Here is a 47,612-nt window from a genome sequence, read left to right as displayed (position 1 = left end):
CTCCATTTTATGGCAAAATCAGAATCCCTTAAACATATTCAAGCACTCACTGCACAGGTGGCGGAGGATTGTAGCCTAGAATATGATGAGGCACAAAAATATGTCCTTGCTTTTAAAAAACAATATGTGCGCACTATGATTTTACAAACACATAAAAGGGCTGATGGTAGGGGGCTTAGGGAAGTGCGCCCTATTAGTATAGAAACAAATATTTTGCCCTTTGTGCACGGGAGTGTGCTTTTTACGCGTGGGCAAACCCAAGCTCTTGTGAGCGCGACTATTGGTGCAGAGAATGATGCGCAAAGTTATGAAATGCTTGGGAGTAAAGTTGCGCTAAAGAAACATTTTTTGTTTCATTATAATTTTCCACCTTTTAGTGTGGGTGAAGCTGGAATCATCGGCTCTGTAGGACGCAGGGAGTTAGGACACGGCAATTTAGCAAGAAATGCCTTGCATTCAAGCATCAAAGAGAGTGAGAAAAGTATTCGTTTGGTATCAGAGATTCTAGAATCAAATGGTTCAAGCTCAATGGCAAGTGTATGCGGGGGGAGTTTGGCTCTGTGCGCTTGTGGGATTAGAGTGGATTCTTTGATTGCTGGGGTGGCTATGGGGCTTGTAACAGAGGGTGAGAAATATGCCATACTTACAGATATTAGTGGGCTAGAAGATCACGATGGCGATATGGATTTTAAGGTTGCTGGTGGGTATCAGGGCATAAGTGCTATGCAAATGGATATTAAGCTTGGGGGTATCACGCAAGAGATTCTAAAAGAAGCCTTATTTCAGGCTAAAGATGCTCGTGCGCATATTTTAGAAATTATGGAATCTGCAAGGGCGCAAATTGTGCTAAATGAGGCACTCTTGCCAAAGAGTGAGAGTTTTATGATTCCCCCAAATAAGATTGTCGAGGTGATTGGTACAGGGGGGAGAGTAATAAAGGATATTATCGAACGATTTGAAGTGAGTATTGATTTAGCAAGAGAGAGCGGAATGGTAAGCATTAATGCAGATAATATAGAGAATCTGCGCAAGGCAAAAGCTTTTATTATGGATATTGTAGGCGGGAGCGAGAAGATAGATTGGGAGAGTTATGCAGTGGGTGAGCGATTTGTGGGAAAAATTAAAAAAATCGCTGATTTTGGAGTGTTTGTGCAGTTACCTCGCGGCGGTGATGGGCTTTTGCACATAAGTAAGATAATGCCAAAAGAAAGGCAGCAACAACTAAGTGATGTCTTGCAGGGTATCAGTGAATTAGAGTGTGAGATTCTCTCGCAAAATAAAAATAAGGTGGAGTTGGGGCTTACTAAAAGTATTATTTAATTTTTGTTTTATCAAAGCTTAGGCATAATGCAACTTCCAAAGCATTAAGTAGGGGAATGAATCCGAACGGGCTTTGAGATTATAAACGAGGTGCAAGATGAAATTCTTATTTCTTTTGTGTGTAGGAATGCTAGGACTTGCTTTTGGTGCAGAAGTAAGTGGTGTAGATATGATTCAGTCATATTCAGTCGCAGGTGCTGTTATTGGTTTGGGTATTGCTGCACTTGGTGGGGCTATCGGTATGGGACACGCTGCTGCTGCGACAATTTCAGGAACAGCGCGTAATCCCGGTATTAGCGGTAAGCTACTTGGAACAATGTTTATTGCTCTTGCTTTGATTGAAGCACAAGTAATTTATACATTGGTTTTGGCACTTATCGCATTGTATGCAAATCCTTTCCTTTCCTAATTAAATAATTCTCCCTTATCAAGGGAGAATGCGCTGGTGGTGGAATTGGTAGACACACCATCTTGAGGGGGTGGCGGGGCGACCCGTGCGAGTTCAAGTCTCGCTCAGCGCACCATACTTTCTTATATAGAATCTAAGCAAAATCGCGAATATTCTTAAAAACGCCGGAGTGGTGAAACTGGTAGACGCGCTAGACTCAAAATCTAGTAGGGGCAACCCTGTGTCGGTTCAAGTCCGACCTTCGGCACCATCTACCTACATTTGATAAAATCGCATATTTTTTTAAAGATAAAAATTAAGGATATATTTGTGGAAACCTATGGATTTGCCAATTCGGCATTAAGCCTTGTTACACCTCTTTTTGTTGTATTTATGGTAGTCCTCACAAGACGTGTGGTACTCTCGCTCTTTTTGGGCATTTGTCTTAGTGGGGTGATGCTCTATGGGCTAGATACACAAGCCCTAAGCTTTGTTTTTCAATCCATAGTAAGCGTATTTTATGATGATGGCGTGAATAGGGATAGTATTTATATTTTTGCATTTTTGATTATACTTGGTGTGATTACCCAACTCATTTTGTATAGCGGTGCAATTGGAGCATTTGTCAAATGGGCAAGAGTGCGCATTCATTCTGCCAAAGGCTCGGAGCTCGTGGCATTTATAGCAGGATTGGTAATTTTTATTGATGATTATTTTAATGCCTTGACAGTTGGGCAAATTGCACGTCCGCTCAATGATAGCTATCGCTCAAGTCGTGAGCGTTTAGCATATATCATTGATTCTACCTCTGCACCTATTTGTATTCTCGTGCCGCTTTCAAGTTGGGGTGCGTATAATATTGGACTTTTGTCAAAGCAAAACATTGATGAGCCTCTTATGGTGCTTTTGCAGAGTGTGCCAAATAATTTTTATGCCTTTTTTGCGCTTATTGCTGTTGTTTTGACGATTTTTTGGCGTATAAATCTGCCTGTTATGCGTCATAATGTAAATGTTGGTTTAAAGTCCCCACAAGCGCAAATAACTTCTAACTCCGCACCAAAACACGCTATACTCTTTTTGCTTGTGCCTATTATTGCTTTAGTGATAGGTATTTGTTTTATGATTTTTTATAGTGGATATGAGGCGAGTGGGGAGAGTGATTTTATCGCGATGCTCACTCATACTGATACGCCTTTTGCGCTCTTTTGCGGAGGACTATTTGCGCTTATCATTACTTTGTTCCTTACCTTTAGGGTTATAGAATCTAAAACCTATCCTACTATTTTTTGGTATGGCGCAAAGAGTATGTTTGGGGCGATTTTGATTTTGAGTCTTGCGTGGGCGATTGGACCTGTGATTAAGGAGCATATTCAAACAGGTGTGTATCTTGCAAATGTGGCAAAAGATACCATAAGTGCAGAATACTTGGTTTTTATGCCTGTTTTTTTGTTTTTAATCTCGGCATTTATTGCTTTTTGCACTGGCACAAGCTGGGGAACATTTGCGATTATGTTGCCTATTGGTATGGAGATTACATTGCAAAGCGGAGGGGGAGAATCTAGCGTATTTTTGGCGTTATCGGCGATTCTCTCTGGCGCAGTGTATGGGGATCATACTTCGCCTATCTCGGATACAACTATTCTTTCTGCTATTGGGGCTGGTTGTTCGGTGCAAAGCCACTTTATTACACAATTCCCCTACACAGCACTCACAGCAATATGCGCAGCAGTAAGTTTTGTGATGGTTTCTTATACTCAAAGCACCCTTTTGGCTTTTATCATAGGTTTATTGTTGCTTGTGGGTATTTTTTATGTATTAAAGTCTCGCTATGGAGGGGATTTAGAGGTAGATTCTTTTCATTAGAATCTTTCCTCATTTATCTTTAACCCTCTTTTTATTTGTCTCATTTTGCATCTGCTTTTATTAAAGGCGCAGATTTTGCTTATCGCGCAAATTCAACTGCTCTTATCTCGCGTATGACGCTCACTTTGATTTCGCCCGGATATTGCAAAGTAGATTCTATTTCTTTGGCAATATCTCGTGCAAGGACAATGCTTTGTTTATCATTTACAAGCTCCGCACGCGCAATCACTCGCACCTCTCGTCCTGCATTCACTGCATAGGCTTGTTTTACGCCGATTTTATCCATAGCAATGCGTTCAACATCTTGCATTCTTTTTAAGAAATTCTCTAACGCCTCTCTTCTTGCACCCGGACGCGCAGCAGAGAGCGCATCAGCAGCGCATACTGCGGCACATTCTATACTTTGAATCTCCTCATAGCCGTGATGTGCCTTAATAGCATTAATGACAACAGGATTTTCTTGGTAACGCGTGCAGACTTCTGCACCTAAATCCACGTGGCTACCACCTAATTCTTGCGTGAGAGCTTTGCCAATATCGTGTAAGATTCCTGCTCGTCTTGCAAGTTTTTCATCACCGCCTAGCTCACTTGTAATCAGTGCGGCAAGTTTTGCTACCTCAATAGAATGCCCAAGTGCATTTTGCCCAAATGATGCACGATAACGCATTTTTCCAAGCAAAAACTTAAGCTCGGGGTGCATATACCCAAGCTGCATATCAAGCACAATATCTTCGCCATCTTGCTGTATTTGTTCGTCCATTTCATTTTTTACGCGCTCATACATTTCCTCAATGCGTGCAGGCTGAATCCGTCCATCTTCCATAAGTCTTTCGATTGTTTTTGTGGCAATAGCGCGGCGGTAGAGATTAAAACTACTCAAAACAATGCTACCGGGCGTATCATCAATAATCACATCTACGCCACTAATAGATTCTAGTGTTTTGATATTGCGCCCTTCTTTGCCTATAATCCTCCCTTTCATTTCATCACTAGGCAGATGTATAACATTTACTAATCGTTCATTAGCAAATTCTCCTGCATAACGCGTTGTGGCTTGAGCAAGAATATAATTTGCCTTTTTCTTTGCTTCTTGTTGCGCTTCCCTCTCATATTGGCGGATAAGCTGTGCTTTTTCCTCATAAAGCTCTTCTTCAAGATGAGAAAGCAAGATGCTTGTTGCTTCTTCTTTGCTCATTTGAGTATAATCTGAAAGAATCTCAATCATTTCTTTTTTGCTTTGTATATTTTCATCTTTAAGCTTATTGAGTTCAGATTGTGAGCGCAAAACTTTAACTTTCAGCTCACCTACTTCTTGCATTTCTTTATCAAGCTGTGCTTTTTGCGCATCAAGTTGCTCGATTTTTGATTGCTCTTCTTTTTTAAGTGTGGCAATTTTGCCCTCATATTCTTTAGCGAGATTAGCGCATTCTTGCTCATAATGTTGCTTTAAATGTATTTCCTCTTCTTTCATTAAAAGCTTATGATCTTGAAGAAGCTTTTTTGCCTCAAATTCAATCGCTTTTGCTTTTGCCTTTGCTTGTTCAAGAATGATTTGAGAGTGAGAATGAAATACCCTTTTAGTGATGAGATATACGCTCACCCCGACCAATAAAGTAAAGATTATACTTCCTATTACATACCATATTTCCATTGTGCTTCCTTATGCACAAAGCTGATGGCGTATAAAAATAATCTCCCTGCACATCATAATCTTGTGTAATCACATCTGGCGCGTAGTTTGGACTTCGTGCCACAAAAAGAATCTGAACATTATCTTTGAGAGTGGACATAAAGCGATCATACATACCTCTCCCAAAACCTATTCGTCTAAAATGTTTATCAATACCCAAAACAGGGATAATCACGGCATCAACTTTGATTAAATTAAAACTAGATTTATTTGACTCATAAATACCAAATACATTTTTATGTAATGGCAAACGTAATGGTATCATTTTAAAACTAAATTCTTGTATAAAAGGTATAAAAATACGATGTTTTTTTTTGCGTAAAGCAGAGATAAGGGGCATAATATCCACTTCATTGCCAAAAGGCATATATACAAGCACATTTTTGCATTTTTTTTGCTCTAAAAAAGTGAGTAAAGCCTTATTTAACTTTTTATGTGCAAATGGGTTATGGGTTTTGCAATACTCTAGTTTTGTCTTTGCATAAAATCTAAAATCTTGTTTGGTAATTGTCAATCCTTTTTTAGGTATAATCATACCCAAACATAGCATAAATGGAGAAATTTAATGAAAGCGATGCGCTCTTTTGGTATATATTTGGGTTTTGCAAAGTTTTTCATAGCCACTATGGCTTTGTGCGTTCTTTTTCAAGCTTGTAGTGATGATGGAGAGAAGGATAAAGATGTTTTTGGTTTTGAGGGTGGTAGTAAGGATAAAATTTTAACAATTGAAGTTATAAATACCCAAAATGAATCATTGCGCTTTAAAACAAACCAAGACCAAAGCATTTTTAAAAGCTCGGCGCAAAAACCAACCTTGCTCTTTTTTCTCTCCAAAAGCTGCCAAGAATGTCAAGATGAACTCTTGCATATCCTTGATTTGCATAATCGATACCAAGAGTTCATCTCCATTATTGCTATTAGTCCAAAAGATGAACTTACTTCTTTGCAACAAGAAATTGACAAGGTTAATCCACGTTTCAAGCTCTATGCTCCCACAGACAATAAAAATCTGCTCCATTTCCTTGATAAAGATGACAAGCATAGCTATATTTCTCTCTATGATAAGCAGGGTGAAAAGGTGATAGACTATGTAGGGCTTGTACCAGAAGAAATGGTGGAGCTTGATATACGTTATCAGATTCAAGATCAGCTTGATGCGAAAGCACAATATGAGATGCAAGAGCTTCCCCAAGAAACATTGCAATCAGGTGAGCAGGGCTTAGTCCAATCCACAGAAGCGCAAGAAACACAAGTAGAACCACAAGAATCGCAATGATTGCCACTTTAGCTAAAACTTTACAAAAAACTACGCAAAATATCACTGCTCTCCTTGGCTCAAAAAAAGATAAATATACTAAAGAGCAGATTGAGGAGATTCTCATAGAATGTGATGTGGATTATGATCTTGTAGAATCTATCCTTGCCCATCTCCCTGCCTATGTCTCCTATGAGGCATTGCAAAAAGAGCTTTTATCACGCCTTGAGATAAATCCCACAAGCTCCGCAGATGCGGCAGATTCTACTCCATCTCTAAGCACAAAATTTGCAGGAGTAAAGCCACTTGTAACGCTTATTGTAGGCGTAAATGGTGCGGGAAAAACAACAAGCATTGCTAAACTTGCTAAACGCGCACAAGAAAAAGGCAAAAAAGTGATGTTAGCCGCAGGAGATACTTTTCGAGCTGCAGCGATTGATCAAATTAAGCTTTGGGGAGAGCGACTTTCTATTCCTGTGATTAGCACACAGCATATGCACGATCCAAGCGCCGTAGCTTTTGATAGCATTAATGCTGCTAAAGCGCGAGGCATTGATGAGCTTTATATTGATACTGCGGGGAGATTGCACAATCATACAAACTTAAATAATGAACTTGCAAAAATTGTGCGCGTGAGCCAAAAGGCATTAGGCGATGCGCCTTTGCGTAGTTATCTTGTGCTTGATGGCACACAAGGGAGTTCCTCAATTAACCAAGCTCGTGCATTCTCGCAGATTCTGCATTTTGATGGCATTATTGTTACAAAACTTGATGGCACAAGCAAGGGCGGGGCAATTTTTAGCATAGTAAGTGAGCTAAAGATTCCTATTTGTTATATTGGTGTGGGCGAGAAGGCAGAAGATTTAAGTGAATTTGATGCCAAAGATTATGTAAAAGTGATGCTTGAGGGCATTTTTGAGGGATAACTTTGGCAAAAAAACATACAATTTTTGAATGTCAATTCTGCGGGTGGCAGAGTGCAAAATGGCTTGGAAAATGTAGCAGTTGTGGGAGTTGGGACGCTTTAGTTGAGCTTAAAGAACATCAAATTGAGGCAAAAAAACATCATACAGCCTCTCCAAGTAAGGCTACTCCTATTACGCAGGTGCATTTTGAGGATATTGTGCATTTTAGCTCCTATGAAGAAGAGTTTGATATTGTTTTAGGCGGAGGCATCGTGCCGGGTGGGCTATATCTTATCGGGGGTAGCCCGGGCGTGGGTAAATCCACACTTTTGCTTAAAATTGTCGGTAATCTTGCTGCAAAAGCGCATAAAAAGATTCTGTATGTAAGTGGTGAGGAGAGTGCAGGGCAAATTAAGATGCGTGCCTCTCGACTTAATGCGATGAGTGATGAGCTTTTTTTGCTCAATGAAATTGATTTAAACCTCATTATTAATGCCCTCAATGAGCAGCCTTATAGCCTATGTGTGATAGATTCTATACAAACCATTTATTCCCCCGAGCTTAGCTCTGCTCCGGGTTCAATCTCACAGGTGCGGGAGGTAACATTTGCACTAATGCGTTTAGCCAAAGAGCGCAATATCAGCATTTTTATCATTGGGCATATTACAAAAGATGGTGCGATAGCAGGACCTCGAATCTTAGAGCATATGGTGGATTGCGTGTTGTATTTTGAAGGTGATCCAAGTAGGGAGCTTAGAATGTTAAGAGGATTCAAGAATCGCTTTGGAAGCACAAGTGAGATAGGGATTTTTGAGATGAAAGAAAATGGCTTAAGAAGTGCTAAAAATGCTTCAAAGCTTTTTTTTACGCAAAAGAGTGCGCAAGCAGGGAGTGCGATTGCTGTTATCCTTGAGGGAAGTCGCGCCCTTGTGATTGAAATACAAGCTTTAGTGAGTGAATCTACCTATCCTAAACGCTCTTGCAATGGCTTTGATAGTAATCGTCTCAATATGCTTTTAGCCCTCTTAGAGCGTAAGCTTGAATTACCTTTGGGGCGATATGATGTGTTTGTGAATGTTGCAGGTGGTATTAGAATCAGTGAGCCAAGTGCGGATTTGGCAGTTATAGCAAGTATTATCTCAAGCTTTCGTAATCGCCCACTTAATGCCAAAACTGCCTTTGTGGGGGAGGTTTCACTTGTGGGTGATATACGCGAAGTAAGCAATATTGATGCGCGTTTAAAAGAGCTTGAGAGCTATGGATTTGAAAAGGTAATACTTGCTAAAAAGCCAAGTAGTGCTTCTGCTCATATCAAATGTTTTGAAGCAAATGAGGTGAGTAAAATTTTGGATTGGATGTAGGTAAATTGTAGGTAAATTGCACTCTTTTACTGATAATGCCGATTTATGAATGTATCCTTAAATCTTATACAAAGGATTTTGATGTTTCATATATCGCTTCAATCTATGCTTGTTCCTTTTACACGAAAGCCTTGCTCTCGTGTATCTCCTTTGGCTACTTTGTTTATGTGGCGGTATAATATGCCACATATCTTATTTTTTGGTGTTCTTGTGTTGTGTATGGCTTCTTGTGCAAAAACTCCTCAAGTCTCGCAACAAGAAGTAAGTGTAGAGGTGCAAATTACAAGTGAGATAGAAGAAGGTGCAAGGAGTGTGAAAGATGATTTTGCCTCTCTTAATGCTACTGCAAGGGAGGGGTATTACTATCAAGTAGCCGCATATAGGGGCGAAATGTCTCAAAATATTCTTGCACAAATTGAAAAATATCCTTATATTGTTTATGTGAGTGAGCAAGATTCTAAACCGCTTTATCGTTATCTCATCGGCGTGTATGATAAAAGAGCATCTATGAATGTAGATAGAGTGGCGATAGAGGCTCTCACAAAAAGGACGCATATACAAAAGCACATCAAGCCTCTTGTGCGCTATGTGAATAAAAATAACGAACTTGTAGAAGTGCGAAAAAATGGTTCATTGGGAGCAGTTGTGGCACAAGCGAGTGAGGTGAGATTAGGAGAGCTTGCGCAGGCATTTCAAAAAGAATCAATAAAAGAAAGCGAAGTATCAGGCGAATTAGCAAATGGCACACAGGAGCAAACCCAAGGAGATGAGGGTTTGGCAGATACACAAGCAACAGATACGCAAACAATGGCAAATGCAGAGAATGAGGATTTATCTCCTCAAGCACAAAATGCTCAAGAGCAAGATACACAAAATGTGGTGATTGTTTTTGTGCAAGAAGAAAGCTTTGATAGGGAGAAATGCGCACAATTTTGTGCAGCGCAAAATAGTCAATATTATTGGATAAAGGAAAAAAGGAGAACTCAAGGCAGGAGGGATAATTTTATCTCCCTCCCACCGAGTAAGTAATGGCGTAATACGAGTATAAGAAAAATAGAGATAAATATCAAAATAGCAAATGTAAAATAGGGTTTGAGGCGAATAGAATAAGAATCTCTTTAAGATATGGTAAAAATAAAAGAGTTCTTAATGTATTTTAAAAGATTTTGAGCATATAGTGTTTTTGCATAGGTTTATGAGGTAATTTTGGGATTAAGCAAAAATGCAAAGACCTAAATCTACCAACTTTTTTATACTTTACCAAGATAGCCTTTTTGGAATTTGAGCAAGACTTTTTGAAATATAAAAAGTTTAAGAGAGAATCTTAACCCCAATGGGGGGCTTTAAGTTTAATGCTTTGGGGTTAAGTATAGTTTTAGTCTTTTACACCACAATCAAAAACATCAGCGTGCATTCTGTGTGAAAGCAATTTTGAGCTTATGGCATCTTGTGGTGCGCCATTTGTGCAATCAACAATACGAACGCCATCTTTAAATTTGGCGCGACATTTGATTTCTTCTTTTGTAATTTTTAGCATAATGCGTTTGCCTGCTGCAACTGTTTCACCTGCAGTGTTTCTTAAATCATTGCTCGCACCCTCTCTTAATGTCTCCCTTATGGCTCCTTGTGTGCCTTCTGTGCTGTCTTTGCCCTCAACCTCGCCTAGAATCTTACAATTATAAGGCGTAGATTTTGCAATCGTAATGCCTTTACCTTGAGATTCTAGGGCTTTTGGCTTGTATGCTGGTAATTCTGGCACAGGCTCTCCGCAACCAAAAATAAAGAGCGATACGCCTAATGCTAAGCCAAATGGTTAAGCTTTTTCATTTTTTGTCTTTTTGATTAGGGTTGAGTTGTTTTCCTCTATTACCTTGACTCTTTGCATATTGCGGATTGACGCCCTTGTTTCCCTTATTGGCATTTTGCATATTTGCCCGATTGTCCTTTGGACGGATTTTATCTTGAGCCATTTTGCCTCCTTAAAAATAAAAAAATACTCTATCATAATAGAGTGAAAAAGAATCATAAAACAAGTATCCTTAAAAATCTATAATAATAGAGTTTTAAGGTAGAATCGTGTCTTATCATTTTAGTCAAGAAGAAATAGATTGCTTTCGTAAGCAAATTGCTCAAAATGTGGCAAGAGTAAGAAAACAAAAAGGTTACTCGCAACTAGAGCTTAGCCTAGAGATAGGCTATAAATCTGTCTCTTTAGTCGCTGGAGCAGAATCAGGATATAAAAATATCCATTTCAACTTAGAACATCTCTATAAAATCGCTAAAGTTTTAGGAGTGGATATACGAGAGTTTTTTCAATTTTAAAACCTTCCTCACTTTTTTGTAAGCAATAAAAACCACAAACTTCTTTATCTAAAGTTTTTACTTTTTTTAAGTTTAGATTCTTTTTTAAGAGGGAGGGCTTAAAAATGAAGTTGGTTTGATGATATACACGCTGGGCAATGTATGCCTTGCCCCTTATATATTCCTCACAAGATTTTTACTCGCCCCCAACGATATTTCTAGGGTAAAAACTATATTTTATTGCAATAAGAATATATCTTATTGATAAAAGATTCTAGAATCTCCTATAAAAACAGCCCCATTAGATTCTGCAGATTCTAAGTCTTTTGATAAGGCTTAGGTGGGCGCATAGCATTGAGTAGCGAGAGGAGAGCTACACCTACATCGCCAAATACGGCAAGCCACATATTGGCAATCCCCATAACACCTAAAATGATGAGCACAAGCTTACTTCCTAATGCAAAAATGATGTTTTGCCAAGTGAGTGCGCGCGTGTGAAAAGCAATACGAAAAGCCGATACAAGCCCGTGCAATGTGTGATGTTGTAAAATAATATCTGCACTTTCCTTGCTAATATCATTGCCATTTTCTCCTGTATTGATGCTTATACCTACATCAGCGCGTCTTAGCACGATAGAATCATTAATGCCATCGCCCACAAATACACTCTTCCCTGCCCATTGTGCCATAAGTTCAGTGAGTTTATGCTCTTTGTCCGCAGGGAGGAGCTGCCCATACGCATATTTTATGCCGAGCTCTTGCGCCACATTATCTACACTTTTTTGATTATCGCCACTAAGGATTGCAAAATGCTCTATACCATAGGCTTTAAGCATTTGTAAATCATCTTTTATGCCATTTTTAAGCCTATCGCCAATGAGGATATGCCCTGCATACACATTATTATGGGCGATGTAGATAAGAGTATGCACACTCTCTATTGGCTCAAAAGCAATATGTTTTTCTTGCAAAAGCGCGGCATTGCCGACAAGAATCTCCCCTCTATCGCATACAAGAGATATGCCCTTGCCACTTTTTTCTTCATAAGATTCTATATGGGTTGTAATATTTGTATGATTTTTAATGCAAGTGGCTATGGGGTGATTTGAGTTTTGTTCAGCAATACTTGCAAGTTCAAGGAGTTCTTGCTCTGTGTAGTTTTGTTGTGGGTAAATATGCAGGATTTCAAAGCTTCCGTGTGTAAGTGTGCCGGTTTTATCAAAAATAATATTTTTAACCTTACAGAGTGTTTCAAGGTAAATAGAGCCTTTGCATAGCACTCCTTCTTTACTTGCGCGTCCAATACCCACAAAATACCCTAAAGGCACGGCAAGCACAAGGGCACAAGGGCAGCTTACCATCATCACTACAAGGGCGCGATAAATCCATTCGTGCCATTCTCCATTAAAGAGCGGAGGGATAATCGCCACACTTAAAGAAATGATAAAAATAATGGGGGTATAAACACGAGCAAAAGAGGTAATGAGCTTTTGTGTTTTTGCTTTGTTTTCGCTTGCTTCTTGTGTGAGTTTAGCGATTTGAGCGATATGAGAATCCTCAAAAGGCTTCTCTACGCGCACTTCAAGGAGATTGCTTGTGTTGATTCCTCCAGCTATAATCAAATCCCCCTCTTTAACGCCCATAGGCACATTTTCGCCATTGATTGAGCGCATATCGATGTAACTTTTACCTTTGAGTATGAGGCTATCGGTAGGAATCTTCTCACCTGCTTTAATAATGAGTATATCGCCTACCTGCAAAGATTTGGGGTGCAAGTCAATAAGCGTATCATTTGCCTTTTTATGCGCAATTTCAGGAAGCACTTGCAACAATGCGCTTATAGAATTTTGCGATTTCTGCACAGCAAGAGATTCTAAGAATCCGCCTACGCGAAAAAAGAGTATTACTGCTACGGCTTCACTTACCTCACCAATGCACCACGCAGCGATTGTCGCACAAAGCATTAATGTGTTTTCATCAAAAAAAGTTTTATTTTTGCAATTATCCCAAAAGGCGCAAAATATGGGCTTTCCTGCCAAAAGATATATGAGAGCAAGCAAGACAAAAACCCCTTCTTTGACAAAAGGAAGTTCAGTCATAGAGGGGTAATAAAGCAAGAGCATACATAGCCCAAAAAGAGCAATAAGAATGCCTATAAAAAATATTTCGCCATAGGGGGATTGTTGCGTGTTTTGTTCATTATGTGAATCTTGATGAACAAGTGCATTTTCGTTTTGGCAGCAGCAATTTGGTTTATCGTGCGTGGGATTCATTATCTAAAACCTTTGAAGTAAAATGTAATTATTATGATGAGGATTGTAGTAAAAAAGAGTAAATAATACATATAGGGGGTATATGTATTATTGATATATATTTAAATCTATGTTTTTCAAATTTGATTCAAGTATAAGCTGTATGCGCGTTAATACATCAATACAAATATCAATTTCTTGCTGTGTGCATTGTGTAAGGATGAGCTTTTGGGTTTGCTTAATTCTTTCTTTGATATATGAAACAGCTTTTTTGCCATTTGTAGTAAGAGAAAGGGAGAGGGTGCGCTGATTATGCAATGAATCTTTAAGGCAAAATCCTTTTTTGACAAGGGAATTGACTTCACGCGAAATGGTGGTTTTGTTTTTATCTAATCTCTTGGCAATATCACTAATGCAAGTATGTGGATATTCTGATACGATAAAAAGAATGATGCCCTGCTCAAAACTTAAATCATAGGTTTTGAGATCATTAATAAAAAAAGATTGCAAATATCGCGTGGTTTTTCCAATATGATGTCCAATAAAATGTTGCATTTCCATAATAAAATAAACCTTTGGGGTGTTAATTCTAATAGCTATTTATTATAACAAAATTTGATATAATTTGCACTTAGGCATAGTAGGTGGCTGCTTTTGTGCAACAAAAGAGGAAAGTCCGAGCTACAAAGACAGGATTCCATTTAACCAATGGCTAGGGTAACCTAAGGGAAAGTGCAACAGAAAATAACCGCTTTTGTGGATTCACAAAAGTAAGGGTGAAAAGGTGGGGTAAGAGCCTACCGATTTTGCAGCAATGCACAATGTCTATGCAAACCCAATCCGTAGCAAGAAGAGTATGGTTAAAGTCTTATATTTGAACTCTTCGCTTGAGGTATGTTGTGAAACATATCCTAGATAAATAGCCACCCACGACAGAACTCGGCTTATCGCTATGCCTTTACTCGCACCATCTTACTTTTTAGATTGAAAAATTAAGGGAATAAACAAAAATCACAGAAATATTGCTTTTTGAAATGATATACTTCATAAGTTGAGTGGAATAAAAGGTGCTTGAAAGTAATAAATGCCAATATGATGAGGTTTAAGTATGCAAGATATGTTATCTACATTTCAAAAACACATAGGTGTGCACTTTGAAACACCTAGAGAATCTTATACCGCAGTTGCTATTCATAAGTTTGGAGAGGATATTAAGGGTGCAAATGAATTTATTGGTGCATTGCAAAGTGCTTCCTCTGCTCTCAAAAAGATTCTTAAAATTGCTCAAAATACTTCTGTGCAAGATATACAAAATATTAAAGCAAGTATGCAAGAAATCATAGAAAATGCCTCATTTATGGGGGTTGGGCTTTTTGATACGCGTTTAGATACAAGCTTAAATGGTATCACTTATACTTTGAGTGTTGAAAGTCCCCTATCGCTTTGTGTTTTAAAAAGTGCAGAATCTCTTGATGCAGAATCTTCTTTTGTAGAAGTGGATATGAGCGCAGTTGTAGCCTATGTAGAGGAAAAAATGCAAGAAATTAGCCAAATGCTTATGACATTAAGTGATGCCCTCACAGAACCAAATCCAGTAGAATTTGATCCTGCACAATTTGCACAAATGCTCAAGGGCAGATAATGCTGCGCTTTGCCCCATCTCCCACAGGTGATATGCACATCGGTAATTTAAGAGCAGCTATTTTTAATTATATTATTGCCAAGCAAGGTGGGCAAAAGTTTCTTGTGCGCATTGAAGATACAGATACAGCGCGGAATATAGAAGGCAAAGACAAGGAGATTTTAAATCTCCTCAATCTTTTTGGGCTTTTGTGGGATAATCTTGTATATCAAAGTGATAATTTTGACAAACACCGCCAACTTGCGCAATATTTGATTGAAAAAGACTTAGCCTTTTATTGCTACTGCTCTAAAGATTTTTTAGATGCAAAGCGCGCCGAAGCAAAAGAGCAAAAAAAGCCTTTTCGATACGACCCGCAATGGGCAGAGCTTGAAAAACAAAGCAATCCGCGTCCAGTAGTGCGCATTAGGGGTGCGCAGAGTGCGATTAGTTTTGATGATGCAATCAAGGGCAGAGTAAGCTTTGAGCCATATGAAATTGATAGCTTTGTAATTTTAAAAGAAGATGGAATCCCAACCTATAACTTTGCGTGTGCAGTTGATGATATGCTTTATGATGTGAGCTTTATCGTGCGGGGAGAAGATCATGTGAGCAATACCCCCAAGCAGATTCTTATTCATCGTGCATTGGGTTATGATAAGGTGCTAGGATATGCGCATTTGCCTATTATACTTGGCGAGAGTGGGAGTAAGATGAGTAAGCGCGATAGTGCTTCATCAGTGGCGTGGTTACTTGAGGAGGGGTTTTTGCCTCAAGCGATTATAAATTATCTTGTTTCAATGGGGAATCACACGCCAAAGGAAGTTTTCAAGCTCAATGAGTGCTATGAGTGGTTTGATATTAAGCATATTGCTAAATCGCCTGTAAAATTTGATATGAAGCGATTAAGATTCTTAAACAGGGAGCATTTTAAAATGCTTAATGAACAAGAGTTTGCACTTTTGCTTGATAGCAAAGATGCTTCCATTGGGGCTTTAGCAAAGCTACATTTGCAAGAAGCAAGCACTTTAAATGAGATACGAGAGAAGATTAATCGTATTTTTGCACCAAAATGTATCACGCAAAAAGATAATGAGCAGAGCTATGAGAGTGAGTGCAAGATTCTTTACACACATTTGCGTGAAATGATAGAATCTCATAGCGAGGATTTAAAGGATTATGAGAGTTTAAAAAAGGCGCTTTTACAAAAAAGTGCCTTAAAGGGAAAAAATTTTTTTAAACCTCTAAGAATCTTGCTTACAGGGGCAACTCACGGCTTAGAGCTAAGCGAACTTTATCCCTATTTGCGTTTTTTCTTACGCGATATTGTTACTTTAGATTCACAAGATTATTCTAAGCTTTCAATAACAGAATAAAATAAAGGGGAAAAGGGATATGGTTATAAGCACCTTTTTATATGCTGTGGCAAGCATATTGAGTATGCTTATTAATGTGTATATATGGGTAATTGTTATTGCTGCGCTTATAAGCTGGGTGCGTCCTGACCCCTATAATCCTATTGTGCAGGTTTTAAATCGCCTAACTTTACCTCTGTATGCAAAGCTTCGTCAATTTATGCCAACAACAATAAGCGGCATTGATTTTTCGCCTTTGATTATTGCGGTGATATTGAAATTTATTGATTTATTTCTCGTGCAGATTCTTATGCAATACGCACAAAGTTTAAGTGTTTAGGGGCAATATATGAGGCGAATATGTATCTTATGGCTATTTATTTTAAGTGCAAATTATGCGCATAGCACCATCACACTTGATTTTTTAGAATCTAAACCCAAAGGTTTAGCAAGAGATTTTTATATTTGGCAATTTTTGAGCGATGAAAAGACTTCCTTGCAAGATGCGCTCAAAGCCTATAATCTTATTTATCGAAAGACTGCCAAACTCAATGCCCTCATAAGCGCAAAAGGTAAAGTGAGTGAATTGCCACGTAATTTGTATTGCCAACGTTTAAGTTTTGAAAAGCTAAAAACACAAGATATTGCGTGTATTAAGGCTGGGTTAAATCTTGCAAATGTCCCTTCTATGCCTCAAAAAAATAAAGATTTTTTGCTGAAAAAATTTCAAAATGATCCTGAATTTAGAAAACGCATTGAGATTCTAAGCCACCCACAGATACTCACCGCGATGCTCAAAAGTGATGCAAATACTTTTTCAAGCATTTATCGCGCATTGAGAGCGAGTCAGCGCATACAGATTCTTAATCAAACTATTAAGCCCCAAAACCTCAAAAAACTTGCCGATGAAAATAACCAAAATTTCAATACGATGCTTCAAGCAATCATCGTAACCCACGATGGGAGTTATGATAAGTTTAAGCAATCTCTTGTAGGCGCGGATATTGTAGGCGCGGATTCTTATACGCTTTTTATGCTTGGTTTGAATGAGATTTTGCATAATCAGCCAAAGGCGGCATTGAAATATTTTGAAAATGCCTATACAAAGGCAAATACATCTATGCAGAAAAATCGCACTTTACTATGGAGGTATTTTCTAAGTCAAGATCAAAAAGTGCTTGAAGAACTCTCCCAAAGTAAAAATGTGGATATATATACAATCTATGCTAATCAAAAGCTTAATGTAAAGCCAAGCTATGAAGTCGTAACAGATTTAGGCAAACTCTCAAATCAAAAGCCAAATTTTGATATTAAAGACCCTTTTCAATGGCAGATTCTTAAAGAGAGTTTAGCACAAGTCAAAAGTGAAAAAGATTTAAAAGCATTAAGCAAACATTTTGAATATGAGGAGACAAGTGCGCATTTAGCCTATGTGCTTACACAAATGAATAAATTTAAAATTAATTATTTTATCACGCCTTTTAGCGATAAAATAAAATGGAAAAATGATAGCGAGAAAGCCTTTACTTACGCTATTGCCAAGCAGGAAAGCACCCTTTTGCCCGCACTTGTTTCGACTTCGTATGCGCTCGGTATGATGCAGATAATGCCCTTTAATGTAGCTCCTTTTGCTAAAAGCCTAAAGCGAGATAATATTACCCTAGAAGATATGTTTGATCCTATCACTGCGCTTGAATTTGGGACATTTTATCTCAATGATTTGGGCAGAGAGTTTAAGCATACACTTTTTGTTTCTTATGCTTATAATGGTGGACCGGGATTCTTGCGCCGCACACTTAAGACAAAAAAGTTTTTTGTAAAAAAGCGTGATTATGAGCCGTGGCTTTCTATGGAGCTTATTCCTTATAGAGAATCTCGTGATTATGGTTTGAGAGTTTTAGCAAATTATATTGTTTATCAAGAAAGTTTTGGGAATCATATCAATTTAGAAGAGTATTTGAAAAAAACGCTTGTAAATTGAAGGAGATTCTATGATACATAAATGTCTGTTCCCAGCGGCAGGATATGGCACACGATTTTTACCAGCGACAAAGGCTATGCCTAAAGAAATGCTCCCCATACTCACAAAGCCCCTTATACAATATGGCGTGGAAGAGGCTTTAGAGGCGGGGTGTTGTGATATTGGCATTATCACAGGGCGAGGGAAACGAAGCATTGAAGATCATTTTGATATAAATTATGAATTAGAGCATCAAATTTCAGGGACAGATAAAGAGGAGCTTTTAAGCAGTATCCGCAAACTCACAAAATCTTGCATTTTCTCTTACACAAGACAAAATGAGATGAGGGGCTTAGGGCACGCGATTCTCACAGGCAAAACACTTGTTGGCAATAATGAAGCTTTTGCAGTAATTTTGGCTGATGACTTATGTACAAATAGTAAGGGCAAAGGGGTGCTTAGTCAAATGGTCACACTCTATGAGAAGTATCACTGCTCAATTGTTGCTATTGAGGAAGTGGAGCGAAGTGAGGTTGATAAATATGGTATCATACAGGGCGAAGAGATAGAATCTGATGTATATCGAGTGAGTGATATGATAGAAAAACCAAGTATTGATAGCGCCCCAAGCAATCTTGCTATCATCGGGCGCTATATTCTTACTCCTGATATTTTTGATATTTTGCGTATCACAAAGCCGGGTAAGAAAGGCGAGATACAAATTACAGATGCGCTTTTAGAACAAGCAAAAAAGAAAGGTGTTTTAGCCTATAAATTTCAAGGCAAACGTTATGATTGTGGGAGCCTTGATGGCTATGTGAAAGCAACTATTGATTTTTATGGGCAATTGAAATCCAATGTTTAATCTTAGTTTTTATGTTATTTGCTGGTTATTGTTTTTTTTGCTGTGTTTGCCTATTATTTTTGCTGGGCTTTTTGCAGTTGCTCTTGATGAAGAGGGGACGGGAGTTGCTGTGAATCATCTACAAAGAATTTCAAATGATTTGAATACATTTGCCAATGATAAGGCTAAGCTTAAAGCTTTGCTTGAGGATTTTAAGAATAGCTATAAAAGTTGCCCAAAGGATGAAGAGGATTATAATTTGTGGCTTGATGTGATTTCGCGCTTTGCCACAAATATGAATCTTATGGAGGTTGATGAGGTGGTGGATTTCCAAGATAAGCTTGAAAGTGCAAACCCCGATAGTAAGGCAAGTATCAAAGAAGTCATAGGGAAAGCCTTGCAAAAAAGAGAAAGCAAATAAAAGGATAGATATGGATTATTTACAAATAAGCAAAAGCCCCTCACTCAAAGGGAGTATTAACATTTCTGGAGCGAAAAATTCAGCACTCCCCATACTTGCTGCCACATTATTGAGTAAAAATGAAGTAAGAATCAGTAATCTCCCCGATGTTGCCGATGTAAAGACACTTGCAAAGCTTTTGGAGCATTTAGGTGTAAATATTGCGTGGCACGATAGTAATACACTTACTTGTCAAGCCGAGCATATCGTGCATACAAAAGCTATTTATGATATTGTGCGTAAAATGCGTGCTTCTATTCTCGTATTAGGACCACTTCTTGCACGTTTTGGTTATTGTGAGGTGAGTTTGCCCGGAGGCTGTGCTATTGGTGCGCGTCCTGTGGATTTGCACATTAAAGCAATGCAGAATCTTGGCGCAAGTATTCGTATTGAGGGTGGATATATCATCGCAGAGGCAAAGAATGGCTTGCAGGGAGCAGATATTTTCTTTGATAAAATCACCGTTACAGGTAGTGAAAATGTGATTATGGCTGCAGCCTTAGCGCACGGCACAACACGCATTATTAATGCAGCCAAAGAGCCAGAAGTCGTGCAACTTTGTGAAATTTTATCTGCAAGTGGCGTGAAAATTGAGGGTATTGGAAGCAATGAGCTTAGTATTTATGGCACAGGCGGAGAGCTACTTCATTTTGCTCCTATTGAAGTAATCCCCGATAGAATCGAAGCAGGGACTTATCTCTGTGCGGGGGCGATTACAAATTCTTCCATTACATTAAATAAAGTGCGAAATACGCATTTTGCAGCCGTTACTGATAAGCTAGAGGAGATTGGCTTTAGCTTCAAAAAAGAGGCAGATTCTATCACTTTGCTTCCTGCAAAAACTTTGAAGCCTTTTGAGATTATTACCACAGAATATCCCGGATTCCCCACTGATATGCAAGCGCAATTTATGGCATTAGCAACACAATGTCAAGGCACAAGCGTGATTGAAGAGCGACTTTTTGAAAATCGTTTTATGCATGTAAGCGAACTCACGCGACTTGGTGCAGATATTTCACTCAAAGGTAATCACGCGACTATTAATGGAATAACACCTCTGCACGGGGCTGATGTGATGTCTTCTGATTTGCGTGCAAGCTCTGCGTTGATTGTAGCAGCCCTTGTGAGTGAGGGGAAGACGAATATCCATAGAATCTACCACCTCGATAGGGGTTATGAACAAATTGAGCATAAATTACAACAGCTTGGTGTGCATATTGTGCGTTTAAAAAGTTAGTGATTCTAAAAAGGAGCAGAGTATGAGGGGAATGCGATATATATTTTATTTGCTGCCTTTGCTTGTGGGTGCGCAGCAAACAGATAAAATAGAATATGATCTTAGAATCTCTTACACAGGCGAGAAGAGTGCGCCAACAACGATTAAAACGCAGTATTGCAAAGGCACGACTATTAAGTGTGGTAAGCAAGTAAAAATCTCTTACAAAGGCGTGTTGCTTTTTAGTGCATTCTATAAAAATGGTGAGTATGATGGCAAAGTGCTTTCTTATTATCCTGATGGAGCATTGCAAGAAACTCGTACTTATATTGAAGGCAAAGAGCAGGGCAAACGTGTGCTTTATTATAATAATGGTAAGATTCAGAGTGAGCAAGAATATGTCCTTAATAAGCGCGAGGGTGAGGGTAAGAAGTATTATGAAAATGGTGCATTACAGGCGCAATTTACCTACAAAGATGATAAGCTTGATGGACTAAGAGAGGAGTTTAATAAACAGGGTGTTTTAATTTATGAGACACTTTATAAAGAGGGCAAGAAGCAAATGATGAAGCATTATGATGCACAGGGTGTATTGCTTGAAGAGAAAAATTGTCGTTGGAATGCTTGTTATTAGCACAAGGAGGGGAAAGTGAAAGAGCAAAGCATAAGATGGATACAAATCATTATAGGAGGGGCGTTATTATGTTGTTTATGCGCCTGTGTAGAGCAAGAGCCAATACCCTCTACATCGCAATTACCTATGGATACAAATGATACGAAGTCAAAAGAAAATGCTAAAACTAGTCCTAGCACAAAGGATAAAACAGGAACGAATACTACTGCAAATATTAATACACGCCCAATACCTCAAGCAGAGATGTCAAATAGGCAAAATACACTTGAAACAATAAGTGGGGAGCAAAGCACAGAAAAAGTAGAAGATAATGGACGTACTTATCGGGCAGTTATTACCTATAAGCCCGGCACAAAGATTAAGCACGGCAAAGAAACGCTTTATTACCTTGAGGGCGGTGTAGCACAGGTGGCATTTTATGTTGATAATAAAAGAGAGGGGCTATATCAAATTTTTTCCCAAAAAGGTGTGCTGGTTTATGAGGCATATTATAGGGCAGGGCGTTTAAATGGCTTGTGTAGGATTTTTGATGCAGGGAATGGAAAGCTAAGGAGCGAAATGAATTTTGTTAATGATGTGCTAGAGGGAGAGATGAAAATCTATGATACATCGGGTGCATTATGGTATATCCTTGAGTATAAAAATGGTAAAAAAGATGGTATTGCCAAAGAATTTGATGAGAAAGGCAGAGCTATACGCGAGGTGCCATATCGCAATGATGAGGAAATAAGGTAAAAATAACATATAAATTTTTAAGGTTTTAATAAAAAATGTTTCGCATATAAAATAATGAATAAGTTATAGTTTTATTGCATTGAAGATTATATAAAACCTTACCTTTAAAATAAAGGTAAGGTATGTTTTTGCAGAAGTAAAAGGATAATGGGATTTTAAAATATGCAGTTGTAAAGAGCTTACATTGTTAGACTAGAATTATATTAACCATTGATTTTTACATAAGAGAAGTTAGATATTGCAAAAGAGAGATTTTATAATTTGTATTGGTTAGAATCTTTACACAAAGATTCTAACCAATGTATAAGGTATTAATATGAGAAAATTACCGAATCCATTTTTTCTTCACCAAAAATAGGTGCGAGTGTCTTTTCATACGCTTTTTTCATAAAGCCCTCACGAGTGAGTGTATCAATCTCATCATCTAGCCAAGTCTTAAGTTCAGTGTTTCCTTTTTTTACCGCAGGAGCGATTACATCTTCATCGCCTAAGACAGGGATTCCTACACCAAAGCCTTCATTTTCCATAGCCCACGCAAGAACGAGCGTATTATCGTGTGCGAGTGCATCGCCTCTTTTGTCTTTGAGTGCAAGAAATGCTTCAGTATTTTGCTCATATTTAAGTAATTCAATGTCTGGGTAATTTTTGCTAAAATACATATCCGCAGTCGTGCCTTTATTCACAATAAGTTTTTTGCCTTTTAACTCATCAACGCTTGTAATCTCTCCATTAGGAGATACCACACCAAGGGCTACTTTCATATAAGGCTTTGCAAAATCCACTGCTTCTTCACGCTCTGGTGTTTTTGTGAAATTTGCCATAATAATATCAACTTTGTTTGAGCGTAAAAATTCCACACGAGAGGCAGCTTCTGTCAATATAAACTTCACTTTGTTTTCATCACCGAGCAAATCTTGTGTGATGCGCTTTGCAATAAACACATCAAAGCCATCATTATCGCCTTTTTCATTCACAAAGCCAAAAGGAGGTTTGTCGCTAAAAACACCAATGCGCACAACCCCTTTTTGCTTGATTTGTTCTATCGCACTTTGTGTTTTTTCTGTTTCTTGCTGTGTGCTTTCTTCTCTATCGCCACACGCATTCAAGCCTATCATAAAAATTATGCTTACAAATGCCAAAAACCATTTTTTCATTTTTGCTCCTTTAGAATCTTTATAGAATTAAGTAAAGGTTATGCCACAAAAAAGTTAATGTATATTGGCACATTTTATGGACTATTGTCCAAAAGCTCCATAACTGACAAGTTTTTGATAACGTTTATTGAGGTAATTATCATCTTGTGAAATCTCCTCAATGGCTTTGAGGAAGTAAGATTCAATCACTTTTGCAGCATTTTCTTTATCTCTATGTGCGCCAATGAGTGGCTCATCAATAACATCATCAATAAGCCCACATTTTTTAAGCTCAAGGGGAGTGATTTTGAGTGCTTTTGTGGCAGATTCTATCTTTGCAGGGTCATTCCATAAAATTGCCGCACAGCCTTCAGGTGAAATAACGCTAAACACAGAATATTGCATCATAGCAAGCTTATCTGCTACGGCAATGGCTAAAGCCCCTCCACTTCCTCCCTCGCCAATGACAATCGCAACCGTTGGAGTTTTGAGTTTGGCAAATTCTTGCAAGTTTCTAGCAATAGCCTCACTTTGTCCGCGCTCCTCCGCGCCTAAGCCCGGATATGCACCCTGTGTATCTACAAGCATAAGGATAGGAATATGGAACTTTTCAGCAAGTTTTGCTGCACGTAAAGCCTTGCGATAGCCCTCCGGGCTTGGCATACCGAAGTTTCGCACAAGTTTATTTTTAGTCCCTCGCCCTTTTTCTTCGCCAATAACCATAGCAGTTTGCTCACCGATTTTACCTAAAAAACATACAATGGCTTTGTCATCTTTAAAATGTCTATCACCACTTATTTCATAAGCATCTTTACAAATAAGCTCAATATAATCCATTGCATAAGGGCGGTCAGGGTGGCGCGCAAGCTGTAGCTTTTGGTAATCGCTGATGTTAGCATAAACATTGCGCACTTCTTTTTCAAGCTCTTTTTCAAGAATAAGCTTTGCGTCATTATCCCCACGCATCAGGGCAGATTCTATATCATCTTGGAGGTTTTTAATTTTTTGCTCAAAATCAAGATAGGTAGCCATTCTCTTTTAGATCCTGCCAAATATTACCACGCCATTTGTGCCACCAAAACCAAAAGAGTTACTCATCACTGCATTAATCTTAGCTTCACGCGCAACATTGGGAATATAGTCAAGATCGCATTCAGGATCGGGATATTCTTGATTGATAGTAGGGGGAAGCACACCATTTTGCATTGCCATAAGAGAAATGACTGCTTCAAGCGCACCTGCCGCACCAAGACAATGCCCGATTTGCCCTTTGGTAGAGCTAACAGGCGGAACATTATCCTTACCACCAAATGCAGTTTTAAGAGCCATTGTTTCATATAAATCATTATAGGCTGTGCTTGTGCCGTGTGCATTGACATAATCTATACGAGTATTTGCCATTTTGAGTGCGGCTTTCATTGCACGCAACGCTCCTTCTCCTTGTGGAGCGGGGGTAGTAATATGATTTGCATCTCCGCTTTCACCAAAACCAATCACTTCCCCATAGATTTTTGCCCCACGTTTTTTGGCACTCTCATACTCTTCAAGTACCAATGCCCCTGCGCCTTCACCCATAACAAAGCCATTGCGCTCTTTATCAAAAGGGCGAGAAGCTTTGAGTGGCTCATCATTTCTATCGCTCAAGGCTTTCATAGCGGCAAAACCGCCAATTCCCACAGGGCAGATAGCAGATTCTGAACCAACTACAAGCATCACATCTGCGCCATTGAGCATAATGGTTTTTGCTGCTTCGCTAATAGCGTGAGTCCCAGCAGCACAAGCAGTAACACTTGCTAAGTTTGGTCCTTTGAGTGCGTATTGTATAGAGATAAAACCTCCAAGCATATTTACTAATGCTGAAGGAATAAAAAATGGATTAATGCGTCTAGGTCCTTTTTGCTCACAAACAATAGAGTTTAGTTCAATATTATTTAATCCGCCAATACCAGCACCAGAGCTTACGCCAAATCTATCACCAAGCGCACTCTCAACTCTTTCTTCTTGAAGCAAACCGCTTTCATTCATTGCCTCTTGGGCTGCTTTTAATCCAAGCTGTATGAAACGACCAGCTTTTTTTACTTCGCGTGGATCGAGGACATCTTCAGGGTTGAAATTTGTAATTTCACCAGCAATTTTGACAGGAAAATTTTCTGCATCAAAGCAAGAAATGTGTTTAATGCCACATTTGCCCTCAACAATTGCTTTAAAAGATTCTTCTTTGTTTAAACCTAAGGCATTGACCATTCCCAAACCAGTTACTACCACTCGACGCATTAACATTCCTTCATAATTTTATGAGAGTATAACGAAGAATCTACTCTGCGCTAAAGCTCAAAAGCAGATTCTGACATCTGTGTTATTTAGTTGCTTTTTCAATATAAGCAACAACATCATTCACTGTTTTGATTTTTTCTGCATCTTCATCAGGAATTTCGATTGAGAATTTTTCCTCTAATGCCATAACAAGCTCCACAACATCAAGTGAATCTGCATTTAAGTCTTCGATAAAGCGAGATTCTGGCTTTACTTCATTCGCATCAACACTCAACTGCTCTACGACTACTGCTTTTACATCTTCAAATGTTTTACTCATTGTATGCTCCTTGTTTTAAACTTAAAATCCCACATTGTAGCAAATTTTTGTTAAATAACAAACGCTTTGCTACATATATAGCCCACCATTAACCTTAAGCACCTCGCCTGTAATATAGCTTGAGTGTTCTGAAAGCAAGAATGCTACCGCTTCTGCTACATCGCTTGCTTCCCCAAAACGCGCAAGAGGAATGTTTTTCATATAGCTTTCTACCACTTCGGGTTTGAGTTCATCAGTCATATCACTTTTAATGAATCCGGGTGTAATGCAGTTAAAGCGGACATTGCGTGGTGCGCCCTCATAAGCAAAAGATTTACTCATTGCAATCATTCCACCTTTACTTGCTGCATAGTTTGTTTGTCCCATATTACCACGTTCGCCAACGATTGAGGCGATATTTACGACACTTCCAAAACGTTGCTTACTCATCACTTTGAGTGCTTCTCTGCAGCCAATAAAGCAGGATTTGAGATTGGCTTCAATCACATTTTCAAAATCCGCTACTCCCATACGCAAGGCAAGCTTATCATTTGTGATGCCCGCATTATTGACTAAATAACTCAAAGCGCCATCACTTTCTGTAATTGCTTTTATGGCGTTTACAAATTCCTCCTCCACACTTGCATCAAATTTCATCACTGCCGCTTTGCCTCCATTTGATACTATTTCTTTTTGCAGTGCATCGGCAATTTCTGGTTTTGAACGATAATTTATCCACACTTTTAGCCCATATCCTGCTAATGTCCTAGCAATCTGCGCCCCAATGCCCTTGCTCGCGCCTGTAATAAGCACATTGTTTCCTTGAAATTTCATACACTCTCCTTGTGTTTTTATGCAATCTTAGCTTATTTTAGTAACTTAACTATTCTATGCTAAAGCTCACGCTGTCTATGCTGCCATCTTCGCCTACGATTGTGAGATGATATTCTCCTCGCGCAAGGAATGTTTTAAAATATGATTGTGTGGAGGTATGGATAAGCTCTTTGTTAAGATACCACGAAATGGTTTGATTTTTAAGATTGCTCACATCAATAATGAGCTCTTTTTGTCCATCAAAATCCTTTGCTTGTAAGATTTTAAGCCCTTGTGTAGGATAGAGAATCTGCACGCTTTTTTTATGCTTTTGGATATGTTTTTCTATCTTTACATCTTGAATCTTATAATATGCAAGCACATTGAGTGGGAGTTTAAGTATGATTTGGGGTATAGATTCAAGAAAATGGCTATCATAAGAATCTACCTCCTTCCCTTCATACATAAAGGCTTTATGATAAAAAGGCGAGTGGCGCAGAGGCTTTGCATCGCTAGGGTAGAGAATGCTTTTCATTAAATCTTTATCCCCAAGTAAATTTTTATATTCATCGCTTAATGTATAGCCACTCAATCTATCCACCTCAATATAGCTTAGCTCCTCTGCAGGAAGTGCAAAGTTAATGTGATTATCAGGCAGGAGCGAAAGTATCTCAAAAAGGAGTGTTCCTGCAGTTTTTACCCCCATAATATTAGGATTTGGTTTGCCATCAAAATTTCCTACCCACACAACAATAGTGTATTTAGGACTAGTCCCCGCTGCCCACGCATCTTTTCTCCCATAGCTTGTGCCACTCTTCCACGAAAATACCATTTTGTCTTTATAAAAATCCAAGATCCCCTCACGTTCTAATTCTTTTAATGTTTGTAAAGTCAAATAAGCACTACCTTTTGTGAGGTATTGCTGTGTGGGCTTTGGGGGTTTATTTGCTAAAAATGAGAGGTCGCCAAATGCACCATAATTGCCTAGTCCGCGATAAAGTCTTGCGATTTGAAGCATACTTACTTCTTTTGAGCCAAGGATAAAAGATAAGCCATAGCGATAGGGATTGCTTGGCTTGAGATGCGCCATATCTTGGAGTTTAAAGAAGAATTTTTCATATCCATATATTTGTAAAAGTTTGACAAAAGGTACATTGAGCGACTTTTGTAGGGCGTATTGAGCTTGGGTTAATCCCTGATAGTTTTTTTGGGCATTTTGTGGGTTAAAATTAGCAAAAAAGAGTGGCACATCAATGAGAAGACTTTGAGGGGCGATTAAACCCTCATCAATACTTAGGGCGTATAAAAAAGGCTTAAGCAATGAGCCGGGTGAGCGCAAAGCGCGCACGCCATCGATTTGTCCATAATTTTGTATATCTAAAAAATCTTGCGAGCCTACATAGCCTAAAATTTCCCCGCTTTGTGTATCTACTAAAAGGGCGGCAAGGTTTAAGATACCTTGTGGATAAAGCTTTTTGTGATATTGTTTTATGGTGGATTCTAGGCGCATTTGTAGATTTTTATCAATCGTGGTGATGATATTGTTTTCTTGTTGGCTAGAAGCAAGGCGCACACTTAAATGCGGAGCAATATTATGATAGCTTATTTTTGCTTGAGGCAGAGGTTCTTTAAGTGCAAGGGCAAGGATTGTTTCATCAAAATAGCCTTTTTTGTGCAGTTTTATTAATAGAGCATCACGTTTGTTTTGGAGAATCTGTGTGTTTTTGTGGAGATTAAGAAGTCCGGGGGCATTAGGCAGCACAGCAAGGAGGGCAGATTCTGCCCAAGTGAGTGAGCGGGAATCTTTTCCAAAATATAAAAGTGAAGCTGAATGATAGCCCACAATATTGCCGCCATAAGGGGCATTATTAAGATACATACTTAAAATTTCATCTTTGCTATATGCGCATTCAAGGGCAAATGTTTGAAATAGCTCATTGATTTTATTTGAAAGTGTGCGTGGGGCATTTGTATAGAGCTTTACAACTTGCATACTAATGGTGCTTCCACCCATACGCTTGGGCGAGGTAAGATTATTTTTTGCACTCCGCAAAAGCGCAAATATATCAATGCCAAAATGTTTTTCAAAATGCTTATCTTCATAAGTAAGCACGGCAAGACGAAGTTTGGTTGAGGGGCTATGTGGGGACTTAAGATGCCATTGTTCTTGTTTATTTAAAAATACGCTCAAAAGTGCGCCATTTCTATCAAACACACTTTTACTATAAGCAGATTCAAAAAGATCTTCTTTGGGCTTAAGTGTGTGATAAAAGCTTATAAGCACTCCTAAGCCATAAAGACAGAAAAATACAACTCCTCCCACACATAGAATGAGTGGCATTTTGAGTGAGTGGAAGATTCTATTCCTTTTCACGAGAGGTTACCACAATGGGTAGAGATTGGGTATTAGCAAGGAAACTATGATCATACATTGCTTCTGCCGTGGCAGGTGGCAAGAGATAGCTACCCGGAGTAATGGCATTAATCTTTACAAACATTGATATATCATTGCCTTGATAGTCCATAAACCACATTATTTTATCATCTTTTATATCAGTATAGGAAATGCCCTTTTGCGAGATAAATGCAGGAAGCTCACTTTCATTTAATCTCGTATTTTCTATCTCCCAACCGCTTGGAAGATTCTGCGTGATAGCGACATTATCTACACTTACGCGCTCACTTGCATTACTCAATGTGAGTTTGAGATAAAATGTGCTTGAAGAGGGCAAAGAACTCACATCAATAGGGTTATTGTTTTCATCAACAAAACTTCGACTAAGGGCAATTTTTTGCGCTTTTGGCTGAATATCTTTTTCAAGTAAAATGCCGTCCCATACCTGATTTACATAGAGTGGAAAAGCATTATTTGAGCTGATTTTGCCTTTAGGCGCACTAAAGGGTATTTTGATAAAATCTGCATTCTCCTCGCTCTCAAGCTTCTTATCATTAAAGCTCACATTAAGGGCATTGCCACTCTCATTTGTATTTGCAGGGGCAGTTTGGGCAAGAGCTAAGAGTGAGTAGCCAAGTGTTTGAGTAGAATACCACTCACTGCTTTCAAGTTTTTGGACAATCTCAAAAAAAAGCTCTTTATGAGGCAAGCCATAAATATCTTTATAGGCTTGTAAAATCATCGCATCATCGCGTAAACTTGAGCCATAACTTTGGGAGTAAGAATCTCTATCGCGACTACTTTTGGTAGGGAGATTCTTTGTAATATTTTCTGCCATAGATGAAAGCCCTGCGAGTTTGTATGCTGCGCCTAAAATCCATTTATCGCTCACTGCAAGGGCATTAAAGCGATGTTCATATATATCATTGAGTAAGCCTATTTGTGGCTCACCTGCAAGCGAGAGGAGATAGAGAGAATACACGATAGTAGGGAGATTTGCATCTTGTTTGACATAATGCTTTTGGTAATTGAGCCATTTTTTGAGCATACTTTCTGGCACATAATACCCCTGTGCTTTAGCAAGAAGGAGAAAATGCCCTGCATACGCACTTCCCCATCTATCCGCAGAAGGTTGTCCCTGCCAATAGGCAAATCCGCCATCATTAGTTTGGAATCCCCCTATACGCGCAATTCCTGCGTTGATATTGCGCACGATTGTGGGTTTGTCAATAAAGTTAGCCTTACTGAGCTTTGTGATAAAAAGCTGGGGCATTACACTTGAGGTTGTCTGCTCAATACAGCCATAGGGATAGCGGATAAGCCACTTAATACGCCCATCAATGCTCATAATAGGGCTTTTACTCACAATCACATAGCCATTTTCTGAACCTTGAATAAAATCTTTTGGGTTTTCGAGTGTAAGTTGGGATTTTGGCTCAAGCATCATTTTTTTACTCATAGTTGTATAAGGATTATAGGGCAAAACATCAATTTCTGTTTTTTCCTGCATACTGAAACCTTTACTTGAGAGGCTTATATCGATAAAATCCTGCCCAATACGATCTTCACTCACTTTTGCATCAATATAGACACTTTGTGGTTTTTTATCATCAAATTGCAAGGTAATATTGTTTTGACTTAGTGTAATCTTATCGCCACTTTTAAGCTTCAAAGTCGCCCTACCTACCTTTTCTTGTGTGGGTAAAACTTCAATGGCTAAGCTAAAGGTATCGCCAATTTTGAGACTTCGAGGAATCGTAGGGAGCATCACAACCGGTGCGCTCACTTGCATATCTTGCGAAGCTCCACCATAGGATTTTTCATTCACAGCTACTGCCATTATCCTCACACTCCCCATATACGAGGGCATTGTGTAGGTAAATTTTGCCTCGCCTTGCTCATCGCTCATTGTAGATTCATAAAAGGTTACAGGTTTAAATCTTTGAGCTTGATTTAAATCCTTGCGTTGTGAGTTTGCTAACATCTCATCGCCACCGACTTTAAGAATCTGCGCAATCTTGCCTATATTGCGCCCAATAATCATATCGTAGTTGTCAAAGCTTGAGAGTGAAAGTGCAAGTTTTTGGTAGAAAAATTTCCACGGATTTGGTGAGACAAAATTTGTCAAATCAAGCAAACCTTCATCGACAATAGCAAGAGTATAGGCGACTTTTTTATGTTCTTTATTGGAGAGATTGATAGTAAATTCTGTATTGGGGCGGATTGATTTTGGCGCATTAATCTCAAGTGTGAGTTGTGAATCTTTATCTTCTACCATTAGCGGTATTACACCATAAAGCCGTTGTGAGCGGTCATTATCAAGCGTGTGGTAATTTTGCAAAAGATGCACACTCACATACACATTAGGGGCATAGGAGGCTTTGAGCGGGAGAGTGAATTGCGTTTGAGTTTCTTTTGTATCTACCCAAAAGCGTTCAAGCACTTTATTTTCTCCAATAACACTTACAAGCGCCTTAGAATCTTTGGTGCTTTCAAAGCTAATTTGGGCTTTCTCGCTGCTTAAGTAATGTGTTTTATCAGCTTGAATCTTAAGCTGCGTGAGCTTTGGTGCTAAAGTTGGCTCTCCATATTCACTTGCATAGAGTGAAATAGCACTTTTTGTGTGGTTTTGCTCATCTTCTACTTCTATAAAAAGCTCTCCACTTTGATTGGGTTTAAAGCTTAATGTAACAGGCTCAAGCTTTGAAGTAAGTGTGCCTTCTTTTAGAATCTTCGTATATTTGCTGCTTTTTATAGAACGCACGAATTCATCATAATTGCTATAATCCCACCACCACGAGTAGCTTGAATGGTAGATTCTATAAGTGAGTTTGCGATTTGCAATAGGTTTATGCGTATCATTTGAAAGCACGATGATAGGCAAATGAATATCTGAATCCGCACTCACATAGCGAGTTTGCGGTGCTTTAATACCCACAAAACTATCATAAAGCACAATATCCATAGCCTTTGCATTCTGCACAGATCTTCCGCCGCTCTCAATCACCCAAGTGCGCAAAATCGCACGAAGATTTTTCCCTAGACTTTCCACATCATTAGTATCAAAATGTAAATGCGCCACGCCTTGCTCATTGAGCTTTCCCTCTTGTGAATCATTGACACGATATTGAAGTGATAGGGGCGAAGTGAAAGTATAATCACTATATGAGGGTGCATAAAAATTTACTTCTTTTATTTGCAAATCTGCTTTAAAGTTTAAGTTGCTTGCTGGCGCGCCAAAAAGATATGTTGAAGAAAGCTTGAATGAAAGACTATCATCGTTGTTTGCTAACTCTTGCGCATTAAGATGTTCAGGAGATTCTATTTCTACTTTTATGCGATTTGGCACAACATTTTCTACGGGAATATTATGCCAAAATGTGCTACCTCCAATTTTAACTTGAAGATTATAAATGCCGCTAGGAGCGTTCTTTTCTGTATGAAATGTATAAGAAAATAGCCCAAAAGACTGCTCTTTAAGAGATATATTTTCTACCACGCTTTTGCCCTGTGGAGAGGTGATACTCACAAGTATAGGGTGGGTTATGGGCTTAGAATCTGCTCTTGCAATGATATTGATATGCGCACTCTCACCCGGACGATATACGCCTCTATCAGTATAAATATAAGCTCTTGTATTGCCCTGTATTTGCTCTCCTGCTACATCATAGCCCTCTACGCTTAAAGGCGCATTAAGTCGCAAAATCGTATGATCATTATCTTTACTCGCATCAAGATACATAATCGAAGAGGCATTATGCAATATCCCCACACCCTCTGAATCTGTATTAATGCTTTCTATGGTTTGATTCTTGGAATTTATAGCATCGATTTTCACAGAGGAGAGTGGCTTGTTATTAGTCATATCAAGCGCCATTACGCTTAGTTCATTATTACCAATTTGTTGGGCGATGAGGGCAATATTTGAAAAAATCAAATGTTTTTGAATCTTTGCTTGATTAAAAAACTGCTCTTTGCGCCACGCGGAGGTATCTTCTGGAAATTCATAGACAATATCATTTTCATCAAAGCCAAGTTCAATAATAAAAATGCCTTTTTTGTCCTTGAGCGGGGATAAATCTATCTCGCTTTGAATCCATTCATTTTGTTTCATTTCAAGCGCAAAATCTTGTGCTATCACTACATCGCCTAAGCGTTCAAAATCCGCATAAATACCACGATTTCTGTTTTCATAGTCATCATCATAGTAGTCATAATCATAAGGCTTATCTTTGTATTGAGTTTGCCCGATGAGATTTTGTTTATACAAATAGGCTGTGATGTTATTTGGATAAATTTTGCTGACTTTGAGTTTTACATTTTTGAGATTAATACTTTTAAAGGCGATTTTATGCTGTGCATCACTTGGGAGAAAAATACCCTGTTGCGAGAATGCAAGGGCTGGGGGGATTTGATGGAAGATTACAGAATCTTCTTTGGGCGTTTGCATACGCGATTTATCAATGCCCATTAAGCCTTCTTTGATGCGTACTTGGTAGTTTTGTGAGAGGTTAAAAGGTGCGTCAATGCGCACGATATTACCGCTTTGAGAGAATTTTGCCTCTATATCCGGGCTAATGCTAATAAAGTTTTCTAAATGTGGATTGGGGGCGAGATTCATAGAAAAATGCACTTGGATATAAGGTGTCTCTGCACTTATTGCATTTATTTGTGTAACTTCTAAATTTCCCGCACTTTGCACATATCGTATCTCTTCATCTTTTTGCAACCCAAAATATGAAGCCTTGAGTGTTAAAATATAGGTTTTATCCTCCTGTATAGGCAAAACATCACTTAAAAGCACCAAAGATGTATCTAAACCACTCTCTAAGCTAAAGCCAACATCTGCCCCCTTGTCATCTTTAAGGGTGATAGCTTTAGATGTATCTTTTTTGTCTTGGGCTTGCATAGCAAACAAATCGCTTATGTTAATACCTTGTGAAAATGCAATTTGTATAGAGAATCTCAAGCTTTTATCATCAATGTATGAGGGAGTAAAAGATGAAAAATTTACTTCTGTGTAGGCTGTTTGCAAGGGAAGCGAGAGAGAATCTTCAATGAGCGTTTTTTCGAGTTTTGCGAGATTAATGGCGAGGGTGTATTTTGTATGGGGCTTTAAAAGCGGGAGATAATTTGGAGCAATAAGCAGCTCATAGGGGGATTGATAAGCATAAGAGGCATCAATGCCCTTGCCATCAAGCTTTATAATATTATCACTTGCTTTTACTTCATAGATTGCGCCAGATTCTGTATCTTCTACAATGGGGGTGTTAAAGGTAATGAGGATAGAATCTTGGTTTGTAGAGATATTCTCGGTATAGGAGCTGACTTTTCCATTATCCGAACACGCACTCATAAAATATATCAAAAATGCACTTATAATATAGAGATAAAATTTTAAGCTAAGCTCTTTCACTCATCTTTCCTTATGTTATTTTCGCAGTATAATCCTGCGCATTATATCAAAAAACATTACATCAAGGTTGCTCAATATCCCTAAAATGTGGCGCACAATCAAAATTTATGGCACTTTTAAAATGATATTTTTGCCCTTTAAAGCAAAACTCAAGCTTATGGGCATTGAGGCATAAATAGGGTGCGCCAAAGTATTGCTCATATGCTGCTAGATGTTCGTTTTTAAGATAGGCTCGGCTATAAGATTTTGCTACCCCATAGAGCGGGTCTCCTAAGATTCTATGTCCTATATGCGCACAATGCACACGAATTTGATGTGTTCTGCCACTTAGAGGTATAGCATAAATAAGCGTAGAATCTGTGGGGGCGTGATATGAAAGAGGGCGCACAAGAGTGCGACTTTTTTTACCATTTTTACTCACAATACTTTTGATACATAAATCTCCACCTTTGTGCTTTTGTGTGGCTATTGGCTCATTGATGAGTATCTCTTGTGTAAGTTCTCCTGCCACAATCGCTTTGTAACTTTTGTGAATCTGCCCTTGCTGCATTAATAGCTTGAGCTCCCTCTGGCTTGTGGGATTAATCGCGCCTATAATTAAGCCACTTGTTTGCTTATCAAGGCGATGAATGATGCTTGCATTATTGCCAAAGCGCGATTTGAGCGCGTCATTAAGCGAGTAGTGGAAATATCTGCCCTTAGGGTGGCTAAGGAGATTATGAGGCTTATCATATATGCAAAAATCTGTGTTGTAATAGAGAGGTTCTAGCGCAATATCACAGGCTTCAAATTCATTAAGCTCCACCTTGCCACAAATGATTTCATTTTTAGCCACAATGCGCCCTTGTTGCGTAAGATATGCCTTATCTATGGCTCTTTGAGCTTCCTTAATACTATATCCTTTTTGTCGCATAAGGAATAAAAATGCTGCTATGGGTTGGGTAATCTCATACTCGCGCGTAACAAAGGGCATTTGTATCCTTATATATGATGTTTTAGATTGTAGATTCTAGCAGATAAATTGCATAGGAGAGATTTAATATAGCCCCACTTCTTGTGCTAAATATATGTTAATTTTGCTTGTAGATTTTTAGATTTTATCTTTTATTTTTTGCAGATGGACAAAGGGAGCTTAAATTTAAAGGGGGATTTTAGAATCTCCTCAACTTACTTAATTGATTTTATTTGATTCTTATTTTGATATAAGTTTAAAGTTTAATGTGAAGTTACAATATATAAGTTTATTTTTATTCTTTTTTTTATCAAGGAGGAGGGGCTTAAATGAAGTCGGCTAGGTGATATACACCTCGTTCCCTAAACGCCTTTAAGATTGTGCTTTGCACACTATTGATTCTAAATGCAATAAAGATATACTTTATTGCTAAGAAATAGTGAGATTATTAAGAGATTCTTAGAATCTTAGGGTAGATTTTATTTTTTGGGGTTTTGAGATTATGAATCTTAAGCTTACTCTAGGCGTGATTATATTTTTTCCCAAGTTGTGCCAAAAGGAGTATCCATAATTTCAATGCCCTCTTGCTTTAAAGCATCGCGTATGCTATCAGCTAAGGCATAATCTTTTGTTTTTTTTGCTTCTTGTCGTTTTTGGAGCTGTTCTTCTATATATGCTTTTTTCTCTGCGCTCAATCCAAGCTGAAAATACTCTTGCGCATTCTTGCTTCCAAGTCCAAGCAAAAACTCTATGCACAAAAGATTTGCACCAATACTTTGTTTTTGGGTTTTATCTTTGGGGTATTTATCGAGGATTTCATTGCTACGAGAGAGCATATCCTCGATAATACTTAGAGCCTTTGAAATATTATAATCATCACTTAGTGCCTCAAGTAAGGGTTGTAAAAAATCCTTTTGTGCATTTTTGGCAAGATGTTGGAGTGAGGCGCTATCGTGCAAGGATTCTATGCTTTGTGTAGGAATATGCGGAGGGAGGGTATCTTGCACACGTTTTTTGAGGCGATAGATTTTATCAAGTCGCTTTTTGCTCTGCAATAAATCCTCTTCATTAAAATTAAGAGTCAAGCGATAATGCACGCCAAGGAGATAATTGCGCAATATCTCGCCATCATAACTTGTGAGTGCATCTTTGATAAAAAAGCTATTGCCAAGTGATTTACTCATTTTTTCACCATTGATATTCACAAAGCCATTATGAAGCCAATATTTAGCGAGTTCGCGTCCTGTGGCACAGCGTGTTTGTGAGGCTTCATTTTCGTGATGAGGGAAAAGCAAATCCGCACCGCCGGCGTGAATATCAATGGCATACGCCTCGTTTTGATAGGCTAAATGCTTTTCAATCATTGCCGAGCATTCAATATGCCAGCCGGGACGACCCTTGCCAAATGGACTATCATAAGCAATATCATTCTCCCCTTTATAGCCCTTCCATAGTGCAAAATCATTATGCTCAAGCTTGTCTTGTGCATTTTCTATGCGGCTTTGTGCGTTTATATCTTCAGCTCGATGCGAGAGTGAGCCATAATGAGCATCTTTGCTAATGCTTAAATACACATCATTATTTTCACCCTTATACGCATACTCTTTGTGGAGCAAGGATTCTATCATTTCGCACATTTGAGGGAGATGTTCTGTGGCTTTTGGCTCAATATCTGCACGTAATACCCCAAGAGAATCCATATCTTTTAAATATGAATCCATATAGCGCGAGGTAAGCTCACTAACGCTTATGTGGCTATCAAGGGATTTTTTAATAATCTTATCATCAATATCTGTAAAGTTTTTTACAAAAATCACCTTGAATCCTAAAAAAACAAATAAGCGCCGCCATAAATCAAACACAATTGAGCTTCGTGCGTGTCCCAAATGCGCATCATCATAGACGGTGGGACCGCATACATAAAGCCGAATCTCGCCTTCTTTTATGGGGGTAAAAGGGAGCTTTTGTTTTTTTACGCTATCAAAAAGGGTTATCATAGAATATTCCTTACAAAAAGATGAAAAGCATCAACAAAAGCCCTAATGTAGGGCTTGAGATACCATAGGAGTAGCAATTCTATGCAGCAAATTACCACAAGAAGCCCCCACGCTTTTTTGTAGGCTATTATACCTAAGAATCGCTTGAAGCCAAAGATTCTAATTGTGAGTATAAAAAGCACAAAACCGCTTAGACTCCCTGATAGGGCTAATCCCATTGCGCCAAAGGGGTGCATCAATATAAGTGAAAATGCAATGCCACAGAGTAATGAAATAGCCGAGATTTTAGCAGCCTTGCCTTGCATTTGATAAGAGTAAAGCCAGAGTGAGAAGATTCTACTTAAGCCAAAAGGCACTAAACCAATCATATATGCGCTAAAAACTCCTGCGACAATGCGCGTATTTTCTTCATTAAATTGCCCCCATTGATAAAGGAGGCTAATGATTTCTTGGCTAAGGAAGATTCCACCACATACGCACATACAAAGCACGATAAAAAGAAACCAAAAGGATTTTTTAAGTGCCTTAAATGCTTGGAGTGTTTGCTGATTTTTAAGAGCCTTTGCTACAAGTGGAAAGAGCGCGGTTGAAATAGCTATGGCAAAAATGGCAAGGGGGAATTGAAAGATTCTATTTGCATAATAAAGGGCGCTAATGCTTCCTGTGGCAAGAAACGAAGCCAAAAGTGTGTCGATAAAGGCTGCAAGTTGCGCGGTGGAGCTTCCTAGCATTGCAGGAAAAAATTGCTTAAAAAATGTTTGAATATCTGCTTTGGCTTGAGCTATGCGCTTTGTGATTTTATTATTTGGATTTTTTGTGCGTATCCATTGCCACAGCTCTATTGCACCGATATAAAGAAGTTTAAAAAATCTTAAGCGATAGAGCGGATAAAAGTGCAAGAGAATTTGAGCAATTCCACCGCATATCACGCCATAGCTAAGCATATAGACAACTTGCATAGAATCTTTATCGTGAGCAAGAAATAAAGCAGCAATCATTGCGATATTTAAAAGCGCGGTGTTGTAAGCATTAACCCAAAAGCAGTTTTTGTATTGCAAAAGTGAAGACAGAAAAGTTACAATAAACACAAGCTCTAAATACCAAAAATTAATTGCTACAATAGGCTTAGCAAGATTAATTGTTGCTTCATCAAAACCAAAAGCAAGGAGTTTGGTAAAAAAACCATTAAAACACATCACAAGGAGTGAGAGGCAGAGAATAAAAAAAGCAAAAATAAAAAAAGTAACAAGCGCAAATATGCCTTTTTTGCGACTACGAATAAAGTTAGGCAAAAAACTTTGTGTAAAAGCTCCTTCACCAAATACGCGCCGAAAAAGATTAGGAAGCTTAAAGGCAGCAAAAAAAATATCGCTATATACACTTGCTCCTAAGATTTTTGCTGTGCATAAATCACGTATCAAACCAGCAACGCGCGAAAGTAAGATGCCGCTACTGTTTGTTAAAAATGCCTTTTTTATCAAATTTTACCTTTACTTTATATTATTAAGTATAAAAGTGCTATTATAGCAATAAACAAATTAAGAACGATGAGGTTTTATGCAACTCTTTGAGCCTATTTCTATAAAATCCTGCATTGATGTGAATGTTGAGATTAAAAAAATATGTGATTTGTATGCTCTTGAAGAAGGAATGGTGAGCTTTGATATATTGCATATTAGCACTTTGTATCGTGGAGAAACAAAGAAAGATTTTAGCATTCTCCCACCAGAGGAATATCCAAGTATTTTAGGTGATGAGACACGATACAATCAAAATGATTTTGATATTAAACAAGTGTATGATATTAAGTTACGTGGGCTTAAAGAGGGTGATTTAGCCCCCTTTGTGAAATTGCATTTAGATGATGAATACTATGAGATTCGCCTTGAGCTTAAAGAGGGCTTAGAGGTGCGCGAAGATGATGAATTTTTCACACAGCTTTATGAGCAAATTACGCGAGAAAAAGCAAAGAAAAATATCATTGTGCGGCTTTTTGGTGCGGATATACAGCAGGAGATTCAAGCCCTTAAGGATTTATTTGCCTCTCTTTCTATTAAGGGTAAAGTAGAGGCTACGCGATATGTGATGATTGCAAAGGCGGGAGGATTTGTCCCTAGTATGAGCGGGGCATTTAGATTCACCCTTAAAGAAGAATGGAATAAATCACATAGTAAGCCAGTAGAGTTTGCCTCTTATGCAGCAAAAGCCGGAGATTTGGTGGGCTTGGCCTCTAAGCCTCAAGCAGGAGTGAGCGGACGCAATTTAAAGGGCGAGTATATCCACGCAAAAAAGCAAGATAACATAAATTTAGAAATGAAAATGGGCTACAAGGAAGGTGAGTTTAGGAGTGAAGAAAAAGAAGGTGTTATAGAGTATTATGCCGCACAAGATGGCTATGTATCGGTAGGAGAGGGTGAGTTAAAGATTTTGACTGATTTTCATCTAGCTGAAGTTAGTTTGCGCACAGGTGGCTCATTACTTGGAGGGGATAAAAAAGGCTTTGTGGTGGAAGTTGCTTGTGTTGATCCTAGTCAAGATGCTATAGGTGCGGGTATTGTGCTTGAAGCAGAGGATATTAAGATTTATGGGAGTATTGCAGAAAATGCAAGTGTAGTAGGAGATAAGGTGGAGATTAATGGACAAACACATCTCAGCGCAACCATAAAAGGCAAGGAAGTAAAGATTGATATACATAAAGGTGCTGCAAAGGCAGAGAAGATTCATATCTCTCGGCTTGAGGTAGGGAGCATAGATGCCGAGGAGGTTACTATCGAGCAAGCCAATGGAGGAAGTATAAGGGCAAAGGATATTAACATTGATAATTTGCATTCAAATACTAAGCTTACCCTCTCTCATTGCGCGCATATCAAAAGTATGAATGGTGGGGAAAATCACTTTCTTATTTCTTCTCACGCTTCTTTAAAAGCACAAGAAGAAATAGAGTATGTCAATGAGAGTATTGAACATAATTTTGAAATGATGAATACACTTCTTGCGGTGTTAAATAAAGATTTGGCACTTGTGCATAAAACAAAGCCTGTGGTCAATAAAATCAAGCTCATTATGGAAGAAAATAAGAGAAACAATAAACCAAATGAACGCAATATCACTGATAGTGTGGCTCAATATGTGATTTTGCTTCATCGCACAAAATATCTTAAAGATCGCCTTGTAGCCTTAAAACAAGAAAGTAAGGACTTAAACAAGCGACTTGAAATCCTTAATGAACAAGCCAAGGAGGCAAGTATTGTTGTTGATACACCTTGGCAGGGGGATAATGAAGTTATATATGAAAGTTTTTTCCCTCAATCAAAGGATACTATCGTTGTGCATAATGGCGAAAAAGTAGAGATTCATATTGATAAAGAACAATGCAAAATACAAAAGGTAGAGCGTCAATGAGCGCCCCAATGAATCTTATCGTAGGCTTAAGAGGCATTGTATGCAAACTAGAGCCGATGTTTGTAGAGATTGATGTGGGAGGGGTAGTCTATGGGGTGCAAATGTCTCTTAATGCAACTTCTGCATTAAGAGCACAAATAGAGACACAATCACAAAAAGAAGTAAGAATCATCTGCACGCATATCATTCGTGAAGATGCGCATTTGCTTTTTGGCTTTATTGATGATATGGAGAGGCAGACTTTTGAGAGATTGATTAAGATTAATGGCGTAGGTCCTAAGGTTGCCCTTGCTATTCTCTCAACCTATACGCCCACATATTTTGCTACGATTATTGCAAATAAAGATATTGATGCGCTCAAAAAAGTTCCGGGCATTGGTCCAAAAGGTGCAGGAAAGATTATGGTTGATGTGGCAGGATTCTTTGCGGAGTTATTGCAAAATCAAAGCGTTGCTCCGCAAAATCATCTTTTATATGAGGCTTCTTTGGCATTGCGCTCACTCGGCTTTAAAGAAAATGATATAAGTAGAGCGCTTAAGGGTGTAGAGGCTACAAATGTATCTGAAATGCTTAAAGAGGCACTTAAAAAATTAGCTTAATTAAATTAAATTAAATAGATAAAGGAGAGTTATGTTACAAACATTTCGAGCTAAAGTACTTTTTACATTGTTGATATTTATCATTATTGGTTTTGGCATACTTTATGGCATTATCGCTTCAGGTTTTCAGGGTATGGCAGCAAAAGAGAGCAAGAAAAATGCACAAATGCTTGGGGATTCGGTTTTTCAAACCGTGCGTATGAGTATGAATATGGGAACAAGAGAGATGATTGATGCGGGATTGAATGAAGCAGCTAAGATTCCAGGTGTGCTTACCCTTAAGATTCATAAAAGTCAAAGCGTGATTGATCTCTTTGGTATGAATGATAAAGTGAGTGATGAAAAGGAGATTGTGGAGGTTTTTGAGGATAAACAAGCTCGCTTGAAAGAAAATTATGATGGTAATGAGCATAGCGTGGTATTTCTTAAGCCTCTTGTTGCTAATGAAACTTGTTTGACTTGCCATCAATATGGAGCAGTGGAAGATGGCGATGTGCTTGGTGTGCTTGAGCTTAAAATCTCAACTGAAGGTTTTTATGAGCAAATTAGTAATAATGAAGATTCTCTTTTGCTTACTATGTTTGTAGCAGGTGTGTTGGCATTGTTTGGGCTTTATGTGTTTTTTGAAAAAGAACTCGTCAAGCCGCTTAATAGTTTGCGTGATATGGCAAAAGATCTTACAGAAGGAGGGAGCGGGGATCTTACGAAACGTATTGCTATTAAACGCAATGATGAAGTGGGTATTACTTCAGGTTATGTTAATAAGTTTATTCAAACTATACAAGAGACGATTTCAGTAAGCAAACGCGTGAGCGAGGAAAATATGCAAGCTTGCGGTGGATTGCTTGATGTATCAAATACATTATCAAAAAATTCTGATGAGCAATTTGAGCTTGTCGATAAAGTCAATGCTTTAGCCTATAAAGTCAGTGAGAATCTTGATAATGCCGAGCAGATTGCTAATGCTACTAAAAATGAAATTGAGCAAACTGAAACAACCCTTGATGAATTTGTGAGTAATCTCCAAAATTCTGTCGAACTCATCTCATCTTCTGCACAAAATCAGCAGGAGATTTTAGATCGTGTAGAAGAGCTGATAGGACACGCTGAACAAATTAAATCAGTGCTTTCTATTATTAGTGATATTGCCGATCAGACTAATCTCTTAGCCTTGAATGCTGCCATTGAAGCTGCACGTGCAGGAGAGCACGGGCGAGGCTTTGCGGTGGTGGCTGATGAAGTGCGAAAACTCGCTGAACGCACCCAAAAATCACTCAATGAGATTGCTGCAAATGTGAATCTTGTAACACAAAGCATTGATGATATGGGGACAAGTATTAAGGATACAGCAGAAAATATGATAGAAATTACAGGTAAAACTACACCGCTTATTGATGAAGTTCATAATACACACGATAAGCTTGCATCGACAAAGCAAAATGCGATACATCTCAAAGATATTAGCACCTCTATTGCCCATAGCACGAAAGAATTAGCAGAGATGATGCAAGAGATTGCTAAATCTTCAGAGACAACTCAAAGCGTAGGGCATAATATACAAAAGATTGCTAATGATATGTCAGCTAAGGCAAAAGAGCTTGATGATGCAATTAGTAAATTTAGAACCTAAATGAGAATCTACCGCACGCATTTTGAGGGTGATTTATTAGCAGTAGCTCCCTTTCTTGCGTGGGTAGAATCTCACATTCCTAAGGCACAAAATCTTGATGAGATAGGACTTGCATTATGTGAATGTGTGCATAATATCATTGAGCATCATATACAACGCATAAGTAAAAAAGAGTTTTATATAAAGCCCTCTGTGTATAAGCCTTTACCTCAATCTCACACTTCGCACTTTGCATCGCTTCCAACATCATCACGTACGCATTCTACAAGGAGAAACAATACCTCGTATTTATTGCGTAAATCATATATTGCTTGTATGTTAGTGATAAAACCCACACAGATTCTTATGACTTTTACCTTTCCTTTTAAGCCTTGCTATAAAATGCATAAAACTCCTATGATGAGAGTTTTAGGTGGAAGAGGGGAGCGCATTATTAAATTTTGTCTAGCACAAACGCGCATAAGAGTGTATTATGGGCTATCAAAAGGCATAGTAACATTATATATGCCTTTATTAAGAAAAGAAACTCATTGAATGCTACACATTTTTGTTATAATAGTTTATTGAAAGGAATAAAATGGCACTAAGTGTTCAAAACATTAATGATTTGCAGATGATATGTAGCACAGGGAAGCTTAAAACCTATGATGCATTTTTGACTTTTAAAATTGAGCTAGAAAATCTTCTTCCGCAGTTTTTGGCTGAACACCATCTCCTTCGAATCTTTTTCACTAAAGCCTATCCTATTAATTCTTATGTGTTGGGCTATTTATTTAAATTACGCGATGTAGACAAGATAAGCATAGAAATTGTCGTTGATGATTTGAGATTATTTATGTTTTTTGAAGAAATTGATTTAATTGATGAATTTAAAATCAAAATTATGGAGGTATAGTTGGAGCAATATAGCATATGGAATAGAATCTATGACTATATCAATCCTATCGCATTTGAGGCTTTTGGTATCAATGTACATTGGTATGGCATTATGTATGTGGGTGCTATGCTTATTGCTCTTGCTATTGCAAAGTGCTTTGTGAAATATAATAATGCGCGTTTTCCTGTGAGCCAAGAGCAGCTTGATAGTTTTTTTATTTGGGTTGAAATAGGTGTGATTCTAGGGGGGCGCATTGGCTACATACTTGTATATTCCCCGCAGAGATGGGAGTATCTTTTGCAGCCTTGGCAGATGTTTAATCCCTACTACAATGGCACATTCGTGGGCATTAGTGGCTTTAGCTATCACGGAGCAGTGCTTGGCTTTCTCATTGGGGCATTTTTATTTTGCCATTTTAAGAAGCAGCCTTTTTGGACTTTTATGGATCTCTCCGCGGTTTCTATCCCCTTGGGTTATGTATTTGGGCGTTTGGGTAATTTTTTTAATCACGAGCTTTATGGACGTATCGTGGAGGATAATAGCTTTGGGAGAAGTGTGGGCATACTCGTTAATGGAGAATTGCGCTATCCTAGTCAGCTTTTTGAGGCTTTGGGCGAGGGAGTGCTTGTTTTTATTGCCCTGCTTTGTGTGCTTAAATGGAGCAAAAAGCCCGGTATGTTGATTGTAGCTTATGGTGCATTATATGCTTTTGCAAGATTTATGTGCGAGTATTTTAGAGAGGCAGATGCGCAGATGGGATATTTTGCTCTTGGTTTGTCAATGGGGCAGATTCTAAGTCTTGTGATGTTTGGGATAAGTGTCGTGCTTTGGTTTATTGTGATAAGGCAAAAGCCTATTTTATCGCCTATTGCTTTAGAAAAAACTCATAAAAAATCAAATAAAAAATGAACCTCTTTAGGATATATAGATATTGCTATGGTAGTATGTGCAGTGATTTATGAAGTTACTCAGCAATGCTTAAAGAGCGGAAGGAGAAGGAATGCTTGAAAAAAAAATGAATCTTAATGAGCTAAAGGCAAAAAAAGGGGTGGAGAAAATTACAGCTATCACGGCTTATGATGCGCTTATGGCGCATATTTTTGATGGTGAAGTCGATGTGATTTTAGTGGGCGATAGTTTGAATATGAGCTTTGGCGGACAAAATGATACACTCACTCTTAAAACCAAAGAAATGATTTATCACACAAAAGCAGTATGTAGGGGCGTGAAGCATTCTTTTGTCATTGCGGATATGCCATTTGGGAGTTATATTACTATCAAAGAAGCCCTTAAAAATGCGCGAAGATTCTATAAGCACACAAGTGCAGATGCTCTCAAGCTTGAAGTAGGAATGGACAAACTTCCCCTAATCAAGGCACTATGTGATGAGGGCTTTGCTATTATGGCACATATTGGTTTGAAACCACAATTTATGCGCTTTGATGGGGGATTCAAGGTTAAAGGCAAAGAGAGCGCACAGCAGAAAGAGCTTATAGAAACTGCCCTTGCTATGCAAGAAGCCGGAGCATTTGGAATCCTCATAGAAGGTGTGAGTAAAGAATGTGGCAGTGCTATTACAAAAGCTGTGCAAGTGCCTACTATTGGCATTGGCGCGGGGGTAGAGTGTGATGGACAGATTCTTGTATGGAGTGATGCCTTTGGCTTTTTTGATACTTTTAAGCCTAAATTTGTGCGCCGTTATTGCAATGGAAAGGCAATGCTTAAAGAAGCCATACGAAATTATGCTAATGATGTAAAAACTTGTGCATTTCCAAGCAGCCAAGAGAGTTATTAATGGAAAAAATTTCATTGCAAAAATCACAGGCTCAAAGTGCAGAAATTAATCGTATTGTTGAGGTAGAAAAGATTAATTTTGAAATCACTCAAGAATCTTCCTTGCGCCCAAGCGTATGGGAAGAATACATCGGGCAAGAAAAAATTAAAAAAAATCTTCAAATCGCCATTGAGGCAAGTAAAAAACGTGGAGAATGTCTTGACCATATTCTTTTTTTTGGACCCCCTGGGCTTGGCAAGACGACATTAAGCTATATTATTGCCAATCAAATGGGGAGTAATATCAAAGTGAGTGCAGCGCCTATGATAGAAAAAGCGGGGGATTTGGCGGCGATTTTAACAAATTTGAGCGAGGGGGATATTTTATTTATTGATGAGATTCATCGTCTAAGCCCTGCAATTGAGGAGATTCTTTATCCTGCAATGGAGGATTTTCGCCTTGATATTATCATTGGTTCTGGTCCTGCTGCACAGACAATAAAGCTTGATATTGCGCCTTTTACACTTATTGGAGCGACAACTCGTGCGGGTATGCTCTCAAATCCTTTGCGTGATAGATTTGGTATGAGCTTTCGTTTGCAATTTTATGAAGCAGATGAGCTTGCGCGTATCGTATCTATTGCGGCAAGAAAACTTAATAAGAATCTCGCCCAAAGCGGGGCAGATGAGATTGCACGTCGTTCAAGAGGCACGCCACGTATAGCCCTGCGACTATTACGCAGAGTGAGGGATTTTGCAGATGTAGGCATATATGCTAAAGAAAGCGAAATAAGCCTTAAATGTGTGCAATATGCACTCAATGAGCTAGGCGTGAATGAGCTTGGTTTTGATGAGCTTGATTTGCGCTACTTAAATATTTTAGCACAGGCTCAAGGCAAACCCATAGGGCTTAATACAATTGCAGCGGCTATGAGCGAAGATGAAGCGACAATTGAAGATGTGATTGAACCTTATTTATTAGTGAATGCCTACTTGGAGCGCACAGCAAAAGGGCGTATAGCGACACCCAAAACCTATGAATTATTGCAGATTCCACATATTACGCAAAAAACACTTTTTTAACTTTATAAAGCTTTAATAATGATTTAAATATTTTATTATTGTGTATATTTTTGGGTTTTTTAAATAATTTAATGAAAAAAGAATCGAGGCTTATAAAAAATTTAAGAAAAAATCACATAGAATATAAGCCTATTTCAAAAATACAAAGGAGAAGGAATGTTAAAGAGTAAGTTGTTTTGCTCACTTTCTGTTGCATTTGCATTAAGCGTAGGTGCGTGGGCAAGTGAGGGTGTGCATTGGGATTACAGCGAGGATAAAGGTCCTAAACATTGGGGAGATCTTGATAAGCAGTTTGCGCTATGCAAAGTAGGTAAGGCACAAACACCTATTGATATTATCACTTCTAAAGCAAAGAAAACAAAGCAAGATGTGGCTTTTGCATATGCAAATAACACAAAAGATATTGTCAATAATGGGCATACGATTCAAGTGAATGTAGATGGTGGTGCTTCAAGCATAACTTTTAATGGTGTCGTGTATGAGCTAGTGCAATTTCACTTTCATACCCCATCTGAAAATCAAATTGATGGCGTGAAATTCCCACTTGAAGCGCATTTTGTGCATAAAAATGATAAGGGAAATTTACTTGTTGTTGGTGTGCTTTTTAATGAAGGAGCAGAAAACAAGGCATTTGAAAAAGTTTTCAAAAACCTCCCTCAAGCTGCTGGCAAATCTAAAAAGCTTGAAAAAGTTAATATAAGTGCTTTATTGCCTGAATCTAAAGCATATTATGAGTTTATGGGAAGTTTAACAACTCCCCCTTGTAGCGAAAATGTGCAATGGGTAGTGCTAAAAACTCAGCTTGAGGCT

42 protein-coding genes, 2 tRNA genes and 1 other RNA gene are annotated in these 47,612 nt (G+C 38.4%); 29 read left to right on the top strand and 16 right to left on the bottom strand.

Annotation, left to right across the window (positions count from 1 at the left end):
- The 5 genes from J1E28_RS02195 to J1E28_RS02175 form a co-directional block, all read left to right on the top strand.
- Positions 1–1,320 (top strand): polyribonucleotide nucleotidyltransferase (locus J1E28_RS02195; protein WP_291026303.1); only part of this gene is annotated, 1,320 nt, incomplete at its 5' end.
- Between the two features lie 97 nt (positions 1,321–1,417).
- Positions 1,418–1,729 carry a F0F1 ATP synthase subunit C gene (locus J1E28_RS02190; protein WP_291026302.1) on the top strand — a complete coding sequence of 104 codons (312 nt, stop codon included), beginning with the start codon at positions 1,418–1,420 and terminating at the stop codon, positions 1,727–1,729.
- Between the two features lie 30 nt (positions 1,730–1,759).
- Positions 1,760–1,844: transfer RNA gene (locus J1E28_RS02185), tRNA-Leu, on the top strand.
- Positions 1,845–1,892: 48 nt separating this feature from the next.
- Positions 1,893–1,979 (top strand) — tRNA-Leu (locus J1E28_RS02180).
- A gap of 122 nt (positions 1,980–2,101) precedes the next feature.
- Entirely contained in the window at positions 2,102–3,571 is a 1,470-nt protein-coding gene (locus J1E28_RS02175) for a Na+/H+ antiporter NhaC family protein (protein WP_291026305.1), read from the top strand.
- A 79-nt stretch (positions 3,572–3,650) separates the two neighbouring features.
- On the opposite strand, the gene rny is transcribed toward J1E28_RS02175, so the two are convergent.
- Positions 3,651–5,222 (bottom strand): ribonuclease Y, encoded by a 1,572-nt coding sequence (gene rny, locus J1E28_RS02170; protein WP_291026301.1) that lies wholly within the window; start codon positions 5,220–5,222, stop codon positions 3,651–3,653.
- Positions 5,149–5,796, bottom strand: a complete 648-nt coding sequence (locus tag J1E28_RS02165; protein WP_291026300.1) for a 5-formyltetrahydrofolate cyclo-ligase — start codon at positions 5,794–5,796, stop codon at positions 5,149–5,151. The genes rny and J1E28_RS02165 overlap by 74 nt, the downstream gene beginning before the upstream one ends.
- Positions 5,797–5,826: 30 nt before the next feature.
- Between J1E28_RS02165 and J1E28_RS02160 the strand changes: the two genes are divergently transcribed.
- The 4 genes from J1E28_RS02160 to J1E28_RS02145 all read left to right on the top strand — a co-directional run bounded on the left by J1E28_RS02160 (position 5,827) and on the right by J1E28_RS02145 (position 9,811).
- Positions 5,827–6,537, top strand: coding sequence for a redoxin domain-containing protein (locus J1E28_RS02160; RefSeq protein WP_291026299.1), 711 nt, complete (start codon positions 5,827–5,829; stop codon positions 6,535–6,537).
- Positions 6,534–7,442 carry a signal recognition particle-docking protein FtsY gene (gene ftsY / locus J1E28_RS02155; protein WP_291026298.1) on the top strand — a complete coding sequence of 303 codons (909 nt, stop codon included), beginning with the start codon at positions 6,534–6,536 and terminating at the stop codon, positions 7,440–7,442. The genes J1E28_RS02160 and ftsY overlap by 4 nt, the downstream gene beginning before the upstream one ends.
- A 2-nt stretch (positions 7,443–7,444) precedes the next feature.
- Positions 7,445–8,782, top strand: coding sequence for a DNA repair protein RadA (gene radA, locus J1E28_RS02150; RefSeq protein ID WP_291026297.1), 1,338 nt, complete (start codon positions 7,445–7,447; stop codon positions 8,780–8,782).
- Between the two features lie 81 nt (positions 8,783–8,863).
- Complete coding sequence (locus J1E28_RS02145) at positions 8,864–9,811, top strand: hypothetical protein (RefSeq protein WP_291026296.1); 948 nt, start codon at positions 8,864–8,866, stop codon at positions 9,809–9,811.
- Between the two features lie 346 nt (positions 9,812–10,157).
- Here the strand turns inward: J1E28_RS02145 and J1E28_RS02140 are convergent, their stop codons facing one another.
- Together J1E28_RS02140 and J1E28_RS02135 are read right to left on the bottom strand one after the other, a co-directional pair.
- Positions 10,158–10,541, bottom strand: coding sequence for a DUF4156 domain-containing protein (locus tag J1E28_RS02140; protein WP_291026295.1), 384 nt, complete (start codon positions 10,539–10,541; stop codon positions 10,158–10,160).
- 64 nt (positions 10,542–10,605) lie between these two features.
- Positions 10,606–10,752, bottom strand: coding sequence for a hypothetical protein (locus J1E28_RS02135; RefSeq protein WP_291026294.1), 147 nt, complete (start codon positions 10,750–10,752; stop codon positions 10,606–10,608).
- A 106-nt stretch (positions 10,753–10,858) separates the two neighbouring features.
- Here J1E28_RS02135 and J1E28_RS02130 point away from each other — a divergent pair, with 106 nt between their 5' ends.
- Positions 10,859–11,104: a helix-turn-helix transcriptional regulator gene (locus tag J1E28_RS02130; protein ID WP_291026293.1), complete on the top strand. Its 246-nt coding sequence runs from the start codon at positions 10,859–10,861 to the stop codon at positions 11,102–11,104.
- Between the two features lie 296 nt (positions 11,105–11,400).
- Here the strand turns inward: J1E28_RS02130 and J1E28_RS02125 are convergent, their stop codons facing one another.
- Positions 11,401–13,356, bottom strand: coding sequence for a heavy metal translocating P-type ATPase (locus J1E28_RS02125; RefSeq protein WP_291026292.1), 1,956 nt, complete (start codon positions 13,354–13,356; stop codon positions 11,401–11,403).
- Between the two features lie 87 nt (positions 13,357–13,443).
- Entirely contained in the window at positions 13,444–13,896 is a 453-nt protein-coding gene (locus J1E28_RS02120; protein WP_291026291.1) for a MarR family transcriptional regulator, read from the bottom strand.
- A 71-nt stretch (positions 13,897–13,967) separates the two neighbouring features.
- On the opposite strand from J1E28_RS02120, the gene rnpB reads away from it, so the two are divergent.
- The 10 genes from rnpB to J1E28_RS02070 all read left to right on the top strand — a co-directional run bounded on the left by rnpB (position 13,968) and on the right by J1E28_RS02070 (position 22,160).
- An RNA gene (gene rnpB / locus J1E28_RS02115) (RNase P RNA component class A) lies at positions 13,968–14,298 on the top strand.
- A 145-nt stretch (positions 14,299–14,443) separates the two neighbouring features.
- Entirely contained in the window at positions 14,444–14,977 is a 534-nt protein-coding gene (locus J1E28_RS02110) for a flagellar FLiS export co-chaperone (RefSeq protein WP_291026290.1), read from the top strand.
- Positions 14,977–16,332 carry a glutamate--tRNA ligase gene (gltX, locus tag J1E28_RS02105; RefSeq protein ID WP_291026289.1) on the top strand — a complete coding sequence of 452 codons (1,356 nt, stop codon included), beginning with the start codon at positions 14,977–14,979 and terminating at the stop codon, positions 16,330–16,332. The genes J1E28_RS02110 and gltX overlap by 1 nt, the downstream gene beginning before the upstream one ends.
- A gap of 19 nt (positions 16,333–16,351) precedes the next feature.
- Entirely contained in the window at positions 16,352–16,651 is a 300-nt protein-coding gene (locus tag J1E28_RS02100; RefSeq protein WP_291026288.1) for a YggT family protein, read from the top strand.
- 9 nt (positions 16,652–16,660) lie between these two features.
- On the top strand, positions 16,661–18,292 hold the full coding sequence (locus tag J1E28_RS02095; RefSeq protein ID WP_291026287.1) for a lytic transglycosylase domain-containing protein: 1,632 nt from the start codon (positions 16,661–16,663) through the stop codon (positions 18,290–18,292).
- A 10-nt stretch (positions 18,293–18,302) separates the two neighbouring features.
- Positions 18,303–19,136, top strand: coding sequence for a UTP--glucose-1-phosphate uridylyltransferase GalU (gene galU, locus J1E28_RS02090; protein WP_291026286.1), 834 nt, complete (start codon positions 18,303–18,305; stop codon positions 19,134–19,136).
- Positions 19,129–19,536 carry a hypothetical protein gene (locus J1E28_RS02085; RefSeq protein WP_291026285.1) on the top strand — a complete coding sequence of 136 codons (408 nt, stop codon included), beginning with the start codon at positions 19,129–19,131 and terminating at the stop codon, positions 19,534–19,536. The genes galU and J1E28_RS02085 overlap by 8 nt, the downstream gene beginning before the upstream one ends.
- Positions 19,537–19,546: 10 nt before the next feature.
- On the top strand, positions 19,547–20,812 hold the full coding sequence (gene murA / locus J1E28_RS02080; RefSeq protein WP_291026284.1) for a UDP-N-acetylglucosamine 1-carboxyvinyltransferase: 1,266 nt from the start codon (positions 19,547–19,549) through the stop codon (positions 20,810–20,812).
- Positions 20,813–20,834: 22 nt separating this feature from the next.
- Positions 20,835–21,425 carry a toxin-antitoxin system YwqK family antitoxin gene (locus J1E28_RS02075; protein WP_291026283.1) on the top strand — a complete coding sequence of 197 codons (591 nt, stop codon included), beginning with the start codon at positions 20,835–20,837 and terminating at the stop codon, positions 21,423–21,425.
- Positions 21,426–21,440: 15 nt separating this feature from the next.
- Positions 21,441–22,160, top strand: a complete 720-nt coding sequence (locus J1E28_RS02070) for a toxin-antitoxin system YwqK family antitoxin (RefSeq protein WP_291026282.1) — start codon at positions 21,441–21,443, stop codon at positions 22,158–22,160.
- Between the two features lie 311 nt (positions 22,161–22,471).
- Here J1E28_RS02070 and J1E28_RS02065 read toward each other — a convergent pair whose 3' ends face one another.
- The 10 genes from J1E28_RS02065 to murJ all read right to left on the bottom strand — a co-directional run bounded on the left by J1E28_RS02065 (position 22,472) and on the right by murJ (position 38,919).
- Positions 22,472–23,314 (bottom strand): cysteine ABC transporter substrate-binding protein, encoded by an 843-nt coding sequence (locus J1E28_RS02065; RefSeq protein ID WP_291026281.1) that lies wholly within the window; start codon positions 23,312–23,314, stop codon positions 22,472–22,474.
- An 81-nt stretch (positions 23,315–23,395) separates the two neighbouring features.
- Positions 23,396–24,325: an acetyl-CoA carboxylase carboxyl transferase subunit alpha gene (gene accA / locus J1E28_RS02060; protein ID WP_291026280.1), complete on the bottom strand. Its 930-nt coding sequence runs from the start codon at positions 24,323–24,325 to the stop codon at positions 23,396–23,398.
- 6 nt (positions 24,326–24,331) lie between these two features.
- A complete protein-coding gene (locus J1E28_RS02055; protein ID WP_291026279.1) occupies positions 24,332–25,567 on the bottom strand; it encodes a beta-ketoacyl-ACP synthase II in 1,236 nt (411 codons plus the stop codon).
- 82 nt (positions 25,568–25,649) lie between these two features.
- Positions 25,650–25,886 carry an acyl carrier protein gene (acpP, locus tag J1E28_RS02050; RefSeq protein ID WP_291026278.1) on the bottom strand — a complete coding sequence of 79 codons (237 nt, stop codon included), beginning with the start codon at positions 25,884–25,886 and terminating at the stop codon, positions 25,650–25,652.
- Between the two features lie 69 nt (positions 25,887–25,955).
- Positions 25,956–26,699 (bottom strand): 3-oxoacyl-ACP reductase FabG, encoded by a 744-nt coding sequence (gene fabG, locus J1E28_RS02045; RefSeq protein WP_291026277.1) that lies wholly within the window; start codon positions 26,697–26,699, stop codon positions 25,956–25,958.
- A 49-nt stretch (positions 26,700–26,748) separates the two neighbouring features.
- Entirely contained in the window at positions 26,749–29,052 is a 2,304-nt protein-coding gene (gene pbpC / locus J1E28_RS02040) for a penicillin-binding protein 1C (protein ID WP_291026276.1), read from the bottom strand.
- Positions 29,039–34,489 carry an MG2 domain-containing protein gene (locus J1E28_RS02035; RefSeq protein ID WP_291026275.1) on the bottom strand — a complete coding sequence of 1,817 codons (5,451 nt, stop codon included), beginning with the start codon at positions 34,487–34,489 and terminating at the stop codon, positions 29,039–29,041. Before J1E28_RS02035 ends, pbpC begins: the two co-directional genes overlap by 14 nt.
- A gap of 61 nt (positions 34,490–34,550) precedes the next feature.
- Positions 34,551–35,462 carry an RluA family pseudouridine synthase gene (locus J1E28_RS02030; RefSeq protein WP_291026274.1) on the bottom strand — a complete coding sequence of 304 codons (912 nt, stop codon included), beginning with the start codon at positions 35,460–35,462 and terminating at the stop codon, positions 34,551–34,553.
- Positions 35,463–35,971: 509 nt separating this feature from the next.
- The gene (gene cysS / locus J1E28_RS02025; protein WP_291026304.1) at positions 35,972–37,435 is read right to left on the bottom strand and encodes a cysteine--tRNA ligase; all 1,464 of its coding nucleotides are present in this window, start codon (positions 37,433–37,435) and stop codon (positions 35,972–35,974) included.
- Entirely contained in the window at positions 37,435–38,919 is a 1,485-nt protein-coding gene (gene murJ, locus J1E28_RS02020) for a murein biosynthesis integral membrane protein MurJ (RefSeq protein ID WP_291026273.1), read from the bottom strand. The genes cysS and murJ overlap by 1 nt, the downstream gene beginning before the upstream one ends.
- Before the next feature lie 76 nt (positions 38,920–38,995).
- On the opposite strand from murJ, the gene J1E28_RS02015 reads away from it, so the two are divergent.
- From J1E28_RS02015 to J1E28_RS01975, 9 genes are all read left to right on the top strand, one after another.
- Complete coding sequence (locus J1E28_RS02015; protein WP_291026272.1) at positions 38,996–40,840, top strand: hypothetical protein; 1,845 nt, start codon at positions 38,996–38,998, stop codon at positions 40,838–40,840.
- On the top strand, positions 40,837–41,439 hold the full coding sequence (ruvA, locus tag J1E28_RS02010) for a Holliday junction branch migration protein RuvA (RefSeq protein ID WP_291026271.1): 603 nt from the start codon (positions 40,837–40,839) through the stop codon (positions 41,437–41,439). Before J1E28_RS02015 ends, ruvA begins: the two co-directional genes overlap by 4 nt.
- Before the next feature lie 31 nt (positions 41,440–41,470).
- Positions 41,471–43,069 carry a methyl-accepting chemotaxis protein gene (locus J1E28_RS02005; protein WP_291026270.1) on the top strand — a complete coding sequence of 533 codons (1,599 nt, stop codon included), beginning with the start codon at positions 41,471–41,473 and terminating at the stop codon, positions 43,067–43,069.
- On the top strand, positions 43,070–43,603 hold the full coding sequence (locus tag J1E28_RS02000) for a hypothetical protein (RefSeq protein WP_291026269.1): 534 nt from the start codon (positions 43,070–43,072) through the stop codon (positions 43,601–43,603).
- Between the two features lie 43 nt (positions 43,604–43,646).
- Entirely contained in the window at positions 43,647–43,964 is a 318-nt protein-coding gene (locus J1E28_RS01995; RefSeq protein ID WP_291026268.1) for a hypothetical protein, read from the top strand.
- Positions 43,965–44,855 (top strand): prolipoprotein diacylglyceryl transferase, encoded by an 891-nt coding sequence (gene lgt, locus J1E28_RS01990; RefSeq protein ID WP_291026267.1) that lies wholly within the window; start codon positions 43,965–43,967, stop codon positions 44,853–44,855. It begins immediately after the preceding gene.
- Between the two features lie 91 nt (positions 44,856–44,946).
- Positions 44,947–45,741 carry a 3-methyl-2-oxobutanoate hydroxymethyltransferase gene (gene panB / locus J1E28_RS01985; protein ID WP_291026266.1) on the top strand — a complete coding sequence of 265 codons (795 nt, stop codon included), beginning with the start codon at positions 44,947–44,949 and terminating at the stop codon, positions 45,739–45,741.
- Positions 45,741–46,802 (top strand): Holliday junction branch migration DNA helicase RuvB, encoded by a 1,062-nt coding sequence (gene ruvB, locus J1E28_RS01980; RefSeq protein ID WP_291026265.1) that lies wholly within the window; start codon positions 45,741–45,743, stop codon positions 46,800–46,802. Before panB ends, ruvB begins: the two co-directional genes overlap by 1 nt.
- Positions 46,803–46,958: 156 nt before the next feature.
- Positions 46,959–47,612 (top strand): carbonic anhydrase family protein (locus J1E28_RS01975; RefSeq protein ID WP_291026264.1); only part of this gene is annotated, 654 nt, incomplete at its 3' end.

The organism is Helicobacter sp., from assembly GCF_022511165.1.
In the GTDB taxonomy this organism is placed as follows: domain Bacteria; phylum Campylobacterota; class Campylobacteria; order Campylobacterales; family Helicobacteraceae; genus Helicobacter_C.
This window is presented reverse-complemented; position numbering and strand designations above follow the sequence as displayed.

Bases quoted from the DNA above. Each gene is read 5' to 3' on its own strand.
- J1E28_RS02190 (WP_291026302.1), top strand. From the start codon at position 1,418: ATGAAATTCTTATTTCTTTTGTGTGTAGGAATGCTAGGACTTGCTTTT.
- J1E28_RS02175 (WP_291026305.1), top strand. From the start codon at position 2,102: ATGGTAGTCCTCACAAGACGTGTGGTACTCTCGCTCTTTTTGGGCATT.
- rny (WP_291026301.1), bottom strand. From the start codon at position 5,222: ATGGAAATATGGTATGTAATAGGAAGTATAATCTTTACTTTATTGGTC.
- J1E28_RS02165 (WP_291026300.1), bottom strand. From the start codon at position 5,796: ATGATTATACCTAAAAAAGGATTGACAATTACCAAACAAGATTTTAGA.
- J1E28_RS02160 (WP_291026299.1), top strand. From the start codon at position 5,827: ATGAAAGCGATGCGCTCTTTTGGTATATATTTGGGTTTTGCAAAGTTT.
- ftsY (WP_291026298.1), top strand. From the start codon at position 6,534: ATGATTGCCACTTTAGCTAAAACTTTACAAAAAACTACGCAAAATATC.
- J1E28_RS02145 (WP_291026296.1), top strand. From the start codon at position 8,864: ATGTTTCATATATCGCTTCAATCTATGCTTGTTCCTTTTACACGAAAG.
- J1E28_RS02135 (WP_291026294.1), bottom strand. From the start codon at position 10,752: ATGGCTCAAGATAAAATCCGTCCAAAGGACAATCGGGCAAATATGCAA.
- J1E28_RS02125 (WP_291026292.1), bottom strand. From the start codon at position 13,356: ATGAATCCCACGCACGATAAACCAAATTGCTGCTGCCAAAACGAAAAT.
- J1E28_RS02120 (WP_291026291.1), bottom strand. From the start codon at position 13,896: ATGGAAATGCAACATTTTATTGGACATCATATTGGAAAAACCACGCGA.
- J1E28_RS02110 (WP_291026290.1), top strand. From the start codon at position 14,444: ATGCAAGATATGTTATCTACATTTCAAAAACACATAGGTGTGCACTTT.
- gltX (WP_291026289.1), top strand. From the start codon at position 14,977: ATGCTGCGCTTTGCCCCATCTCCCACAGGTGATATGCACATCGGTAAT.
- J1E28_RS02100 (WP_291026288.1), top strand. From the start codon at position 16,352: ATGGTTATAAGCACCTTTTTATATGCTGTGGCAAGCATATTGAGTATG.
- J1E28_RS02095 (WP_291026287.1), top strand. From the start codon at position 16,661: ATGAGGCGAATATGTATCTTATGGCTATTTATTTTAAGTGCAAATTAT.
- galU (WP_291026286.1), top strand. From the start codon at position 18,303: ATGATACATAAATGTCTGTTCCCAGCGGCAGGATATGGCACACGATTT.
- J1E28_RS02085 (WP_291026285.1), top strand. From the start codon at position 19,129: ATGTTTAATCTTAGTTTTTATGTTATTTGCTGGTTATTGTTTTTTTTG.
- murA (WP_291026284.1), top strand. From the start codon at position 19,547: ATGGATTATTTACAAATAAGCAAAAGCCCCTCACTCAAAGGGAGTATT.
- J1E28_RS02075 (WP_291026283.1), top strand. From the start codon at position 20,835: ATGAGGGGAATGCGATATATATTTTATTTGCTGCCTTTGCTTGTGGGT.
- J1E28_RS02065 (WP_291026281.1), bottom strand. From the start codon at position 23,314: ATGAAAAAATGGTTTTTGGCATTTGTAAGCATAATTTTTATGATAGGC.
- accA (WP_291026280.1), bottom strand. From the start codon at position 24,325: ATGGCTACCTATCTTGATTTTGAGCAAAAAATTAAAAACCTCCAAGAT.
- J1E28_RS02055 (WP_291026279.1), bottom strand. From the start codon at position 25,567: ATGCGTCGAGTGGTAGTAACTGGTTTGGGAATGGTCAATGCCTTAGGT.
- acpP (WP_291026278.1), bottom strand. From the start codon at position 25,886: ATGAGTAAAACATTTGAAGATGTAAAAGCAGTAGTCGTAGAGCAGTTG.
- fabG (WP_291026277.1), bottom strand. From the start codon at position 26,699: ATGAAATTTCAAGGAAACAATGTGCTTATTACAGGCGCGAGCAAGGGC.
- J1E28_RS02030 (WP_291026274.1), bottom strand. From the start codon at position 35,462: ATGCCCTTTGTTACGCGCGAGTATGAGATTACCCAACCCATAGCAGCA.
- J1E28_RS02015 (WP_291026272.1), top strand. From the start codon at position 38,996: ATGCAACTCTTTGAGCCTATTTCTATAAAATCCTGCATTGATGTGAAT.
- ruvA (WP_291026271.1), top strand. From the start codon at position 40,837: ATGAGCGCCCCAATGAATCTTATCGTAGGCTTAAGAGGCATTGTATGC.
- J1E28_RS02005 (WP_291026270.1), top strand. From the start codon at position 41,471: ATGTTACAAACATTTCGAGCTAAAGTACTTTTTACATTGTTGATATTT.
- J1E28_RS02000 (WP_291026269.1), top strand. From the start codon at position 43,070: ATGAGAATCTACCGCACGCATTTTGAGGGTGATTTATTAGCAGTAGCT.
- J1E28_RS01995 (WP_291026268.1), top strand. From the start codon at position 43,647: ATGGCACTAAGTGTTCAAAACATTAATGATTTGCAGATGATATGTAGC.
- panB (WP_291026266.1), top strand. From the start codon at position 44,947: ATGCTTGAAAAAAAAATGAATCTTAATGAGCTAAAGGCAAAAAAAGGG.
- ruvB (WP_291026265.1), top strand. From the start codon at position 45,741: ATGGAAAAAATTTCATTGCAAAAATCACAGGCTCAAAGTGCAGAAATT.